Genomic DNA, 56,140 nt, shown 5'->3' with positions numbered 1-56,140 from the left:
CACGCCGGCGACGAAGGCATGGTCGCACTGCTCGGGGGGCAGGAGTTCGTCGGCGAGCAGCTCCATCAGCCGCCCGCGCACGACGGCGGTCTGGCCGATGGCGGGCGCGGCGCCGGCGTGGGCGCCGGCCACCAGCAGGCAGGCCCAGCGAAGCAGGCGGTCCATGCCCAGGATCATCACCGCGTGGGCGAAGGAGGTGATCTCGCAGGACAGGCCGAAGCCCGAGCTGTTGATGAAGCGAAGCAGGTTGAACGACAGCGCCGGGTCGCGCTTGAGGAGTGCCTCGATGTGGGGGACCTCGGCGCCGCGCTGGATCAGGCCGATCATCTCCAGGATCATGGCCTGGCTCGGCCGCATCACCTGGCTGCGCACCCAGACGGGCTCGGTGAACCAGCGGCCCTGGAACCAGTCCAGGCCCAGGGCGGCGGCCTCGGCCTGCTGCTCGGGGCGGGTGATACCGCCGGCGATCAGCTGCAGCTGCGGCCGGGTGCGGGCCACCTTCACCAGCGCCGGCAGCGCCGCGGGCGGCAGCCGCGCGACGTCGATCTTCAGGTAGCTGGCATGGGCCAGCCAGTCCTTCCAGTGCGAGGCCAGCGCCTCGTGCGGGAAGGCGAAGCGCAGGCCCAGCGCGCGCAGCACGGCCAGGTTGCGGGCGACCTCGTCGACCAGGCCGGGTTCCGGCTGGGGCGGCAGGGCCACCTCGATCACCGCCTGCTGCGGGTCCATCGCTTCCAGGTGGCCGCCGGCCACGGTGCGGGCGTCGCAGCGCACGAACAGCAGGCGGCGCCGCTCGCCGCTGCCCAGGGCGCCCTGCTCCTGCAGGGCCAGGGCCTGCAGCAGCAGGTCGGCGTCGCGCGCGGGCCCTTCGGCGCCGCCGCCGTTGTCCACCAGCTCCCAGCCGACGATGGCGCGTTTGCCGTCGAGGATCGGCAGGCGGGCGAAGGCGGTGGCGGCGATGGCGGTGTCGTGGGCGGGCGGGGTCATGGGGGGCGATTCGTTCGCTGGCGGACCATTGTGGTCACCCCCCGGCCCCGGGCAGGCGCGGAACACGCTCCCTACAATGCCTCTTTTCGACGCAAGAACATCCCCATGGCCATTTACGAACTCGACGGAAAGACCCCCACGCTCGGCGCAGGCGCCTGGGTGGCGGACAGCGCCCAGGTGATCGGCGCGGTGGAACTGGGCGAGAACGCCAGCGTCTGGTTCGGCGCGGTGGTCCGCGGCGACAACGACCCGATCCGCATCGGCCGCAACTCCAACGTGCAGGACGGCTCGGTGCTGCACACCGACCACGGCAAGCCCCTCACCATCGGCGAGAACGTCACGGTGGGCCACCAGGTCATGCTGCATGGCTGCACCATCGGCGACGGCAGCCTGATCGGCATCCAGACGGTGATCCTCAACGGCGCGAAGATCGGCCGCAACAGCATCGTCGGCGCCGGCAGCGTGGTCACCGAGGGCAAGGAATTCCCCGACAACTCCCTGATCCTGGGCAGCCCCGCCAAGGTGGTGCGCACCCTCGACGACGAGGCCGCCCGCAAGCTGGCGGCCAGCGCCGAGGGCTATGTGGCGAACGCCCGGCGCTTCGCCCAGGGCCTCAAGAAGATCGCGTGAGGCCCGGCTTGAGCGAACTCCACAAGTTCCTGTTCGACGGCCTGCCGGTGCGCGGGATCATCGTGCGCCTGACCGACGCCTGGCAGGAGGTCCTGCAGCGGCGCGAGGCCAACACCGCCACCGGCCCCTGGCCGCGCGCCGTCGCCGAGATGATGGGGGAGATGGCCGCGGCCGGCGCCCTCATGCAGTCCAACATCAAGTTCAACGGCGCCCTGGTGCTGCAGGTCTTCGGCGACGGCCCGGTCAAGCTGGCCGTGGTCGAGGTCCAGCCCGACCTGTCGCTGCGCGCCACCGCCAAGGTGGTGGGCGAGGTGCCGATGGACGCGCGCCTGTCCGACCTGGTCAACGTGCGCAACCAGGGCCGCTGCGCGATCACCCTGGACCCCAAGGACAAGTTCCCCGGCCAGCAGCCGTACCAGGGCGTGGTGCCGCTGCATGGCGACCGGCGCGAGAAGATCGAGCGCCTGTCCGAGGTGCTGGAGCACTACATGCTGCAGTCCGAGCAGCTGGACACCCGCCTGATCCTGGCGGCCGACGAGAAGGTGGCGGCGGGCCTGTTGATCCAGCGCCTGCCGATCGAGGGCGAGGGCAACCTGGCCGGCTCGATGGTCTCCCGCGCCAACGAGGACGCCATCGGCCAGCACGAGGACTTCAACCGCATCGCCACGCTGGCCGCCAGCCTGACCCGCCAGGAGCTGCTGGAGCTGGACGTGGACACCATCCTGCGCCGCCTGTTCTGGGAGGAGAGCCTGCTGCGCTTCCCGGCGCAGCGGCCGCAGTTCGCCTGCACCTGCAGCCGCGAGCGCGTGGCCGGCATGATCCGCGGCCTGGGCCGCGAGGAGGCCGAGTCCATCCTCGCCGAGCGCGGCGAGATCGAGGTCGGGTGCGACTTCTGCGGAAGCCAGTACCGCTTCGACCCGGTCGACGCGGCCAGGCTGTTCACCTCGCCCGGCGACCAGCCGCCGGTGACTACGTCCGTCCAGTGAGGCCGGTGAAGAGGCGGTGCTCGCAGCTGGCGTCACCGCATTTCTCGCAGGTGGCCCGCAGGCGTGACCAGCGCTCGATGTCCGCCGGGTCCGCCTCGGCCTGCCAGGCCCAGGGCGCGACCTCGGCCAGCGCCTGCAGCGCGTTGAGCGTGCGCTGCTCGCCGGCGCCGTAGACCACCCGCCAGTCCACCTGCGCCAGCGCAAGGGCCTCGCGCAGCAGGGCGTCCATGGGCTCGCGCGAGTGCGGGCCGTCCCGCTGCAGGCCGTCGGCCACCCAGGGCAGGTCCAGGCCGGTGAGCAGGGTGAGGTGGAAGGTACGCTGGCGCTCCAGGGCGTAGGGGTAGATCCCCCGGTCCCTGAACAGCATGCCGCTGTAGATCGCCACCACCAGCGCGGTGGTGTCGGCGATGACGATGTCGGCGCCCGCGCAGGCCGCCTCGACGCGGCGCTCCTGCTCCTGCGCGATCGGCATCTGCTCCTCGGGCCGCGGCGTGCGGCCCTCGCGGGCGCACCATTCGCGCAGCACCTCGTCGACCACGGCGACGCGGTGGCCCCGCTCTTCGAGGCGGCCGGCCATGGCCCGCGCCAGCGTGCTCTTGCCGGTGCTCTCGGCGCCGAGCAGGGCGATGCGCAGGGGCGTCGCGCGGGAGGCGGGGGCGGCCGCGGTCACGGCAGCTGCCGGCGCCAGGCGCGCCAGCCGGCGACGCTCAGGACGATGAAGACGGTGTAGAGGGCCACGGTGAGCCACAGCCCCTTGTGCAGGAACAGGGCGACGCTGGCCAGGTTGACCACGGCCCAGCCGGTCCAGTTCTCCAGGATCTTGCGGCCCAGGAGGTACTGGGCGACCAGGCTGAGGGCGGTCGGGAAGGCATCCCACCAGGGCACGTCGCTGTCGGTCAGGCGGTCGAGGAAGAGGGCGGTGAGCGGCCACAGCGCGGCGCAGGCCGCCAGGGCCAGCGCCCGGCCCCGCGGGGACAGGCGCGTCACGTGCAGCTCGCCGGCGCCGCCGCGCAGCCACTGCCGCCAGCCCCAGGCCGCGACGACGATGAAGACCACCTGCAGCCCGGCCTCGCCATAGAGCAGGCTGCGCCAGAAGATCGCGAAGTACAGGCCCGAGGCCACCATGGCCAGCGGCCAGCCCCAGTGGATCTCGCGGATGTTGCACCACACCATGAGCAGCGAGATCGCGACGGCGGCGATCTCGAGCCAGGTGGTGGGGGAGCCGCCGAGGACGAAGGCCTCGGCGAACAGGAACTCGGGCATCGCCGGCGGCTACTTGCCCGCCGGGGCCGGCCGGGCCGCGGAGGCCGCGGACGTGACCTGCACGAAGACCTCGTTGGGCTTGACCATGCCGAGCTCCAGGCGGGCCTTTTCCTCGACCATCTCCAGGCCCTCCTTGAGGTCACGCACCTCGGAGGCCATGCGCTCGTTGGCCTGCTGTGCCGCCACGTTGGCGGCCTTCTGGGCATCGAGCTTGCGCTGCATGTCGCCGACGCTGGACACGCTGCCTCGGCCGAACCACAGCTGCGCGTGCAGCACGAGCAGCAGGGCGAGCAGCAGGCCGGTGACCACGCGGGGCGACATGGGCGCTCAGGGGCTTCAGCGCAGGTTGTAGAACGCGGCGCGGCCGGGGTAGCTGGCGACGTCGCCCAGGTCTTCCTCGATGCGAAGCAGCTGGTTGTACTTGGCCATGCGGTCCGAACGGGACAGGGAACCGGTCTTGATCTGGCCGGCGTTCAGGCCCACCGCGATGTCGGAGATGGTGCTGTCCTCGGTCTCGCCCGAGCGGTGCGAGATCACGGCGGTGTAGCCGGCGCGCTTGGCCATCTCGATGGCGGCGAAGGTCTCGGTCAGAGTGCCGATCTGGTTGATCTTGATCAGGATCGAGTTGCCGATGCCCTTCTCGATGCCTTCCTTCAGGATCTTGGTGTTGGTGACGAACAGGTCGTCGCCCACCAGCTGCACGTTCTTGCCCAGGCGCTCGGTCAGGTGCTTCCAGCCGTCCCAGTCGCCTTCGGCCATGCCGTCCTCGATGGAGATGATGGGGTACTTGTCGCACCAGGTGGCCAGCATGTCGGTCCACTGCTCGGCGCTCAGCGAGATGCCGCCTTCGCCTTCCAGCACGTACTTGCCGTCCTTGTAGAACTCGCTGGCGGCGCAGTCCAGGGCCAGGGCGATCTGCTCGCCGGCGGTGTAGCCGGCCTTGTCGATGGCTTCCAGGATCAGCTTGATCGCGGCCTCGTGGTTCTCGACGCTGGGGGCGAAGCCGCCCTCGTCGCCCACGGCGGTGCTGATGCCCTTGTCATGCAGGATCTTCTTGAGGGCGTGGAACACCTCGGCGCCCCAGCGCAGGGCCTCGCGGAACGACGGCGCGCCCACGGGGATGATCATGAGTTCCTGCAGGTCCAGGGAGTTGTTGGCGTGCGCGCCGCCGTTGATGATGTTCATCATCGGCACCGGCAGCTGGTTGGCGCCCATGCCGCCGAAGTAGCGGTACAGGGGCAGGCCGGATTCCTCGGCGGCGGCGCGGGCCACGGCCATGGAGACGGCCAGCATGGCGTTGGCGCCCAGGCGGCTCTTGTTCTCGGTGCCGTCCAGGTCGATCAGGGTCTTGTCCAGGAAGGCCTGCTCGGAGGCGTCCAGGCCCAGCACGGCTTCGGAGATCTCGGTGTTGATATGTTCGACGGCCTTCAGCACGCCCTTGCCCAGGTAGCGGGACTTGTCGCCGTCACGCAGCTCGATGGCCTCGCGCGAGCCGGTCGAGGCGCCCGAGGGGACCGCGGCGCGGCCCATGGTGCCGGACTCCAGCAGCACGTCGCATTCGACGGTGGGGTTGCCGCGCGAGTCGAGGATTTCACGGCCGACGATATCAACGATTGCACTCACAGGAAGATCTCCGAAAAGTTGGAAAGGGGGCTGGCGTCCGGGTTCAGGCGTTGAACTGCGCCTCGAGGAAGCCGTTCTTCTTGGTCACCGTATCCAGGGCGACCAGGGTCTCGAGCAGGGCCTTCATGTGCTTCAGGGGCACGGCGTTCGGGCCGTCCGACAGGGCGTTGGACGGGTCGGGGTGGGTCTCCATGAACAGGCCGGCCACGCCCACGGCCACCGCCGCGCGCGAGAGCACCGGCACCATCTCGCGCTGGCCGCCGGAGCTGGTGCCCTGGCCGCCGGGCAGCTGCACCGAGTGGGTGGCGTCGAACACCACCGGGGCGCCGGTCTCGCGCATGATGGCCAGGGAGCGCATGTCCGAGACCAGGTTGTTGTAGCCGAAGCTGGCGCCGCGTTCGCAGGCCATGAAGCTGTCCTCGGGCAGGCCGGCCTCGCGGGCTGCGGCGCGTGCCTTGTCGATCACGTTCTTCATGTCGTGCGGGGCGAGGAACTGGCCCTTCTTGATGTTCACCGGCTTGCCCGACTGCGCCACGGCGCGGATGAAGTCGGTCTGGCGGCACAGGAAGGCGGGGGTCTGCAGCACGTCGACCACCTTCGCCACCTCGGGGATCTCGGCCTCGGTGTGGACGTCGGTGATGATGGGAACGTCGAGCTCCTTCTTCACCTTGGCCAGGATCTCCAGGCCGCGCGACATGCCCGGGCCGCGGAAGCTCGTGCCCGAAGAGCGGTTGGCCTTGTCGTAGCTGCTCTTGAAGATGAAGGGGATGCCCAGCGCGGAGGTGATCTCCTTGAGCTGGCCGGCCACATCCATCTGGAGCTGTTCGCTCTCGACCACGCAGGGGCCGGCGATCAGGAAGAAGGGCTTGTCCAGCCCGATGTCGAAGCCGCAGAGTTTCATGGTTTAAGCCACTGCCTTCAATTTGCCGGTCTTCTGGTGATCCACCGCCGCCTTGATGTAGGCGTTGAACAGCGGGTGGCCGTCCCAGGGGGTGGACTTGAACTCGGGGTGGAACTGCACGCCCATGTACCAGGGGTGCACGTCCTGCGGCAGCTCGACGATCTCGGTGAGCTGCTCGCGCTGGGTCAGCGCGGAGATCACCAGGCCGGCCTTGCGCAGCTGGTCCAGGTAGGCCACGTTGGCCTCGTAGCGGTGGCGATGGCGCTCGGTGACCACGTCGCCGTAGATCTTGTGCGCCAGCGTGCCCTTGGCCACGTCGGAGCTCTGCGCGCCCAGGCGCATGGTGCCGCCGAGGTCGGAGTTCTCGCTGCGGGTCTTGATGCTGCCGTCGGCGTCCTTCCACTCGGTGATCAGGGCGATCACGGGGTGCGGGCACTGCGGCTCGAACTCGGTGGAGTTGGCGTCCTTCAGGCCGGCCACGTGGCGGGCGTACTCGATGGTGGCGACCTGCATGCCCAGGCAGATGCCCAGGTAGGGGACCTTGTTCTCGCGGGCGAAGCGGGCGGCGTTGATCTTGCCTTCCGTGCCGCGCTTGCCGAAGCCGCCGGGCACCAGCACGGCGTCGTACTTGGCCAGCTGCGAGGCGGTCTCGGAGGTGATGGTCTCGGAGTCGACGTAGTCGATCTTCACCCGCACATGGTTCTTCATGCCGGCGTGGCGCAGGGCCTCGTTCAGCGACTTGTAGCTGTCCGACAGGTCCACGTACTTGCCGACCATGGCGATGTGCACCTCGCCCTGCGGGTGCTCGGTCTCATACACCAGGTCGTCCCAGCGCTTGAGGCTGGCGGGCGGCGTGTTCAGGCGCAGCTTGTCGCAGATCAGGCCGTCCAGGCCCTGCTCGTGCAGCATGCGCGGCACCTTGTAGATCGTGTTCACGTCCCACATGGAGATCACGCCCCATTCGGCGACGTTGGTGAACAGCGAGATCTTGGCGCGCTCGTCATCGGGGATGGCGCGGTCGGCGCGGCACAGGAGGGCGTCGGCCTGGATGCCGATCTCGCGCAGCTTCTGCACCGTGTGCTGGGTGGGCTTGGTCTTGAGCTCGCCAGCAGCGGCGATCCAGGGCACGTAGGTCAGGTGCACGAAGGCCGTGTTGTTCGGGCCCATGCGCAGGGACATCTGGCGCACCGCCTCCAGGAAGGGGAGGGACTCGATGTCACCCACCGTGCCGCCGATTTCCACGATGGCGACATCGGCCGCCTCGGGCGTGTCCATGCGGGCGCCGCGCTTGATGAATTCCTGGATCTCGTTGGTCACGTGCGGGATCACCTGCACGGTCTTGCCCAGGTAGTCGCCGCGGCGCTCCTTCTCCAGCACGCTCTGGTAGATGCGGCCGGTGGTGAAGTTGTTCACCTTGCCCATGCGGGTGGTGACGAAGCGCTCGTAGTGGCCCAGGTCCAGGTCGGTCTCGGCGCCGTCGTCGGTGACGAACACTTCGCCGTGCTGGAAGGGGGACATGGTGCCCGGATCCACGTTGATGTAGGGATCCAGCTTGATGAGAGTAACCTTGAGGCCGCGCGACTCCAGGATCGCGGCGAGGGAGGCTGAGGCGATTCCCTTGCCCAGGGAAGACACCACACCGCCGGTGACGAAGACAAATTTGGTCATGTCGGTCGGAAGGCCGTGCTTCCGGGGAGGTGGTAAAGCGAGATTATAGGCAGCCGCCGAGCCGGCCCGGCCCGGCGGCTACACTTGCCCGCCATGAACGACCTGGCCGGCAAACACTTCGTCCTGGGCCTCACCGGGGGCATCGCCTGCTACAAGGCCGCCGAGCTGTGCCGGGCCCTGATCAAGGAAGGCGCCACCGTGCAGGTGGTGATGACCGAGGCCGCCGGCCAGTTCATCACCCCGGTGACGATGCAGGCCCTGTCCAACCGCCCGGTCTACGACTCGCAGTGGGACGCGCGCGAGGCCAACAACATGGCCCACATCAACCTCTCGCGCGAGGCCGACGCCATCCTCATCGCCCCCGCCAGCGCCGATTTCATCGCCAAGCTGCTGCATGGCCGGGCCGACGACCTGCTCTCGCTGATGTGCCTGGCCCGCCCGATCGAGACCGTGCCGCTGCTGGTGGCCCCGGCCATGAACCGCGAGATGTGGGCCCACCCCGCGACCCAGCGCAACCTCGCCCAGCTCGTCGCCGACGGCGCACACGTGCTCGGCGTGGGCACCGGCTTCCAGGCCTGCGGCGAGACCGGTGACGGCCGCATGCTCGAGCCGGCCGAACTGCTCGAGGACGTCATCGCCTTCTTCCAGCCCAAGCTGCTTTCGGGCAAGCGCGTGCTGGTCACCGCCGGCCCCACCTTCGAGGCGCTGGACCCGGTGCGCGGCATCACCAACCGCAGCTCGGGCAAGATGGGGTTCGCCATCGCCCGCGCCGCCCGCGAGGCCGGCGCCGAGGTCACCCTGGTGGCCGGCCCGGTGAGCCTGGCCACGCCGCGCGGCGTGGCCCGCGTCGACGTGCAGTCGGCGCTGGAGATGCAGGCCGCCTGCCAGGCGCCCGCGCAGTCGGCCGACCTCTTCGTGGCCACCGCCGCGGTGGCCGACTGGCGCCCCGCCGCCGCCAGCGAGCGCAAGATCAAGAAGGACGGCTCCGGCCTGCCGCCGCCGCTGGAGTTCATCGAGAACCCCGACATCCTCGCCGGCATCGCCCAGGGCGAGCGGGCCCGCAGCGGCGCGCTGTTCTGCGTCGGCTTCGCCGCGGAGAGCCACGACCTGGTGGCCAACGCCCAGGCCAAGCGCGCCCGCAAGGGCGTGCCGCTGCTGGTGGGCAACATCGGCCCCGCCACCTTCGGCCGCGACGACAACCAGCTGCTGCTGGTCGACGCCGCCGGCACCCACGAACTCCCGCCCGCGGACAAGCTCACCCTGGCGCGCCAGCTGGTGGCCGAGATCGCCCGGCGGATGGCGGCCTGACCCCGCCCCGTTTCCCTGCGGCGCTCCCGCCTCGGCGTACGCGCCATGCCCCGCCCCCTGAACGCCTGAACCCATGCAAGTCGACGTCAAGATCCTGGATCCCCGCCTGGTGGACCAGATGCCCACCTACGCCACGCCCGGCAGCGCCGGCCTGGACCTGCGCGCCTGCATCGACGCGCCGCTGACCCTGGCGCCCAACGCCTGGCAGCTGGTGCCCACCGGCCTGGCCATGTGGCTCAAGGACCCGGGCTACGCCGCGATGATCCTCCCGCGCTCGGGCCTGGGCCACAAGCACGGCATCGTGCTGGGCAACCTGGTCGGCCTGATCGACAGCGACTACCAGGGCCAGCTAATGGTCAGCTGCTGGAACCGCAGCCCGGTCGAATTCACGCTCCAGCCCCTGGAGCGCCTGGCGCAGCTGGTCATCGTGCCGGTGGTGCAGGCGCAGTTCAACGTGGTCACCGAGTTCCCCGCCACCGAGCGCGGGGAGGGCGGCTACGGCTCGACGGGCAAGGCCTGAGAACCCGTCACGGCCTCTGACGGCCGCCGTCGCGGGTCTCCTACGCGCCCCGGCGCATGCCGGCGATGCAATCGCCGGCGTCCGCTCCCCGGACGCTCCCAGGAGACTGCCATGCGACCCATCCTCCGCATCCTCGCCGCCGCCGGCCTGGCCTTGCTGGCGGCCTGCGCCCAGTACCCCACCACGGGCACGGCGCAGACGGCCGCCTACCCGCAGGCCGGCACCGCGCCCGCCTCGCTGGAGTGGGGGCGGGTCACGAGCATCGAGTACCTCCCCCCGGGCACGCCCGCCGCGGCGCGCGGCCCCAACGTGGTCGGCGCGGTGGTCGGCGGCGTTGCCGGCGCCGTCCTGGGCCACCAGATCGGCGGCGGCTCGGGCCGTGATGCCGCGACCGTCCTGGGCGGGGTGGCGGGAGCGGCGGCGGGCAGCCAGGTCGGCCGCGGCGCCCCGGCGGGCGCGGCCACCAGCGGGCCGGCCTACCGCATCACGGTGCAGACCGACCAGGGCGTCTCCCGCGTCTACGAGGTTCAGGCCACCGGCGACCTGCGCGTGGGCGACCGGGTGCGCATCGAGAACAACGTGATCTACCGGTCCTGATCTGCTGGCCCTGACCGGGCGGCCGGCCGGGAGGCAGAGGCTGCGGGCCGCGGCCCGGGCCTCAGTGGATGCTGTCGCTGCCCGGCGCCTGGGGCTGCACGCGGAAGAAGCCGGTGCCCGCGCTGCCGCGGCCCACCTCCTCCTCGGTCGCCTCGCGCACGCCCTCGACCTTGAGGGACAGCCGCAGGGCGATGCCGGCCAGGGGGTGGTTGGCGTCCAGCACCACGTGCTCCGGGTAGATCTCGGTGACGGTGTACAGCGCGCTGGCCGGGCCCTGCGACGTGGCGCCCGTGGGCAGCTCCTCGAAGGTCATGCCCTCCTCGAGCTGCTCGGGGAAGAGGGCTCGCGCCTCGAGGAACACCAGGTTCTCGTCGTAGTCGCCGAAGGCCTCCTCGGGCTCGAGGTGCAGGTCGAGCCGGTCGCCCACCTCATGGCCCTGCAGGGCCTCCTCGATCTTGGCGAGCAGGTCGTCGCCGCCCACCAGGAACTCCACCGGGGCCTCGAGCGTGTCGAGCGTGTCGCCCAGCGTGTCCTTGAGGGTCCACGTGAGGGCGACGACGCATTGGTTCGAAATTTCCATAGGAGAATTGTCGCAGTTCGCACCCCTCGCGCCTCGCTCGCGCCCACCTCCCGCATGCAGATCGACCAGCCCCTCGCCCTCCTGGGCGGCCTCACGCCCTCGCAGTTCATGAAGCGCCACTGGCAGAAGAAGCCCCTGCTGGTGCGCGGCGCCATCCCCGGCTTCCAGGCGCTGGTGCCGCGCGAGCGCCTGTTCGAGCTGGCCGGGCAGGAGGAGGTGGAGTCGCGCCTCGTGGAGCAGCTCGGCGGCGGGCGCTGGCGCATGCGGCGCGGCCCGTTCGAGGGGCGCGGCATCCCGCCGCGCAAGCGTCCCGGCTGGACCCTGCTGGTGCAGGGCATGGACCTGCATGATGCCGGCGTGCATGCGCTGATGCAGCAGTTCCGCTTCGTGCCGGAGGCGCGGCTGGACGACCTCATGATCAGCCACGCCACCGATGGCGGCGGCGTCGGCCCCCACTTCGACAGCTACGACGTGTTCCTGCTGCAGGCCCACGGCCGCCGCCGCTGGCGCATCGGCCGCCAGGAGGACTTCACCCTGCAGGAGGGCGTGCCGCTGAAGATCCTCGCCAACTTCGAGCCCGAGGCCGAATACGTGCTGGAGCCGGGCGACATGCTGTACCTGCCTCCGCGCTACGCGCACGACGGCATCGCCGAGGGCGAGTGCCAGACCTACTCCATCGGCTTTCGCTCGCCGGCGCGCGGCGAGCTGGCGCGCGAACTGCTGCAACGCATCGCCGAGGAGGCCGCCGAGGAGGTGGGCGAGGCGATCTACCGCGACCCGCGCCAGGCCGCCACGGCGAGCCCCGGTGCCATGCCCGACGGGCTCGTCGACTTCGCGCGCGACGCGCTGGCCCGCGCGCTGCGCACGCCCGACGCTCTCGAGCGCGCCCTGGGCGAGTACCTCACCGAGCCCAAGGCGAACGTCTGGTTCGAGTCGCAGCGCGCGCCGCGCCGCCTGCGGGCAGTGCGCCTGGACGCGCGATCGCGCATGGTCTATGACGCGCGCCACATCTACCTGAATGGCGAGAGCTGGCGCGCCGGCGGGCGCGACGCCACCCTGATGCGCCGCCTGGCCGACCGCCGCGCCCTCGATGCGCGCGACCTGGCGGGCGCCAGCGAGGCGGCCATCGACCTGCTCCTGGCCTGGTGCGAAGCCGGCTGGCTGCACGAAGATGCTCGGTCGTCCGGATTGACGGCGACCAAGTAATTAAGTCTCGGGTTCGATGTGCCTATAATGTTGGGTTGAGCAGGAAGAGCTCGAGTCCTTCTTGTTCTTCAGTCCGTGGAGCGGCTGCTTCACGGGCAGTTTTCCGGAAAATTGTCCACCCCCATAAAAGGAACCTGAAATGAAGAAATCGCTCGTCCTGGCCTCCGTGATCGCCGCCTTCGCCCTGGCCGCCTGCGGCAAGAAGGAAGAGGCTCCGGCCCCGGCTCCCGCTCCCGCCGCCGCCCCGGCCGCCCCCGCTGCCGACGCCGCTGCTGGCGCCGCTTCCGCCGCCGCCGCTGCTGCCGCTTCCGCTGCTGCCCCGGCCGCCAGCGCCGCTTCCAAGTAATCGGTTCTCCGGTTCTTGAAAGAACGAAAGCCGCCCTTCGGGGCGGCTTTTTTATTGGGCGCTCAGGCCCGCAGCCACGCGCAGCCCGCGGAGGCTGTCGCCACGTGGATGTCCTGCGGCGCAGCCCCCAGGGCCTCCGCCAGCGCGGTGCGGGCGAGGTCGGGGGTGTTGTTCTTCTCGCTCAGGTGCGCTGCCACGACCTGGCGCAGGCCCCGCGCCTGCAGCGTGCGGGCCGCCTCGGCCGCCGCCGCGTTCGCCAGGTGGCCCCAGTCCCCGCCCACCCGGCGCTTGAGGAACCAGGGGTAGGGGCCGCTGGCCAGCATCTGCGCGTCATGATTGCACTCGAGCAGCAGCGAGCCGCAGCCTGCGAGGTGGGCCAGTACATGCGCGGTCACATGGCCCAGGTCGGTCAGTATGCCCAGGCGCGCGTCGCCATCGGTGCAATGCAGCTGCAGCGGCTCGCGCGCGTCGTGCGGCACGTCGAAGGGCATGACCCGCAGCGCCCCGAGGTCGATGGCCTGGCCGTCGGCGGCCACCCGCAGCAGGCCGTCGAAGTCGCGTTCGCGCAAGCCGGCATGGGTGCCGGCGCTCATGTGGACTGGCAGCCGCTCGCGCAGGGCCAGCGCCCGGGCGCAGCCGATGTGGTCGGAATGCTCGTGGGTGACGAAGATCGCGTCGAGGTCGGCGGCCGCGAGGCCGGCCTCCGCCAGGGCCCGGTCCAGCCGGCGGATGCCCAGGCCGCAGTCGACGAGCAGCCGGGTGGTGACGTTGCCACTGGTGGCCTCGACCACCGTGGCGTTGCCCGAGCTGCCGCTGCCCAGGCTCTTGAATCGAAGCACGGCGGGAGGGGGCGGCGGCCTTACTTCAGGTCGTCGGCCAGCACCTGGACGATGCGCTGGGCCGCGGGGGTGGTGACCGGCGCCCCATTGGCGTCCAGCACCGACACGGTGGTGGCCTCGCCTTGGCTGCGCACCGCGATGCGGTAGCGGGCCGGCGCGGCGGGCTTCTCCGAGCCGCTGAAGAGGCGGCTGAAGAAGCCGCGTTCCTGCTGGCGGTCGGGGTTGGGCTCGACATAGCGCACGAAGTAGGTGCCCTCGGCGCGGTTGCGGTCTTCCACGGTGAAGCCGGTGCGGTCCAGCGACAGGCCGACGCGGCGCCAGGCGCGGTCGAAGGCGTCGTCTATCTGCAGCACGGGCTGGTTGTTCACAGTGGCCACGCGGGCGGTGGCGCGCGCGGGCGCGGCCGGCGCGGTGGCCTGGGCCTGCTGCTGCGGCACGCCCAGCTTGACCATCAGGCGGCGCAGGAACTCGGTCTCCAGCTCCGGGTCGGCCGGACGGGGCTGCCACAGCGTGCCGGTGGTGTTCTGGGGGTGCGTGCCCTGGGTGACTTCCTGCAGGCCGCGGTGCGTCACGTAGACCTCGGTGCTGCCGTCGGCGGCCCGCTCGATGCGGGTGCGGAAGCGGTCACGCTCGGCGGTGGAGTACAGCGAGTCCAGCACCTTGCCGATGGTGGCGCGGATGAAGTCCTGCGGGATCTTGGCGCGGTTCTCGGCCCAGTCCGTTTCCATGATGCCCAGCTCGGGCTGGTCCTGGGTGAGGAGGAAGCCGCCCTCCTGCCAGAACTCGCGCACCAGGGGGTAGATCTGCTCGGCGGGGCGCTTGACCACGAGCCAGCGCTGGTTGCCGCTGCGCTCGATGCGCACGTCGGCGACGCTGGACACGGCAGTGGGCACGCCCAGCGGGCGGGCGGCCTGCTGCGCGGTGGCGGTGACGGCGCCGCCGGCCACCGAGTAACGGGTGTCGCGGGCGAGTTGCGTGAGGTCGGGCGGGACCTGCAGCGAGGGCGCGGTGGTCGCGCTCTTGTAGTCGATCTTGTCGCTCTGGAGGCTGGAGCAGGCGGCCAGCTGGGCGCACAGCGCCAGCAGCGCCAGACGTGCGGGGTGCTTCATGCAGCGGTTTCCTCGGGGAAAGGGCGTATTCAACCGAGCAGGCCGCTGGCGCGCAGCGCGCCCTCGACCACGGGGTGGTTGGCCGGGGTCAGCGGCGTGAGGGGCAGGCGCAAGGCGCCGCCGCACAGGCCCATGCGGGCCATGGCCCACTTCACGGGGATGGGGTTGGCCTCGCAGAACAGGTGCTTGTGCACCGGCATCAGCTGGCGCTGGATCTCCATGGCGCGGTTGCGGTCGCCGGCGATGGCGGCCACGCACAGCTCGTGCATCAGGCGAGGGGCGACGTTGGCGGTGACGCTCACGTTGCCCTGGCCGCCGCACAGCATGAGGGCGACGGCGGTGGGGTCGTCACCGGAGTAGACGGCGAAGCCCTGGGGCACATCGCGGATCAGCCACTGGGCGCGCTCGATGTTGCCGGTGGCCTCCTTGATGCCGACGATGCCGGGCACTTCGGCCAGGCGCAGCACGGTGTCGTGGGCCATGTCGGCCACGGTGCGGCCGGGGACGTTGTACAGCACGATCGGCAGGTCGCCGGTGGCTTCGGCGATGGCCTTGAAGTGCAGGTACTGGCCCTCTTGCGTGGGCTTGTTGTAGTAGGGGACGACCTGCAGCTGGCAGTCGGCGCCGACCTCGCGGGCGTACTTGGCCAGCTCGATGGCCTCGGCCGTGGAATTGGCGCCGCAGCCGGCCATGATCGGCACGCGCCTGGCGGCATGCTCGACGGAGACGCGGATGATCTCGCGGTGCTCCTCGACGCTGACCGTGGGCGACTCGCCGGTGGTGCCGACGACGCCGATGCAGTCGGTGCCTTCGGCGATGTGCCAGTCGATCAGTTTTCGCAGGCTCGCATAGTCCACGCTGCCGTCGTCGTGCATGGGGGTGGCCAGGGCCACGATGCTGCCTGTGATCTGGGTCATTTGGGGGCTCGTCTGAGGGGCTCGTGAAAGGGAACAGCGCATTCTAGCGAGGGCGGGGGGGCCGGCCGTCGCCGCGGGGAGATGACGCGTTCAGCCGGCGAGCCGCAACGGCCGGCCCAGGTCGCCAGGGCGGGGGCGCACCGCCGCCACCCGCTGCACATACCGCTCGGGCCCGGTGAGGAAACCGTCCTCGTAGCCCACCACCCGCAAGCCCTCGCAGGCCCGCAGCAGCTCCCCCGGCTGCAGCAGGAAATCCGGCCGCGAGGGCTTGCCCACCGTCTCGTTGCCGGCGGCGAAGGTCTCGTAGACCAGCACGCCGCCCTCGGCCACGCTGTGCACGATCGCGGGCAGCAGCGATCGCCACAGGTAGTTCGTCACCACCACGCCCGCGAAGCGCCGGCCCGCGAAGGGCCAGGGGCCGTTCTCGATGTCGGCCTGCAGCAGCTCGCCAGCCACCTGGGCCGCGGCCAGGGCCGCCGGGTCGCGGTCCACGCCTGTGACGGGGTGGCCCCGCCCCGCGAACCAGCGCAGGTGGCGGCCGGCGCCGCAGGCGACGTCGAGCACCGCGCCGCCCGCGGGCACGAGGTGGCTCCAGCGCTGCACCCACTCGCTGGGGGCTTCGGTTCCGTGCATGGGAGGGGAGGGGGAATCAGTTGAAACAGGCCCAGAGCTGGTCGGCCAGGGTGACCAGCAGCGCGGGCCGGGTGTAGAGCGCGAACACCGCCCCCAGCGCCGCCAGGGCGGCGGCGTAGGCCAGCAGGGTGCGCGCGCGAGGCTTCATGGTCAGGCGGCCTGGGCCTGCGTCTCTTGCCGGGGCTGGCGCGCGATGGGCGCCTCGCGCACCGGCAGGTTCACCAGCGCGGCGAAGACGCCCAGGGCGATGGCGATGTACCAGACGATGTCGTAGCTGCCGGTGCGGTCGTACAGCAGGCCGCCGAGCCACACGCCCATGAACGAGCCGAACTGGTGGCTGAGGAACACGAAGCCCCCCAGCATCGACAGGTGGGCCACGCCGAAGATCTGGGCCACGGTGGCATTGGTGGGCGGCACGGTGGACAGCCACAGCAGGCCCATCACCGCCGAGAAGATGTAGACCGACATCGGCGTCAGCGGCGCCCACAGGAACAGGGCGATGGCCACCGCGCGGCCGAAGTAGATGGTCGCCAGGATCTTGCGCTTGGCGAGCCGCTGGCCCAGCGAGCCGGCGATGTAGGTGCCGAACACGTTGAACAGGCCGATCAGCGCCAGCGCGTAGCTGGCCACCTGCGGCGTGAGGCCTTGGTCCTTCAGGTAGCTGGGCATGTGCACGCCGATGAATACCACCTGGAAGCCGCAGACGAAGTAGCCCGCGGTGAGCAGCTGGAAGCTGGGGTACTTGAAGGCCTCGCGCAGGGCCTGGCCCACGCTCTGGTCGCGCCGGGGCGCCGCGCCGCCGCGAAAGCCCGGCTCGCGCAGGCCGAAGGCCAGGGGCACCGCCAGCACCACGGCCGCGGCCAGCAGCATCAGGGCCTGTTGCCAGCCGAAGCTGGCGATCAGCAGGCCCTCGGTCGGCACCATGAGGAACTGGCCGAAGGAGCCGGCGGCGGCCGCCACGCCCATGGCCCAGGAGCGCCGGGCCGGGTCGACCTGGCGGCCGATCACGCCATAGATCACCGCGTAGGTGGTGCCCGCCTGGGCCGCGCCGATCAGGAGGCCGGTGGTGAGCGTGAAGCCCAGGACGCTGGTGCTCAGGGCCATGCCCAGGAGGCCGGCGGCGTACAGGAGGGCGCCGCCGGTGATGACGCGGAAGGCGCCGAAGCGGTCGGCCAGCATGCCCGCGAAGACGCCGAAGACGCCCCAGGCCAGGTTCTGCACCGCGAGGGCGAAGGCGAAGGTCTCGCGCGTCCAGCCCTGGGCCTGCGTGATCGGCTGCAGCCACAGGCCGAAGCCGTGGCGCACGCCCATGGACAGGGTGACGATGGCGGCGCCGCAGGCGAGCACCTGCACCATGGAAAGCTTGGGGGGGGAGGACGTCATGACCGGGCGACTGTACCCAATCGCCTCCTTCCCCGCTGTCGTGAGGGCGCCAGGTGCGTCGGGTAGACTGTGGTTCCATACAGCCCCGAGGCTGGCCCGCAACTACAATCGCCGCTCCCATGGCAAGCAGCAAACCCTCCACCGAGTATTCCGAAGGTTCGATCCGCGTGCTCAAGGGCCTGGAGCCCGTCAAGCAGCGTCCCGGCATGTACACGCGGACCGACAACCCCCTGCACATCATCCAGGAGGTGTTGGACAACGCCGCCGACGAGGCCCTGGCCGGTTACGGCAAGCGCATCAAGGTCACCCTCCATGCCGACGGCTCCGTCAGCGTGGAAGATGACGGCCGCGGCATCCCGTTCGGCCTGCACCCCGAGGAAGGGGCGCCGGTGATCGAGCTGGTGTTCACCCGCCTGCATGCCGGCGGCAAGTTCGACAAGGGCAAGGGCGGGGCCTACAGCTTCTCCGGCGGTCTGCACGGCGTCGGCGTGTCCGTGACCAACGCCCTGGCCAAGCGGCTCGAGGCGGTCTCGCACCGCGAGGGCCAGGTGGCCCGCCTGGTGTTCGAGGGCGGCGACGTCACCGAGGACCTGCAGGTGCGCAAGGCCCAGGAGGGCGACCGCCGCCAGGGCACCAGCGTGCGCGTCTGGCCCGACGCCAAGTACTTCGAGTCCTCCCAGCTGCCCCTGAACGAGCTGGCCCACCTGCTGCGAAGCAAGGCGGTGCTGATGCCGGGCGTGGCCGTCTACCTCGTGAACGATAAGACCAAGGAGACGCAAAGCTGGCAGTACAAGGGCGGCCTGCGCGACTACCTGATGCAGACCCTGCCCACCGACCCGGTGATCCCGCTGTTCGATGGCGAGGGCTATGCCGAGGACAGCGAGACCTTCGCCGAGGGCGAGGGCGCGCAGTGGTGCGTGGCCTTCACCGAGGACGGCGCGCCGGTGCGCGAGAGCTACGTCAACCTGATCCCCACGTCCGCCGGCGGCACGCATGACAGCGGCCTGCGCGACGGCCTGTTCAACGCGGTCAAGAGCTTCATCGAGCTGCACTCGCTGCTGCCCAAGGGCGTGAAGCTGATGCCCGAGGACGTCTTCGCCCGCGCCAGCTACGTGCTCTCGGCCAAGGTGCTGGACCCGCAGTTCCAGGGCCAGATCAAGGAGCGCCTGAACTCGCGCGACGCCGTGCGCCTGGTCTCCAGCTTCGTTCGCCCGGCGCTGGAGCTGTGGCTGAACCAGCACGTGGACTATGGCCGCAAGCTCGCCGAGCTCGCCATCAAGGCGGCCCAGACCCGCCAGCGCGCCGGCCAGAAGGTGGAAAAGCGCAAGGGCTCCGGGGTCGCCGTGCTCCCGGGCAAGCTGACCGACTGCGAGAGCCGCGACATCGCCCACAACGAGGTCTTCCTGGTCGAGGGAGACTCTGCCGGCGGCAGCGCCAAGATGGGCCGCGACAAGGAATGCCAGGCGGTCCTGCCCCTGCGCGGCAAGGTGCTCAATACCTGGGAGGTGGAGCGTGACCGCCTCTTCGCCAACACCGAGATCCACGACATCGCGGTGGCCATCGGCGTCGACCCGCACGGGCCGAACGACACGCCGGACCTCTCCGGCCTTCGCTACGGCAAGATCTGCATCCTGTCCGACGCGGATGTCGACGGCTCCCACATCCAGGTGCTGCTGCTCACGCTGTTCTTCCGCCACTTCCCCAAGCTGATCGAGGCCGGCCATGTCTACGTGGCCCGCCCGCCGCTGTTCCGGGTGGATGCGCCGGCGCGCGGCAAGAAGCCCGCCTCCAAGAGCTACGCGCTGGATGAGGGCGAGCTCACCGCCATCCTCGACAAGCTGCGCAAGGAAGGCGTGCGCGAAGGCGCCTGGAGCATCAGCCGCTTCAAGGGCCTGGGCGAGATGAGCGCCGAGCAGCTGTGGGAGACCACGCTCAACCCCGACACCCGCCGCCTGCTGCCGGTGGCCCTGGGCCGCTTCGACTTCGCCGGCACCGAGACCCTCATCACCAAGCTCATGGGCAAGGGCGAGGCCGCGGCCCGCCGCGAGCTGATGGAGCTGCATGGCGACGAGGTGGAGGTCGACATCTGATGCGGCCCGCCCGCGCGTGGCTCCTGGCGCTGTTGCTGGCAGCGTCGGCGGGCGCGCGCGCGGACGTCTGGGGCTTCGTCGACGCGCGCGGCGTGGCCTTCTTCGCCGGCGAGAAGCTGGACGAGCGCTACGAGCTGTTCTCGCGCGGTGACGGGCCCCTCGCGCCCGCGCCCCTGGCCTCGGCGGCCGAAGGCGCAGCGCCGGCCGCTCCCCGGCCCGCCGACGACGGCGTCGCCTCGCCGAAGCTGCTCGCCTGGCTGGCCGCCGCCCCCGGCGTGCGCCAGGCCCAGCCCCTGCTGCACGAGGCGGCCCGCGCACACAACCTCGACGTCGAGCTGCTTCAGGCCCTGGTCGCCACCGAGTCCGGCTTCGATGCGCAGGCAGTCTCGCCCAAGGGCGCCATCGGCCTGATGCAGGTGATCCCCGCCACCGCCGAGCGCTTCGGCGTGGCCGGCTCGCCGCGCCACCCGGTCGCGCGCCAGTTGCTGGACCCGCGCACCAATGTGCGGGCCGGCGCGCGCTACCTGCGCCACCTGGTGAACCTCTTTCCCGGCCGGCTCGAGCTCGCGCTGGCCGCCTACAACGCGGGCGAAGGCGCGGTGCTGCGCGCCGGCAACCGCATCCCCGACATCCGCGAGACGCGCCACTACGTGCGCACCGTGATGCAGCTGTACGCCGCGCTGAAGCCGGCGCCCGAGGCCCAGGCGTCTGCTGCGTCCACGGCGTCCACGGCGACCGCGATCACCGCCGGCACCGGCGCGCACCGCGTGCGCATGGAGCTGCCGGCCCCGGTGCCGGGCCGAGCCCGCATGCCGCCCTCGCTCGGCGCGCCGCTGGCCGCCGTGCCGTCCCTCGTGCGAACCCACATCGACTGACACTGACCTTCCCCCATGGAGCAGGACCTCATCACCCTCGCCGCCGACGGCGGCGACGACGACTCGCAACTGGACCTGGCGACCTACGCCCAGCGCGCCTACCTCGAGTACGCCCTCAGCGTGGTCAAGGGCCGCGCGCTGCCCGACGTGGCCGACGGCCAGAAGCCGGTGCAGCGGCGCATCCTCTACTCGATGGCCCGGATGGGCCTGGGCTTCTCCGGCACCGCCGGCGCCAAGCCGGTCAAGAGCGCCCGCGTGGTGGGCGACGTGCTGGGCCGCTTCCACCCGCACGGCGACCAGGCCGCCTACGACGCCCTGGTGCGCATGGCGCAGGACTTCTCCCAGCGCTACCCCCTGATCGACGGCCAGGGCAACTTCGGCTCGCGTGACGGCGACGGCGCCGCGGCCATGCGCTACACCGAGGCCCGCCTGGCCAAGATCACCAACCTGCTGCTCGACGAGATCGACGAGGGCACGGTCGATTTCAGCCCCAACTACGACGGCAGCACCCAGGAGCCGGTGCAGCTGCCCGCGCGCCTGCCGTTCACGCTGCTCAATGGCGCCAGCGGCATCGCCGTGGGCCTGGCCACCGAGATCCCCTCGCACAACCTGCGCGAGGTGGCCGACGCCTGCGTGGCCCTGATCAAGAACCCGAAGCTGTCCGACGAGGAGCTGTTCGCCGTCATCCCGGGCCCCGACTTCCCGGGCGGCGGCCAGGTCATCTCCAGCGCCTCCGACATCGCCGACGCCTACCGCAGCGGCCGCGGCTCGCTGAAGGTGCGCGCGCGCTGGAAGATCGAGGACCTCGCCCGCGGCCAGTGGCAGCTGGTGGTCAACGAGCTGCCCCCGGGCGTGAGCTCGCAGCGCGTGCTGGAGGAGATCGAGGAGATCACCAACCCCAAGGTCAAGGCCGGCAAGAAGGCGCTGACGCAGGACCAGCTGCAGCTGAAGCAGTCCATGCTCGCCGTGCTCGACGCGGTGCGCGACGAGTCCAGCAAGGACGCGCCGGTGCGCCTGGTGTTCGAGCCCAAGACCAGCCGCATCGAGCAGTCGGAATTGATCCAGGCCCTGCTGGCTCACACCAGCCTGGAGACCTCGGCCCCGGTCAACATGACCATGATCGGGCTCGACGGCAAGCCGGTGCAGAAGCCGCTGCGCCAGATCCTGGTGGAGTGGATCGAATTCCGCCAGCGCACGGTGGAGCGCCGCTCGCGGCACCGCCTGGACAAGGTGCTGGACCGCATCCACATCCTGGAGGGCCGCCAGACCGTCCTGCTCAATATCGACGAAGTCATCGCGATCATCCGCGGCGCCGACGAGCCCAAGGCCGCCCTGATCGCGCGCTTCAACCTCAGCGACCGCCAGGCCGAGGACATCCTCGAGATCCGGCTGCGCCAGCTGGCGCGCCTGGAGGCGATCAAGATCGAGCAGGAGCTCAAGGAGCTGCGCGAGGAGCAGGGCAGGCTGGAGGAGATCCTCGGCAGCCCCGCCGCGCTGCGCCGGCTGATGGTCAAGGAGATCGAGGCCGACGCCAAGACCTTCGCCGACGCCCGCCGCACCCTGATCCAGGCCGAGAAGAAGGCCGTGGCCGAAGTGAAGATCATCGACGAGCCGGTCACCGTGGTCGTCTCGCAGAAGGGGTGGGTGCGCGCGCGCCAGGGCCATGGCCATGACGCCGCGAGCTTCGCCTTCAAGGCCGGCGACGGCCTCTACGGCACCTTCGAATGCCGCACGGTCGACACGCTCCTCGTCTTCGGCAGCAACGGCCGCATCTACTCGGTGCCAGTGGCCACGCTGCCCGGCGCGCGCGGCGACGGCCAGCCGATCACCACCTTCATCGAGCTGGAGGCGGGCACGCAGGTCGTGCACTACTTCGCCGGCGCCGCCGGCGCCAGCCTGCTGCTGTCCAACAGCGCGGGCTACGGCTTCCTGGCGACGGTGGAGAACATGACCTCGCGCCAGCGCGGGGGCAAGTCCTTCATCTCCTGCGGCGAGGGCGAGTCCGTGTGCCGGCCTTCCCCGGCGCAGGTGGCGCCGGTCGCGGCCGCCACGCACGTGGCCTGCGCCTCCACCGGCGGGCGCATCCTCACCTTCGAGATCGGCGAGCTCAAGGCCCAGGCCAACGGCGGCCGCGGCCTGATGCTGATCGACCTCGAGGCCAAGGACACCCTGGCCGGCGCGGCGGCCTACACCCGCAGCGTGAAGATCTCGGGCGTGGGCCGCGGCGGCAAGGACCGCGAGGAGACGCTGGAGATCCGCTCGCTCAATAACGCCCGCGCCGGCCGCGGCCGCAAGGGCAAGGCGGCCGACCTGGGCTTCAAGCCCACGGCCATCGTGCGGGTGGAGTGAGGGCCTGGGGTCGCGGGTAACCCGCGGCCTTCGCAGCACGGCCGCGCGATGTAGGCCGCGCCGCACGGCCAGGCGCGGCCGATTCCCCGGCGGCGGCGGGCCGTTGCCGCCGAGACTGCGGGCCCCGTCTCCCGGAGTCCGCCATGAAGAAGACCCCGATCGCCGCCAGCCTGCTGGCTGGCGTCTGCCTCGTTCACGCGCAGGCGGTCCCCGCGCCCGCGCCGGCCGACGCCGCCCTGGTCGACAGCGCCTTGCAGGCCGCGCCGCCCAAGGTGGCCGCCGGCGCCACCATCGTGGCCGTGGAGAAGGACGGCCGCCTGCGCACCCTGCGCGAGGGTCGCAACGGCTTCACCTGCATGCCGGACAACCCGGCCACGCCCGGCCCGGACCCGATGTGCATGGACAGGGCGGCGATGGAGTGGGTCCAGGCCTGGATGGCCCGCAAGCCGCCGCCGGCCGGGAAGATCGGCTTCATGTACATGCTCAAGGGCGGCACCGACGCGAGCAACACCGACCCCTTCGCGCAGCAGCCCACGGCGAGCAACCACTGGGTCAGCACCGGGCCGCACGTGATGGTCGTGGGCGCAGACGCGGCGTTCTACGACCAGTACCCGAAGTCGGCGACGCCGGACACGGGCGTGCCCTACATCATGTGGCCGGGGACGCCCTGGCAGCACCTGATGATTCCGGTGCGCTGAGGCAACGCGCCACGAGGCGCGCCGGGCGCGCCAGGAGCGCGAGTGGTCAGGCCACCTCGGCGATCAGCTCGATCTCGACGCAGGCGCCCATCGGGATCTGGGCCACGCCGAAGGCGCTGCGGGCGTGGGCGCCCTTGTCGCCGAACACCTGGGCGAACAGCTCGCTGGCGCCGTTGGTGACCAGGTGCTGCTCGGTGAAGGTGGAGGTCGAATTGACCAGGCTCATCACCTTGACGATGCGGACCACCTTCTCCAGGTCGCCCACGGCGGCCTGCAGCGTGCCGAGCAGGTCGATGGCGATGGCGCGGGCGGCTTCCTTGCCCTGCTCGGTGTTCATGTCCTTGCCCAGCTGGCCGACCCAGGGCTTGCCGTCCTTCTTGGCGATGTGGCCGGAGAGGAAGACGAGGTTGCCGGTGCGCACGAAGGGCACATAGGCCGCGGCGGGCACGGCCACCGGGGGCAGGGTGATGTTCAGTTCCTGGAGCTTGGCGGCGATGGTCATGGGAATCTCTTGGAGGTCTGGAGTCGGGGGAGGGCGCGATTGTAGGAGCCGCCGGCGTCGCATCGCCGCGATCAGCCCACCGCGGCCAGGCCTTCGAGGTGGCGGGCATTGGCCTCGCAGACGCGGCGGAAGCCGCCGCTGATGCGGCGGTCGCCGGCGGCCTCGGCCCAGAACGCGCGGGCCGCCGGCAACGCCGCGGCCCAGGCCTCGCGCTCGGCCGGCAGGGGCAGCGGCGGGGCGAAGGGCGGCGTCACGACCTCGGCGGCGCGCGGCGGGGCGTAGCGCATCGGCAGCATGTCGTAGACCGGCGCCAGCCGCAGGCCGGGGAGGAAGGCGAGGTTGCCGTCATGCATGTCGCTGTTGGCGATCAGCTGGCCGAACTGCCAGGCGTGCTCGATCGCCTCGCGCGTGCCGGCATCGATCCAGCCCCGCGCCTGCAGGGCCCGCGCGCCCGTCACCCAGGCCGGCGCGGGCAGCCCGAGCAGGCCGGCATTGAGCGCGGACCAGGCGCACTGCGGCGAGCCAGCCGCGCAAGGCCGGCTCGCCCAGCACGTAGCAGCCGGGCGCGTCGCCGCCGACCAGGCTCAGGGCGTGCAGGGTGTCGTCCTCGGACCACTGCGCGGGGTCCGCCGGCAACTGCAGCAGGGGCGCATGCTGGCGCGCGAAGTGGCGGCCCAGGAAGCCTTGCGGGCGCAGGTCGTCCAGCAGGTACGGCAGGCCGTCGAACCAGCCGTCCGCCATGTCGGCGTCGAGCGGCCAGGGGCAGGGCTCGCGCCAGTCCACCGCGCAGCCCCCAGGATGCAGGGGCGACAGCGTCGCGGCTTCGTGCGCCTGGCCGGACTCGTCGATGCGGTAGACCGGCAGCGAGGCCCAGTCTCCCCGCAGCGCGCGGCGGGCCGCGTAGGCGCTGCGGCGGGCGCGGCCCAGGGCGACCACCTGCGGGCCCAGGGCCCGCACGGCCCGCATCAGCGTGGGGCGGCTGACCCCCAGGCGCGAGACCAGTTCACCCGCGGGCTGGCGGCCCCAGGTGCGCAGGATGTGGAGCAGCTGGTCGTGCGTGGGCATGAAACGACTCGCGCTGCCTCAGGCCGGCGCCACCGTCACCGCCACCTTCAGCTGGTGGTTCGCGCCGCCGTGGATGACCCCGCGCACGGGCGAGACGTCGGCATAGTCGCGGCCGATGGCGAGGACGACATAGTCCTCGCCCGGGGCGCGGTCGTTCGTGGGGTCGAGGTCGGCCCAGGTGCCGGGCTCGCCGCCCTCGCCGGGCAGCCAGACCGAGGCCCAGGCGTGCGAGGCGTCGGCGCCCACCAGCCGGGGCTGGCCCGGCGGCGGCTCGGTGAGCAGGTAGCCGCTGACGTAGCGCGCCGGCAGGCCCAGGCTGCGCAGGCAGCCGATCATCACGTGCGCGAAGTCCTGGCACACGCCCTGGCGCAGGGCCAGGGACTGCAGCGCCGGTGTGCTGGCGTCGGTGGCCTGCGAGTGGTACTCGAACTCCCGGTGGATGCGCGCCATCAGCTCGCGCGCCGCCGCCAGCAGCGGGCGGCCGGGCGTGAAGCTGGGCTGCGCATAGGCCATGAAGTCCTCGTGCCGCGGCACGTAGGGCGAGGCGAAGGCGAACTCGCTGGCGGGGTCGAACCGCGCGTCCCGGTGGTAGCGCATGCGCTCGCGCGCGTCCTCCCAGGGGATGGTGCTGGCCGGCTCGGGCGGCGGCGCGGTGTCGACCAGGCTGTCGGCCACCACCCGCAGCCGCTCATGGCTGGACGCCAGGCTGAAGAAGGTGCGGGTGTTGCCCCAGGCGTCGGGCACCTCGCGCAGCTGCGCGGGCTGCGGCGTGACGGACAGGCGATGGCGCAGCACCTTCTGGTGCGGCGTCTGCCGCGGCTTGAGGTGGGCCAGGTGCTGCGCGGTCTTCACCGCGGGCGCGTAGTCGTAGGTGGTTTCGTGGACGACCTGCAGCAGCATCGGGATGTCGGTGCGAAGTGGCTCAGGCGCCCACCGTCTGGCGGGCGTCCTCGGAGTGGGCGAAGTAGCGGGCGGTGAGGTCGTCGCTCAGGCGCAGCGCACCGTCCACGCACTGCTGCAGGAGCGCCAGCAGGCGCGCCGGGCGGCCGTCGGCGTCACGCTCGCACAGGGCCTGCAGCGTCCACGACTGCGGGTCGGGCAGCACCTCGGCCAGGCCGGCCGCACCCTCGTCGATGCGGGCGAGGCGGCCACGCAGGGTCTGCGTGACCCAGCCCAGCGAGCGCGGGTTGTCGCGGTCCAGGACCAGCAGGTCCAGCAGCGCCGGGATGTCGTGCCGCTTCTGGTACAGGGCCTGGAAGGTGATGGTGCTGTCGAACAGCGCCAGCAGCGCCTCGAAGCCGGCCTCGTCGGTCACCGCGCCGGTCTCGAAGCCCTCGGACAGGGCCGAGGCCAGGAAGGCCAGGCGCTCCAGGTGGCGGCCGGTGGACAGCAGGCGCCAGCCGTTGTCGCGGGTCATGCGGTCGGTCTGCGCGCCGGTCATGGCGGCCATGTGGCCGGACAGCTGCTCCAGCACCCGCACCGCCTCGACCGGCGCGTACTCGCCATGCCGGGTGCACTGCCCGCACCCGCGCAGGAACTCCTGCTCGGCGCGCACGATGAGGTTCCACTGCTCCAGCGAGAGGCGCTCGCGCACCGCCGAGGCGGCCGAGCGGATGCCGCCCAGGTTGAAGCCCACGCTGGTGGCCTTGCGGGTGTCGGCCAGCGCCGCGATCAGCGAGCGCTCGAACACCCGGCGCGACTGCGTGGCCGGCGGCACGCCGGGCAGGAGCAGGGCGTTGCCGGCGGCCATCGCGCTGACCCAGGCGAGCAGGGGCTGCGAGTCCTGGTCCTCGCCGCCGAGGGCGTCCAGCGCGAGGCGGGCCAGGCGCGCGGTGTTCTCGGTGCGCTCGGTGTAGCGCCCCAGCCAGAAGAGGTTCTCGGCGGCGCGACTGGTGACCACGCGGCTGCGGTGGGCCACGGCGGCGGCCGCGTCGGTGCTGGCCTGCGGCAGCAGGGTGGTGCGGTCCACCTCGCCGTCGGTCATGACCCAGGTGTCGGCGCTGCTGCCGCCGCGTTGCATGGAGGCGGTCTCCTGCGTGGCGCCGGCCAGGCGGGTCAGGCCGCCGGGCAGCACCCGCCAGCCGCCCGCGCCGTCGGGCACGGCGAAGACCCGCAGCAGCAGCGAGCGCGGCGCCAGCCGCTCGCCGTCCCAGGTGGGCATCTGCGACAGCGGCAGGTAGGCCTGCACGGTGTGGTCGTCCGGGTTGCGCAGGATGCGGCCGGCCCATTCGTCGAGCGCGCGCCGCGGCAGCGTGTGCCCCAGCACCGCGCCCGCGCCCGGCGCGGTGTAGGTGGGCTTGATGACGCTCTTGCCCAGTTGCGGCAGCACCGCCTCCATCGCCGCGCGCTCGCCGCACCACCAGGTGTGCAGCGAGGGCAGCTGCAGCTCCTCGCCGAGCAGGTGCTTCGACAGCGCGGGCAGGAAGCCGAGCAGGGCGGTGGACTCGAGGAGGGCCGAGCCGGGCTGGTTGGCCACCAGCACGTTGCCCGCGCGGATCGCCTGCAGCAGGCCGGGCACGCCCAGGCGCGAGTCGGCGCGCAGTTCCAGCGGGTCGAGGAATTCGTCGTCCAGGCGCTTGAGGATGCCGTGCACCGGCTCCAGCCCGCCCAGGGTCTTGAGGTACAGGCGCTCGCCGCGCACGGTGAGGTCGCTGCCCTCCACCAGGGTCAGGCCCAGGTAGCGCGCCAGGAAGGCGTGCTCGAAGTAGGTCTCGTTCCAGGGGCCGGGCGTGAGCAGCACGATGCGCGGCTCCTCGCCGCCGGCGCGGTCGCAGGGGCTCAGGGTGCGCAGGCTGTCGGCCAGGGCGCCGTAGCTGGCGGCCAGGCGCTGCACGCGCAGGTCGGCGAAGGCCTCGGGAAACAGGCGCGAGATGACCAGCCGGTTCTCCAGCAGGTAGCCCAGGCCCGAGGGCGCCTGCGTGCTTTGCGAGACCACCCACCAGCGGCCCTCGGCGTCGCGCGCGAGGTCGAAGGCGGCGATGTGCAGGTGCCGCCCGCCGGCGGGCGTGGCGCCCTGCATCGGTCGCAGGTAGCCGGGGTGGCCGTGCACCAGGGCCGGGGGCAGCAGGTTGCCTGCCACCAGGCGCTGCGGGCCGTAGACGTCGGCCATCACCTGCTCGAGCAGGCGCATGCGTTGCAGCACGCCGGTCTCGATGCGGCGCCAGCTCTCGGGCGTGAGGATCAGGGGGAACAGGTCCAGCGACCAGGGACGCTGCGGGCCGTTGGCGTCGGCGTAGACGTTGTAGGTGACGCCGTTGTCCCGCACCTGGCGCGCCAGGTTGAGGGTGCGCCGGTCCAGGTCGGCGAAGCCCTCGGCGCCGAGGTGCTCGAAGAAGCGGCTCCAGGCGCGCGTGGGCAGGTCGGTGGCGGCCGGCGAACTGCGCCCGCGCAGTTCGTCGAAGCGGCCGGGGGCCGCGGGCTGCGCCAGGGTCGCCGCCAGGGCGGCCGGGGCCTCGTGCGCATCGCCGTCGAAAAGGGAGTCGTTGGTGCCTTCCACGTCGGTCGGGATTGTGACAGGCGCGGCGTCGTGTCAGTCGTAGCTGAGGGTGTAGACCAGGTCCACGCCCGCGCGGTCGCCGGCCTCGGCGCGCAGGGTGAGGTGGCGGGTCAGGTCGTAGAACACGTAGAGCGTGCCCAGGGCGCCGCCCAGGCTGCGCTCGTACGCCGCATAGAAGTTGCGGGCGAAGCGCTTGCCCAGGGTGATGGCCGCGCCGCTGCTGCCCTCGCGGCGCACCGAGAGCTCGTCCAGCCCCAGGCGGGTGGCGATGCCGCCGCCCGCGCCGGTGCGCTGCGCCAGCAGGCCCAGGGCGGCCTGCTGCACCAGCGCCGCCTCGGCCCCGCCGGCCGGCGCCGCCCGCCCCAGCACCAGCCAGGACAGCTTCTCGCCCTCGGGCAGGTCGGGCTCGGCATACAGGCGCACCGTGGGCGACTGCGCCCGGCCGGTGACCAGCACGCCCACCTTCTGCACCAGGTTGGGCCGCACCGCGAGCAGGTCCAGCGCCGGGTTGTCGGGGGCGCCGGTGAAGCGCAGCACGCCGCGCTCGATCGCCAGGGTCTGGCCGTAGGCCTGGTACTCGCCCTCGAGCACCTGCACCGTGCCCGCCAGGCGCGGCTGCGCCAGCGACTCGCCGCTGACGGTGACCTCGCCGCCCAGGCGCACCGCGGCGCCCAGGCCCTGGAGGCGGAAGTCGCCGCCCAGGTCGATGTCCACCCCCAGCCGCAGGGCCCGGGCCGGGGCCGCGGGCCGGGCCTGCGCGCCGAGCTGCACGCCGGCGGGCAGGTTGCGGACCACCACGTCGCTGCCCAGGGCCGGCGCGCCGCGATCGGGCAGGGTGATGCGGGCGCGGTCCACCCGCAGCCGGCCGGCGAGGGCGGCCTCGCGCCCGTCGAGCGAGCCGGTGAGGGTGCCGGAGACGGTGAGCTGGCGGTCGGTGCGCACGCTGGCGCGCAGCTGCTCGAGGCGGGCCTCCAGCCGCAGCGCCGGCGCGCCGGCCTGCCAGCGGCCCTCGCCGCTGGCGCGCAGGGTGCCGCCGCCGGCGGGGCCCTGGAGCAGGAGCTCGTCGACCACCAGCCGGGTGTCGTCCAGGCGCGCGCGCAGCCGGCCGCCCTCCAGCGCGACGCCGTCGACCACCGAGCGCAGGCCCAGGTCGTCGGCCGAGAGCGGGCCCTGCAGGCGCGGCTGCCCGCGCGTGCCGGAGAGGGCGAGGTCGGCGGCGAGGGAGCCGCGCAGGCGCCGGCCGGGCGGGGCCAGCACCGACCAGGCGCCCATGCGGGGCAGCCGGGCCTGCAGGCGGCCGGTGAGCGGCGCCTCCTGCGGCCAGGTCCAGCCGGCGGCGCCGCCAGGGGCCAGGCGGGTGGCCAGGTCGGCCTGCAGCGCGCCGGCGCGCTCGCTGTCCCAGCGCGCGGCCAGGCGCACGGCCTCGCCCTGGCTGTCCAGGGTCAGGCGGGCCTCGCGCACGCCGGCGGTCACGCGCGCGGGCGTGCCCTCGGCGGTCTCCGCCAGCAGGGTGACGTCGCCGCTGGCGCGGGCCAGCTCGGCGCGCAGGCGCAGGGCCTGCGCGAGGTGCAGGTCCCAGCGGCCGTCGAGCAGGAGGTCGCCGGCGGGCGGGGCCATGCCCGCCAGGGCGCTCCACGACAGCGGCAGGCCGGTGACGCGCCCGGCGGTGTGCAGCTCGCCGCCGCCCCAGCGCGCGGGCTCCCAGGCCACCAGCGCCTGCGTCGGGCCGGCGCCGCCCAGGGGCGGGGCGGTGAGCGTGGCCTGGCCGGCGCCGACGGCGAGGCGGCCGTCCGCGAACTGGAGGGTGACGGGCTGGCGGGCCTGCAGCTGCCACTCGCCCGCGGTGCGGGCGGGGTCGGCGGCGGCGAGGTGGAAGGTGTCGATGCGGCCTTGCCAGGCGCTGCCCGCGCGGGTGCCGGTGGCGGACAGGGCGAGGCGGGCGCGGCGCGGCCCCTGCGCCGCCCGGGCCTGCAGGCGTGCCTCCAGGGCGGGGGCGTTCCAGCCGCCGCGCCAGCCCAGGTCCAGGCTGGCGTCGCCGCTGGCCAGGGCCCAGCCCGGGACCGCCACGCCGGGCAGGCGGGCCAGCCAGGCCTGGGCCGCGGCAAGCTGGGGCACGCGCAGCGTGAGCTGGCCGGCGCCCCGGTCCGGCGCGAGGCGGCCCTCGGCCTGGGCGGACAGGCCCGGCGCCTCCAGCCGCAGGCGGCCTTCGCCGGCGCGCGCAGCGGGCTGCAGGTCCAGCGCGCCTTCGAGCACGGCGTCGGCGGCGCGAACGCGCAGGCGCGGCAGGGCCAGGCGCTGGCCATCCCAGCGGCCCTGGGCGTGGAGGGTTTCGAGCGACAGGGCGGCACTGGCAGCTGGCACCGGGGCAGGGACCGGGCCCGGGGCCGGGCGAGGCGCGGCAGCGGAGGCTGCGGATGCGGATGCGGATGCGGATGCGGATGCGGATGCGGATGCGGAGGCAGAGGCAGAGGCAGAGGCAGAGGCAGAGGTCCGGCGCGCGCCGCGCAGGTCGGCCTCGAAGTCGATCGCGCGGGCGTCCCCTTGCGCCGTCAGGCTGCCGGAGAGGGGGTGCGAGGCGAGCGCGCCGTGCAGGGCGGCCGGGTCCACGCCGGCGACCTCGGCCTGCGCGCGCCAGCGGCCGGGGCCGGTCCAGGCGCCCTCGCCGCGGGCGGTGCCGCCCCCCAGGTCGGCCTGCAGGCTGCGTACCAGCAAGGTGCCCGCCCGCCACTCGCCCCGGGCCTGCAGGCGCGAGACGGGCAGCGCCCTGCGGTCCCAGGGGCCCGGGCGGGCGTTGGCCAGCTCGGTGTCCAGGGCCCAGCCCGCGCCGGCCGGGGCGAGGTCGAGGCGGCCGCCCAGCGCAGTGCCCGGCGCCTGCGGCCACAGGGCCGCCAGGTCGATGTTGCGCAGCCGGGCGCGGGCCTGCGGCAGGGCGGGGGACTGCCACGGCGCCAGCGTCGCCTCCAGGTCGGCGGCGGGGGCGGCGTCGCCGGCCTCGCGCGCACGCAGGCGGGCCTGCAGCTCGAGCCGCGCGAGCGGGCCGCGGGCCTCGGCGTCCAGGGCCAGGGCCTGCGGCCGGCCCCCGGGCGGCGCGGCCTCGACCTGGCCCTCCAGGCGCAGCTGCAGCGGCAGCGGCGCGGTGTCGCCCAGCGTGGCCTCGCCGCTGTAGCGGCCCCGGGCGACGAGGACCTGGCGCAACTTGGCCAGGTGCCGCCCGCCGGCGTAGCGGTAGTGGCCGGCGAGGTCCCGCGTCTCGAAGGCGGGCGGGCCGTGCCAGCGCAGGCGGCCGAGGTGGATGTCGTCGATGGTGACGGCCAGGGGCAGCTTCAGGTCGGCCGGCGGCGCCGGGGCGGCGGCGGGACGCTCGTCGCGCACCTCCAGCAGCGCGACGCGCAGGCGGGCCAGGTGCAGCCGGCGCTCGCGCAGCAGGTCCAGCGGGGACCAGGCGAGGTCCACGCCCTCGGCCTGCACCTGCAGGCCGTCCTGCGACCACTGCAGCCGCCGCGCGCGCAGGCCCTCGCGCAGCGAGCCCTCGAGCCCCTCGGCCTGCAGCCCCAGGGGCTGGGCCCAGCGGGCCCAGGCCCAGGCCAGCGAGCCGGGCGTGCCGGACCACCACCACAGCGCCCCGGCGGCGATGGCGAGCAGGGCCGCCAGCGCCAGCAGGGCGTCGTGCAGCCGCCGCAGCCCGCGCAGCACGCTCAAAACACCACCCCCACGCTCAGGTGCAGGCGCGGGCGGCGGGTGCGCGAGGCCCAGGCGATGTCGGCGCGCAGCGGCCCCACCGGGCTGGCGTAGCGCACGCCGGTGCCCAGGCCGTAGGCCAGGTCGGCAAGCCGGCCGGCGCGGTCGCCCACCGAGCCGGCGTCCAGGAACAGGGTGTGCTCCCAGGGCGTCGCCTCGCCGTCCCTGCGCACCGGGCGCTGCCACTCGACGCTGCCGACCGCGAGGTAGCGGCCGGCGCTCACCGTGCCGCCGGCGCGCTCGACGCCGATGTCCCGGTAGCCGTAGCCGCGCACCGTGGTGTCGCCGCCGGTGCGGAACAACTGGGTCGAGGGCACGCGGGCGTCGCCGCGCGTGAGCACCGCGCCGCCCTCGGCGCGCAGCTGCAGCCGGCCCGTGGGCAGCGGCAGCAGCCACAGGCCGCGGGCCACCGTGCGCTGGAACGGGATGTTGCGTCCCGCCAGGGTGACGCCGCCGCCCAGCTCCAGGCCCACGCCGAAGCCGCGGGTGGGCTGCACGCGCTGGTCGAACCAGCGGCCGGTCCAGGCCAGGCCGGCGGTGAGGGCGGTGCCGTCGCCGGCTTCCTGGTCGACGATGCCCGCGATGTCGTGCACCGTGGCCCGGTCGAACTGGGCGAAGACATTACGCTCGATGCGGTCACCCGCCTCGCTGCGGCCCACGCGCAGGCGCTGCGCGAGGGTGACCTGGGTGTCGTCCTCCTGCCGCTCGGCCCGGGCCAGCACGCCCCAGCGCCAGCCGGCGGCGTCGGGGATGTCGGTCCACTCCGTCTCGGCGGACCGGGCGCGCCGTTCCAGCTGCACGCGGGTGGCGGCGCGCCAGCCGAGGCCGGGCACGCGGTTGTGCCGGTGCTCCAGCGACAGGCGCGGGCCGCGGTCGGTGGTCAGGCCCAGGCCCAGCACCACCCGCTGCATCGGCGCCTCGCGCAGCTGCACCTGCACCGGCGCGGCGCGCGGGTCGCTGTCCGGGTCCACGTAGAGGAAGGCCGAGTCGAAGTAGCCGCTGCCGGCCAGCCGCAGCTGGGCCTGCACGAGTTCGTCCTGGTCGTAGTCGGCGCCTTCCCTCAGGCGCGCCAGGCGGGGGACGATGCGCGGGTCGTAGCGCTCCAGGCCGGTGACCTGCAGCGGGCCGAGGGAAAAGCGCGGGCCGGAGTCCAGGCGCAGGCCGAGGCGGGCGCGCGAGGCGGCGGCGTCCACGTCGGCCTCGCCGTGGGCGATGCGCGCACGCAGGTAGCGGCGCGCGGTGAGGGCTCGGGTGGCCTGGGCCTTGGCCTCGTCCCAGGCCTCCTGCGTGAAGCGCTCGCCGGGGCGCAGGCGCCAGCCGGCGCGCAGGTCCTCGCGCTGGGCGACGGCGCCCGGCTCGATGGTGGCGGCGATGTCGCCCTCGAAGGCGATGGCCACCGCCTCGACCCGCGTGGCCTCGCCGGGCTCGACGCGGATCGTCACGCGCGGCGGGCGGGCGGCGGCGTCGGTGGCCAGCGAGAGCGAGGGCGCGAAGTAGCCCTGCGTCGCCAGGAGCTCGCGCGCCTCGCGCTCGGCCAGTACCAGCAGGCGGGCGAGTTCGGCCTCGTCCAGGTCGCTGACCTCGCGGTAGCGGCCCAGGGCCAGGTGCCGCGCGAGCAGCTCGCGCACCGGCGCGGGGGCGCTGATCTCCAGCGTGAACGCGGGGACGGGCGCCGGCGCCCCGGCCTGCGCCCGGGCCTCGCCGGCCGCCAGGGCGGCGGCGAGCACCAGGCCTGAGAGGCCTGACAGGCCTGCGCGGCCCGCGAAGCCCGCGAGGCGGGCGAGGCGGGCGAGGCGGGCGAGGCAGTGGAAGCGGTGGCGGACGGGTCGGGGCATCAGGTCAGCATCGCAGGGCCGGCCGCGGTCCTGCGTAGGAATGGCCTGATTGTCCCCGCACTGCGGCCCGGCCCCGGCAGGCCGGGCTCAGCCGGCCGGCGGCGTGCGCAGGTCCAGCGTGAAGGGGAACTCCCGGCTGCCCGGCACGCCGATGGTGGCCGGCGCCACGGCCAGCCGGCCCGGGGTGTGGCCCATGCGGAAGAAGCGCGCGAGGCGGCGGCTCTCGGCCTCGTAGGCGTTGACCGGAAAGGTCACGTAGTTGCGGCCGCCCGGGTGGGCCACGTGGTACTGGCAGCCGCCCAGGGAGCGGCCCATCCAGGTGTCGACGATGTCGAAGACCAGGGGCGCGTGCACGCCGATGGTGGGGTGCAGCGCCGAGGGCGGGTTCCAGGCGCGGTAACGCACACCCGCCACGAACTCGCCGGCCACGCCGGTGGGCTGCAGGGGCAGGGCGTGGCCGTTGACGGTGATGGCGTGGCGGCTGTCGTTCAGGCCGGTGACCCGCACCTCGATGCGCTCCAGCGAGGAGTCGACGAAGCGCACCGTGCCGCCGATCGCGCCTTCCTCGCCCATCACGTGCCAGGGTTCCAGCGCGGTGCGCAAGGTCAGCTCGATGCCGCGCGAGGCGACCTCGCCCACCAGCGGGAAGCGGAACTCGAAGTGCGGCGCGAACCAGGCCGCGTCGAAGGCGAAGCCGGCCTCGCGCATCTCGGCCAGCACGTCGTGCAGGTCCATCTGCACGAAGGCGGGCAGCATCCAGCGGTCATGCAGCTGCGTGCCCCAGCGCGTGAGCGGGGCCCGGTACGGCGTCTTCCAGAAGCGGGCGACCAGGGCGCGGATCAGGAGCTGCTGGACGATGCTCATTCGCGCGTGTGGCGGCATCTCGAAGGCGCGCAGCTCCAGCAGGCCCAGGCGGCCGGTGGCGGAGTCGGGCGAGTACAGCTTGTCGATGCAGAACTCGCTGCGGTGGGTGTTGCCGGTCACGTCGACCAGGATGTTGCGCAGCGTGCGGTCCACCAGCCAGGGCGGCATGTGCTGGGCATGCACGAGGCGGTTCCGCTCGATCTCCTTCATCGCGATCTCCAGCTCGTACAGCTGGTCGTTGCGCGCCTCGTCGACCCGCGGGGCCTGGCTGGTGGGGCCGATGAACAGGCCCGAGAACAGGTAGGACAGCGAGGGGTGGTTGTGCCAGTAGGCGACCAGGCTGGCGAGCAGGTCGGGCCGGCGCAGGAAGGGCGAGTCGGCCGGCGTGGCGCCGCCCAGGACGAAGTGGTTGCCGCCCCCGGTGCCGGTGTGGCGGCCGTCGGTCATGAACTTCTCGGCGGTGAGGCGCGTCTCGAAGGCCGCCTCGTAGAGGAACTCGGTGTGGTCCACCAGCTCGCGCCAGTTGCGCGCCGGGTGGATGTTGACCTCGATCACGCCCGGGTCGGGCGTGACCTGCAGCAGCTTCAGGCGCGCGTCGCGCGGCGGCGGGTAGCCCTCCAGCACGATCTTCACGCCGAGCTCCGCGGCGCTGGCCTCGACCGCGGCCAGCAGGTGCAGGTAGTCCTCCAGGCGCGCCAGCGGCGGCATGAAGACGTACATCACGCCGCTCTTGCCGCCGTGGTCCTTCTCGGCCTTCGGGCCGTTGGCGCGCTGCGGGTCGCGCACCTCCACGCACAGCGCGGTGCGGGTGATCCAGTGGGCGGATTCGAAGCGCGCCGGCTGGCGGGCGAAATCCGCGGGCTCGGGCTGGCGCGGGGCGGAGCCGGAGCCGGAGCCGGAGCCGGCCGCCGGCGCGCCGCCCTGCATCGCCACCGTGCCGCCCTCGGCGAAGCCGCCGCCGGCCGCTTGCGGCGTGTACTGCGCGCGGATTCGGGCCGGGTGGGGCAGTTCGTCCCGCGCGGCGTAGTGGTCCTGTTCGACCAGGTACGGATAGTCGGCCTGGCTGACCCAGGGCAGCGAGTCCAGCGGCAGGCGGTAGCCAATGGGCGAGTCGCCCGGCACCAGGTACATGCGCTCGTCGCGGAAGAACCAGGGGCCGGTGGACCAGGCCGGGCCGCCCCGCGCCGGGTGGACGCCCTCGGCCTGCAGCGGCAGCACGTAGCCCACTACCGTGTCCAGCCCCTGGCTGAAGACGCGGCGCAGCCGCTGGCGCTCGAGCTCGTCGTCGAGCCGGGAGTCGAACGGGTCCACGTTCACCGGCAGGCGGCGCTCGCGCCACAGGTAGTACCAGGCGTCCTCGTGGCCGGGGGTGACGAATTCGTCGGTGAGCCCGAGGTTGCGGGCCAGGGTGCGGATGAAGCGCCCGGCGTCCTGCGTCGTGTAGCGGTGCGTCTCGCGCTCGTCGGCGAACAGCGCCGGGTCGTGCCAGCAAGGCAGGCCGTCGGCGCGCCAGAAGATGGACAGCGCCCACCGGGGCAGCTGCTCGCCCGGGTACCACTTGCCCTGGCCGAAGTGCAGGAAGCCGCCATGGCCGTAGGCCTTGCGCAGCTTGTCCACCAGGGCGGTGGCGTAGCCGCGCTTGGTCGGGCCCAGGGCGTCGGTGTTCCACTCGGGCGCGTCGCGGTCCGCGGTGGCGACGAAGGTGGGTTCGCCGCCCATGGTCAGGCGCACGTCGCCCTCCTCCAGGGCGCGGTCCACCGCCTCGCCCAGGGCCAGCACGCCGGCCCACTGGTCCTCGGTGTAGGGCTTGGTCACGCGCGGCGATTCGTGGATGCGCGTGATCTGCATGGTGTGGCCGAACCGGACCTCGGCCTCGTCGACCAGGCCCTCGATGGGCGCGGCGCCCGAGGGCTGGGGCGTGCAGGCCAGGGGGATGTGGCCCTCGCCGGCGAGCAGGCCCGAGGTCGGGTCCAGGCCGATCCAGCCGGCGCCGGGCAGGAACACCTCGCACCAGGCGTGCAGGTCGGTGAAGTCGATGCTGGTGCCGCTGGGGCCGTCCAGCGATTTCACGTCGGGCGCGAGCTGGATCAGGTAGCCCGAGACGAAGCGCGCGGCCAGTCCCAGGTGCCGCAGCAGCTGCACCAGCAGCCAGCCCGAATCGCGGCAGGAGCCGCTGGCCTTGTCCAGCGTCTCCTCCGGCGACTGCACGCCGGGCTCCATGCGAATGAGGTAGCCGATGTCCTGCTGCACCCGCTGGTTCAGCGCGACGAGGAAGTCGATGGTGGGGCGCTCGCTGCGGTCGATGCGGTCCAGGTAGGCCTGCACCCGGGGGCCGGCCGGCTCGGCGGCGAGGTAGGGGGCCAGCTCCTGCGCCACGCCCGGCTCGTAGCGGAAGGGGAATGTCTCGGCGGCGGGCTCGAGGAAGAAGTCGAACGGGTTGTAGACCGCCATTTCGACCACGATGTCCACCGTGACCTTGAATTCGGTGGTCTTGTCCGGAAAGACGAGGCGGGCCTGGTAGTTGGAGAACGGGTCCTGCTGCCAGTTGATGAAGTGGCCGGCGGGCTCGACCTTCAGCGAATACGACACCACCTTGCTGCGGCAATGCGGGGCCGGGCGCAGGCGCACGACCTGCGGGCCGAGCTGCACCGGACGGTCGTACGTGTAGTGGGTGACGTGGTTCAGGGCGGCATGGATGGACATGCAAACCATGCTAGCAAGGGCCGGACCAAGCGCCTGGCCCGCGGCCGGCGGCGGGTGTCGTCAGGCGGCGCCTGCAGGCTGCCGGCGCCGGGCCAGCACCGACTCCAGCGCCGCGATGTCCACCGGCTTGGTCAGGTGGTGGTCGAAGCCGGCCTCGGCGGCGCGGCGCTGGTCGTCCTCGGCGCCCCAGCCGGTGACCGCGACCAGCAACGCTGCGGTGCCCAGCGGCCCGGCGCGCAGGCGCTGGGCCACCTCGTAGCCGGACAGCCCGGGCAGGCCGATGTCCAGCAGCACCACCTCGGGGCGCCAGCCCGGCGCCAGGGCCAGGGCCGCCGGGCCGTCGTGGCAGGTTCGCACCTCATGGCCGGACAGCGAGAGCATCATCGCCAGGCTTTCCGCGCCGTCGACGTTGTCGTCCACCACCAGGATGCGGCGGCCCGTGCCGGCGCCCGCGCCGGCGGCTCCGGTCGCCGGCGCAGGCGCGGCGGCTGCCGGCGGCGCGGCCAGCGGCAGGCGTACGGTGAAGCGGCTGCCCTGGCCCAGCCCGGCGCTTTCCGCGCCCACCTCGCCGCCGTGCAGTTCCACCAGCTGGCGCACCAGCGACAGGCCGATGCCCAGGCCGCCCTGGGCCTGGGCCAGGGTGCCGCCGGCCTGGGCGAACAGGTCGAACACCCGGGGCAGCATCTCGGCGCTGATGCCGGTGCCGTCGTCGGTGACGCGCACCGCGGCGTGGCCGCCCTCGTCACGCGCCGACAGGCCGATGTGGCCGCCCGCCGGCGTGTACTTGGCCGCGTTATTGAGCAGGTTGCTCACGACCTGGGCCAGGCGGGTGAGGTCGCCGTCGACCCACAGCGGCTCGGGCGGCACCTGCAGCGCCAGGTGGTGGCGGCTGTCCTCGAGCGCCGGCCGGCTGGCCTCCAGCGCGTTCTCCAGCACCGCCTGCAGGGTGATGCGCTCGATGCGCAGGTCGACCTTGCCTCGGCTGATGCGCGAGACGTCGAGCAGGTCGTCGACCAGGCGGACCATGTGGGCGAGCTGGCGCTCCATCATGTCCCGCGCCCGGGCCGCCGGGCCGGCGAGCTGGCCGCTGCGGCGCAGGACCTCGAGGCCGTTGCGGATCGGGGCCAGCGGGTTGCGCAGCTCGTGCGCCAGGGTGGCGAGGAATTCGTCCTTGCGGTGGTCGGCCTCGCGCAGCGAGGCGACCAGGCGGGCGTTGTCCAGGCAGGTGGAGGCGATGGCCGCCATCTGCACCAGCACCGCCTCGTCCGCCGGGCCGAAGGGGTCCCCGGGGCGGCCGGCCAGGCGCACCTGCCCCAGGGCCTGGCCGCCGGGGCCGGCCAGGGACGCGGCCAGGCGGGCGGCGTCGGGGCCGGGCGCCTCGTCGCCAGCCTGCGAGAGCGCCTCCACCGCCCGCGCGCCCGGCCCGGCCGGCGCCAGCGAGGTGGCGGCGTGCTGCGCGCCCAGGATCTCGCGGGCCTGCTGCGTGAGCACATGGGCGATCTCCTCGGCCGAGAGGCTGGCGTGCATCAGGCGCGCGGCCTCGGCCATGCGGGCCAGCAGGCGGGCGTGGCGGCGCTCCTCCTCGAGCAGGCCGGCCAGGCGCTTCTCGACCCGCTTCTGCTCGGTGACGTCGGTGGACACGCCGCACACCGCATAGGGCTGGCCCTCCTCGTTGACCAGCGGAAACTTGCTCGACAGGTAGGTCACCGGCCGCCCCCGCAGCCAGGTGGTCTCCTCGGCGACCATGAGCCGGCCCGAGGCCAGCACCTGCCGGTCGTTGCGGCGCAGGGCCTCGGCGGTCTGCGGGCCGAAGACGGCCTCGTCGGTGGCGCCATGGGCCTGCTGCTCGGTCAGCCCCATGCGCTCGCGCCAGGCGCGGTTGGTGAGGAAGTAGCGGCCCTCCAGGTCCTTGGCGAAGACCAGCGCGCCGGCGCCGTCGATGATGGTCTGGGTCAGGCGCTGGGCATGCCGCAGCTGCTCCTCGGCCTGCTTGCGCGCGCTGATGTCCACGTGGCTGAGGATCAGGCCGTGGCCGTGGAAGGGCCGGCGCGCATGCATCAGGAACCAGCGCGGCGGCTGGCCGGGGCAGGGGCGGGCGTGCTCCACCACGCACTCCTGGCCCTGGCCGGCGAGCAGGGCGCGCAGGGCCTGGAGGATCTCGCCGGCGCCGGCGTCGCCCGACGCGGCGGCGCGGTGGCAGGCCTCGAGGTAGTTGGCCCCGACCTGCGCCCCCGGCAGGCCGCCGCCGGGGCAGTCCCGGCTGAAGCGCTCCCAGGACTCGTTGGCCGCCCGCACCGCGCCCTCGTCGTCGAGGACCAGCACATGCTGGGGCAGGGAGTTGAGCACGCCCCGGGCGAAGGCCTCGCTGCGCTGCAGGGCGGCGTCGCGCTCGCGCAGCTCCTGCTCCATGGACCAGCGCACCAGGGCGTTGTCGACCGCGCGGGCCAGCACGTAGGGGCTGAGCCAGCCCTCGCCGATGTAGTCCTGCGCGCCGGCGCGCAGCAGGCGCGGGCCCAGCTCGCGGCCGGTGCCGGGCGTGATGACCACCACCGGGCACGCGGTGACCCCGCCGTCGCCGGCGAGGCGGGCGACCAGGTCCAGCGGGTCGGTGCCGGCCAGTGGCGCGGCCAGCAGCAGGTGGCCGGGCGGCGCCCCGCAGGGTTCGCTGCGCGCCAGGTGCAGCGCCTGCTCGCCGTCGGCGGCCGGGTGGATGGCGCAGGCGCGGGCGGCCCCGCTGCGCAGGAGCTCGCCGACCCATTCACGGTCCTGGGCATCGCTGCCCGCGAGGATGACCTTCAGCGGCTGGGCGCGGGGCGCGGCTGGCATGGGCGGTGGTCCGTCGGTTAGGAAAAAGGGATCTGTTTTCGCGCGGGGCCCGGTATTCTTCGGCCGCCCCGGGCCTGCCGGGACAGGGGAGGGCCATGCCATCGACGGGACGCGCGGGATGGGTGCTGGGCGGGTTGCTGCTGGGTCCTGCCCTGCAGCTGCGGCAGCCGCTGCTGTGGGAGGCCTGGGCCTACCTGCTGGCCGGGGCGGGCGGGCTGCTGCTGGCGGTCCTGGCGATCCGGGCGGCCCCGGCCGCGCGCTGGCCGGGGTGCGCAGGCGCCCTGTTGCTCGCCGGCTTCGCGGGCCTGGCCTTCGGTATCACCGGCCTGCGCGCCTGCGCCTTCGAGGCCCGGGCCCTGCCCGCGGACCTGCAGGGCCGCGACCTGCGGGTGGTGGGCGTGGTGGCGGCGATGCCCCAACCGGGGGAGCTGGGCCCGCGCTTCGTGTTCGCCCCCGAGGCGGCCTGGCGGGGCACCGAGGCGGTGCGCCTGCCGCCGCGCATGTTGCTGTCCTGGTATGAACGTTCGTATGCGGCGCGCACCACGGCGGTGCCTGGCCCGGCGGAATTGCCCGTAGCCGGGGACCGCTGGGAATTCACCGTACGGCTGAAGGCGCCGCATGGCGCGCGCAACCCCCATGGCGGCGACGCCGAGCTGTGGTTCTGGTCGCAGGGCCTGCAGGCCACCGGCTACGTGCGCGACGGCCCCGGCACGCCCGCGCGCCGGCTGGGCCGCACCCACCGCCACGACCTGGAGCGGGCGCGCCAGTCGGTGCGCGACGCGCTGCTGGCGCATGTGGCGGCGCCCGCCGAGGCCGGCGTGCTCGCCGCGCTGGCCGTGGGCGACCAGGCCGCCATCGACCGCGCCGGGTGGGACCTGTTCCGCGCCACCGGCGTGGCCCACCTCGTCAGCATCTCGGGCCTCCACGTGACGATGTTCGCCTGGGCCGCCGCGGCCGCCGTGGGCGCGCTGTGGCGGCGCAGCGGCCGGCTCTGCCTGGCCTGGCCCGCGCCCTCGGCGGCCCTGGCCGGCGGGGTGGCGCTGGCGGCGCTGTACGCCGCCTTCAGCGGCGGCGGCGTGCCGTCGCAGCGCACTGTCTGGATGCTGGCCACGGTGGCCGCGCTGCGGCTGGCCGGCCGGCGCTGGCCCTGGCCGCGCACCTGGGCGCTGGTCGCGGCGGTGGTGGTGACGGTCGACCCCTGGGCCCTGCTGCAGCCGGGCTTCTGGCTCAGCTTCGTCGCGGTGGGCGTGCTGTTCGCCACCGGGGACGGGGACGGAACCGCGCCGCCGGCCGCCTCCCTCCCGGGCCGGGCCCGCGCCCTGCTGCGCGAGCAGGCGGTGGTCACGGTGGCCCTGGCGCCGCTGGGCCTGCTGCTGTTCGGGCAGCTCTCGCTGGTGGGCCTGCTGGCCAACCTGGCGGCCATCCCCTGGGTGACCCTGGTGGTCACGCCGCTGGCCCTGGGCGGGGCGCTGTGGCCGGGGCTGTGGTCCGCCGGGGCCTGGGCGGTGCAGGCCCTGCTGGCCGTGCTGCAGGTGCTGGCCTCGGTGCCCCTGGCCGTGCTCTCGGTGGCCGCGCCGCCGCTGCCGCTGGCCGCGGCGGCCCTGCTGGGCGGGCTGCTGCTGGTGCTGCGGCTGCCCCTGTCGCTGCGGGCCCTGGGCTTGCCGCTGCTGCTGCCGGTGCTGCTGTGGCAGCCGGCCCGTCCGGCACCGGGCGAGGTGGAACTGCTCGCGGCGGACATCGGCCAGGGCAACGCGGTGCTGGTGCGCACCGCGCGCCATTCGCTGCTCTATGACACCGGCCCCCGCTACAGCGCCGAGGGCGATGCCGGCCACCGGGTGCTGGTGCCGCTGCTGCGGGCGCTGGGCGAGCGGCTGGACGTGGTGGTGGTGAGCCACCGTGACAGCGACCACAGCGGCGGCGCCCCCTCGGTGCTGGCGCAGCAGCCGCAGGCCCGGCTGCACAGCTCGGTCGAACCGGAGCACCCGCTGGCGCAGGCCCATGCGCCGGTGCGCTGCGAGGCCGGCCAGCGCTGGGCCTGGGACGGCGTCGTGTTCGAGTTCCTGCACCCGCGGGCCGCCGACTACGCGCACCCGGGCCAGCCGCCCAATGCCCTGAGCTGCGTGCTGCGGGTGCAGGGGGCGGGCGGGTCGGCCCTGCTGGCCGGCGACATCGAGGCGCCGCAGGAGCGCCGCCTGCTGGCCGACGGCGCCATCACCCCGGTGGACCTGCTGCTGGTGCCGCACCATGGCAGCAAGACATCGTCCACGCCCGGCTTCCTCGACGCGGCCCGGCCCAGGCTGGCGCTGGTGCAGGCGGGCTGGCGCAACCGCTTCGGCCACCCGGCACCTGCGGTGGTGGCGCGCTACGAGGCACGCGGCATCGAGGTGGTCGCCACCCCGGCCTGCGGCGCGGCGCGCTGGAGTTCGGCCCGGCCGGGGCAGGTGGGATGCGAGCGCAACCAGTCGCGACGATACTGGCAGCACCGGCCCTGAGAACCGCGGCGCGACGGGGCGGCATCCCCGGCGCGCGACCTGGATCAACCGGAGGCGGCCCGGATATTGCTAACCTGCTGCGAGGAGTTGTTAGCGCATGCAGAGATTTGACGAAATGCTCGCGCGCCTGCCCGGCACCGGCGCGGTCGCATTCAAGGACGGGTCCATCGACGCCGTCCGCCCGCACTACGAGGCCTATGCCCGCTGGCTCGCCCGCCAGCCGCAGGAGGTGATGCAGGCCCGGCGCGAGGAGGCGGAGATGATCTTCCGCCGCGTCGGCATCACCTTCGCGGTCTACGGCGCGAAGGACGAGGACGGCTCGGGCACCGAGCGCCTGATTCCCTTCGACCTGATCCCCCGCATCATCCCCGCCCACGAGTGGCGCTGCATGGAAAGGGGCCTGGTCCAGCGCGTCACCGCCCTGAACCGCTTCCTGCACGACGTCTACCACGACCAGGAGATCCTCAAGGCCGGCGTCATCCCCGCCGAGCAGGTGTTGAACAACGCCCAGTTCCGCAAGGAGATGATGGGTGTCTACACCCCGCACCGGGTCTACTCGCACATCGCCGGCGTGGACATCGTGCGTGCGCCCAATGCCCAGGGCGAGGGCGAGTACTACGTGCTCGAGGACAACCTGCGCGTGCCCTCCGGCGTGAGCTACATGCTGGAAGACCGCCGCATGATGATGCGGCTGTTCCCCGACCTGTTCAGCCAGCACCGCGTGGCCCCGGTCATGCACTACCCGGACCTGCTGCTGGAGACGCTGCGCGCCTCGGCCCAGCCCGGCGCCAACGACCCGACGGTGGTGGTGCTCACCCCCGGCATGTACAACAGCGCCTACTTCGAGCACGCCTTCCTGGCGCAGCAGATGGGGGTGGAGCTGGTCGAGGGCCAGGACCTGTTCGTCAAGGACCGCTACGTCTACATGCGTACCACCCGCGGCCCGCGCCGCGTGGACGTGATCTACCGCCGCGTGGACGACGACTTCCTCGACCCCGCCGTCTTCCGCCCCAACTCCACCCTCGGCTGCCACGGCCTGGTGGATGCCTACGCGGCGGGCAACGTGAGCATCTGCAACGCCATCGGCACCGGCGTGGCGGACGACAAGTCCATCTACCCCTACGTGCCGAAGATGATCGAGTTCTACCTGGGCGAGAAGCCGATCCTGAGCAACGTGCCCACCTTCATGGGCCGCAACCCCGAGGACCTGAAGTACATCCTGGCGAACCTCAAGGACCTGGTGGTCAAGGAGGTCCATGGCGCCGGCGGCTACGGCATGCTGGTCGGCCCGGCCTCGACGAAGCAGGAGATCGAGGACTTCCGCAAGGCGGTGGAGGCCAAGCCCGACGGCTACATCGCCCAGCCCACGCTGAGCCTGTCGTCCTGCCCCACCTTCGTGGACAGCGGCATCGCGCCGCGCCACATCGACCTGCGTCCCTTCGTGCTCTCGGGCCGGCAGGTGCAGATGGTGCCGGGCGGCCTCACCCGCGTGGCGCTCAAGGAAGGCTCCCTGGTGGTCAACTCGTCGCAGGGCGGCGGCACCAAGGACACCTGGATCCTGGAAGACTGAAGAACGACAAGGAGGCCCCCCATGCTGTCACGCACTGCCGACCACCTGTTCTGGATGTCGCGCTACACCGAGCGCGCCGAGAACACCGCCCGCATGCTGGACGTGAATTACCAGACCTCGCTGCTGCCGCAGTCGGCCGCCGTCGCCCAGCTCGGGTGGAAGGGCCTGCTGTCCATCAGCGAGCTGGTGCCGGCCTACCAGGCCAGGCACGGCGAGATCACGCCGCAGGCGGTGATGGAGTTCATGGTCAAGGACGAGGCCAACCCGTCGTCCATCATCTCCTGCCTGCGCGCCGCCCGGGAGAACGCCCGGGCCGTGCGCGGCTCGCTCACCACCGAGGTCTGGGAAACCCAGAACCAGACCTGGCTGGAGGTGAACCGCATGATCCGCGCCGGCGAGTTCGAGAAGGACCCGGGCCAGTTCTTCGAGTGGGTCAAGTTCCGCTCGCACCTCTCGCGCGGCGTGACGGTGGGCACCATGCTGATGGACGAGGCCCTGCACTTCATGCGCCTGGGCACCTTCCTCGAGCGCGCCGACAACACCGCGCGCCTGGTGGACGTGAAGTTCCACGCCGTGCACAGCGACTTCTTCGGCGCCGCCACGCAGCAGGACCAGGAGTACGACTTCTACCACTGGAGCGCGATCCTGCGCTCGGTCTCCGCCTTCGAGATCTACCGCAAGGTCTACCGCGACGTGATCACGCCCGAGCGCGTCGCCGAGCTCCTGATCCTGCGCCCGGACATGCCGCGCTCGCTGCACGCCAGCATGAACGAGGTGGTGGCCAACCTGGCCATGATCACCAACGACCAGTCCGCCGAGACCCAGCGCCGCGCCGGCCGCCTGCGCGCCGAGGTGCAGTACGGCAACATCGAGGAGATCCTGGCCACCGGCCTGCACGCCTTCCTCACGCAGTTCCTGGACCGCGTGAACGAGCTGGGCGTGCGCATCAGCCGCGATTTCCTCGTCCCGGCCCTCGCCTGAGCCACATCCGGCAACGCAAGTTGCCGCCGATGCGGGGACCCGCCGCCCGCTGACACTCCCGCGGCGGGGTTTGTGACTACGCTGGGAGCCTGAGCCCGCTGTGCGTCACGCTGGCGAGGCAGGCCATGTCCGACCCCGCTGCACCCCCACCCCCGCCGACCGGGCCGCTGCCCGAGGGCCACTACTGGCAGATCGTCGCCAGCGCGATCGACTACGCCATCGTCGCCCTGACGAAGGACGCCTGCGTGACCAGCTGGAACCTGGGCGCGCAGCGCATCACCGGCTGGAGCGAGGCGGAGATGCTCGGGCAGGGCGTGGAGCGGCTGTTCCTGCCCGAGGACCGGGAGGCCGGCGTGCCCGGGCGCGAGTGCGCGCTGGCCCTGAAGGACGGCCGCGCCATCAACGAGCGCTGGCACCTGCGCAAGGACGGCAGCCGCTTCTGGGCCTCCGGCGAAATGATGCGGCTGCTCGGCGATGACGGGCAGGTGCGCGGCTTCCTCAAGATCGTGCGGGACCGCACCGAGCAGCGCCAGCAGGCCCTGGACCTGCAGTTCCTGGCCCGCGCCAGCGAGGCCCTGGCCGAGATCACCGACGTGCCTTCCACGCTGGAGCGCATCGCCCACTTCTCCGTGCCGCATTTCGCCGACTATTGCTCGGTGGACGTGCTCGAGGCCGACGGCCAGCTGCGCCGGGTCGCCTTCGCGCACGGCGACCCGACCCGCCGGGCGCAGGTGGTGGCGCTGCATGAGCGCCTCCCGCCCGACCCGCAGACCCGGGGCGGGACCTGGCATGTGCTGCGGACCCGGCAGCCGGTGCTCGTGCCGCGGCTCACGCGCGAGGTGCTGGCGCAGGCCATGCCCTCGACCGAGCGGCGCGAGGCGGTGCTGGCGCTGGGCCTGCACTCGTACATCGCGGCGCCTCTGGTGGCGCATGGCCAGGCGCTGGGCGTCCTGAGCTTCGCCACCGCCGAATCGCAGCGCACCTACGGCGAGGCCGACCTGGCCCTGGCCGCCGACCTCGCGCGCCGCGCCGCCGTCGCCCTGCAGAACGCCCGCCTGCTGCGCGCCCTGCAGGAAGCCGACCGGGCCAAGGACGTGTTCCTGGCCACGCTCGCCCACGAGCTGCGCAACCCGCTCGCGCCGATCCGCAACGGGCTGTCCATCCTGCTGCGCGTGCCCGGCGACCGGGGCCGCGTGGAGCAGGTGGGCTCGATGATCGAGCGCCAGGTCGGCCAGCTCTCGCGGCTGGTCGACGACCTGCTCGATGTCTCGCGCATCGCCACCGGCAAGCTGGAGCTGAAGAAGGAGCCGACCAGCCTGCTCCCGGTGCTGGCCACGGCGTTGGAGATGAGCCGGCCCCACATCGAGGCGGCGCACCACCAGCTGGTGCTGTCCTTCACCAACGAGCCCACCGAGCTGCTGGCGGACCCGGCACGCCTGGCGCAGGTCTTCGCCAACCTCCTGAACAACGCGGCGCGGTACACGCGGCATGGCGGGCGCATCGAGGTGGCGGTGGAGGCGCAGGGCGAGCAGCTGGTGGTGCGCGTCCGCGACAACGGCGCCGGCATCGAGCCGGCGATGCTGCGGCGGGTGTTCGGGATGTTCACCCAGGTGCCGCAGCAGGACGAGCGCCGCCAGGGCGGCCTGGGCATCGGGCTGTCGCTGGTGGACGGCCTGGTGCGCCTGCACGGCGGGCGGGTCGAGGCGCGCAGCGAGGGGCCGGGCCGCGGCAGCGAGTTCGTCGTGTGGCTGCCGCGGCTGGCCCGCGGGCCGGCGCCGGCCCGGGAGGCCGACGCGCAAGCGCCGCCGGCCGCTGCCCCCGACGCGCCCGCGACGCCTGCCGCCCGGCGCGTGCTCGTCGTCGACGACAACATCGATGCCGCCAGCACCGTGGCGGACCTGCTGTCCATGTCCGGCTGCGAGGTCGACGTGGTGCATGACGGCGAGCAGGCCGTGGAGCACGCGCGCAGCTTCCGGCCCGACGTGGTGCTGCTGGACATCGGCCTGCCCGACATCAGCGGCTACGAGGCCGCGCGGCGCATCCGCCAGCTGGCGGGCGTGCGCCAGCCGCGGCTGATCGCGCTCACCGGCTGGGGCCAGGCGCAGGACAAGCGCCTGGCCGCCGAGGCCGGGTTCGACCAGCACTGGACCAAGCCCGTCGAGCCGCAGCGGCTGCTGGACCTGGCGGCGGCGGTCTGACTCCCACCGGCATTCCCGCCGACATTCCCGTCGGCATCCGCGTCGACATATCGCAAGGAGGTCGCCATGAAGGACAAGCCCGGCATCGAGCGCCAGCGCGAGCTGCAGCGCCAGCAGGACGAGAAGGACCAGGGCCGCGCGCAGGCGCGCCGGCAGGAGCAGGCAGGCGAGGGCCCGCGCGAGCCGCGGGCGGTGCAGGCCGGCCCGCAGCCGCAGCCCGAGCAGCTGCCCGCGCAGCACCTGCCGCGGCCGGCGCAGGAGGCGGACATGGAACTCAAGCCGCGCTTCCTCGCCCCCGACTACCGCGGCAGCGGCAAGCTCGAGGGCATGGCCGCCCTGGTCACCGGCGGCGACTCCGGCATCGGCCGTGCGGTGGCGGTGCTGTATGCGCGCGAGGGCTGCGACGTGGCCATCGTCTACCTCGCCTCGCACGACGACGCGCAGGAGACGAAGCGCTACGTCGAGGCCGAGGGCCGGCGCTGCGAGCTGATCCCGGGCGACGTGACCGACTCGGCCTTCTGCCGGGAGGCGGTGGCGCGCACCCTCGAGGCCTTCGGCCACCTGGACATCCTCGTGAACAACGCCGCCTTCCAGCTGCACGCGCATGCCATCGCCGACGTGAGCGACGAGCGCCTGGAGGAGACCCTGCGCACCAACGTCTGCGGCTACTTCTACATGGCCCGGGCGGCCGTGCCCCACCTGCAGCGCGGCGCCTCCATCATCAACACCGGTTCGGTGGTGGGCCTGCGCGGCAGCGGCGAGCTGCTGGATTACGCGGCGACCAAGGGCGCGATCCATGCCTTCACGCTGTCGCTGGCGCGCAGCCTGGTCGACCAGGGCGTGCGGGTCAACTGCGTGGCGCCGGGGCCGGTGTGGACGCCGCTGAACCCGGCGGACCGCGAGGCCGGGGCGGTCGCGAAGTTCGGCCAGTCCACCGACATGAAGCGGCCCGCCCAGCCCGAGGAACTCTCGCCGGCCTATGTCTTCCTGGCCGCGCCCTGCTGCGCCAGCTACATCACCGGGCTGGTGCTGCCGGTCACGGGCTCGGTGGGGGCGTCGTGATCGGGCCTACCATCGGCGCATGACCTCACGACTCAAGATCGATTTCGTCTCCGACGTGGTGTGCCCCTGGTGCGCCGTCGGCCTCGGTGGCCTGGAGCAGGCGCTGCAGCGACTGCAGGGGGAGGTGGAGGCGGAGCTGCACTTCCAGCCGTTCCAGCTCAATCCGCAGATGCCGCCCGAGGGCGAGGACATCGTGGAGCACCTGCAGCGCAAGTACGGCGCCACCCCCGAGCAGCAGGCGGCCAACTGGCAGGGGATCCGCGAGCGCGCCGCGGCGGCGAGCTTCGAGTTCCGCGCCGAGGGCCGGGGCCGCACCTGGAACACCTTCGACGCGCACCGCCTGCTGCACTGGGCGGGCGAGCAGGGCGGCGATGCGCAGCACCGCCTGAAGCGGGCGTTGCTGGAGGCCTACTTCGGCCGCGCGGAGAACCCCGCCGCGCCCGAGGTGCTGCTGGCCGCGGCCCGCGCCGCGGGCCTGGACGAGGCCGGCGCGCGCGCGGTGGTGGAGAGCGACGCGCATGCGGCCGACGTGCGCCGGCAGCAGCAGTTCTACGCCCAGGCCGGCATCACCGCCGTGCCCTCGGTGATCGTGAACGACCAGTACCTGATCCAGGGCGGGCAGCCGGCGCAGGCCTACGAGCAGGCGCTGCGGCAGATCGCGGGGCAGGCAGCGGCCGGCTGAGGCGGGCAGGGCGGTGGCCGGCTGAGGCGGGCAGGGCGGTGGCTGGCTGAGGCGGGCAGGGCGGTGGCTGGAACCCTGGCCCCTGAGCGGGTCAGGCCGCAGCCAGGTACTTGGCCCACAACCCCTTGAGCAGCGCGTGGAGCTGCTCATGGCGGCCCTCCCCGATGACCTGTGCCTCGTGCGCCTCGAAGCGCTCGAAGAGGCGGTCCATCGTGTCGGGGCCCAGCATCTCCTCGGCCATCGGGAACAGCTCCTCGTTCTCCTTGCGGATGTGCGCCTGCAGCAGCTCGCGGTAGCCGCGCGCCGCCTCGGCGAAGCGTGCCGGGTCCAGCGCGGGCGCCAGGCTGGCCGCCATCCGGGCGATCCAGTCGCGCCCCTGCGCGTGTTCGTCGAGCAGCGCGCCGACGGGCCCGCCCTGCGCGGGAAGGCCCGCCCCCACCAGGGCGGGAAACAGGATGCCTTCCTCCTTGCCGTGGTGGCACTTGTCGGCGAACTCCTGCAGGAAGCCCAGGAAGGAGGCCAGGTCGGCGGTGTCGAGCGGCTGGCCGGCGGCGGCACGCTGTTCGAAGCGCTCCAGGATTCGCAGGGCGGCCAGGATGGCCTCGTGTTCATGGCGCAGGTCGTCGATGGCGCGGCTCATGGGACGCCTCCTTCTCGGGGGTTGATGGGGGTCTGCGATCCCTGCGGGCGGCGGGTCGTGGATCCACGGCCGCTCGCCCTGCCAGGGGGAAGTCGACGGGTGCAGGGCGGGACGGATGGAGCCATTCAACCCACCTGGAGATGGCGCAGCCTCAAGGCATTGGCGATGACGCTGACCGACGACAGCGCCATCGCCGCCGCCGCCACCACCGGCGACAGCAGCAGCCCGAAGGAGGGGTACAGCAGCCCTGCGGCCAGCGGAATGCCGGCCACGTTGTAGGCGAAGGACAGGAACAGGTTCTGCCGGATGTTGCGCATCGTGGCCCGTGAAAGGCGGCGCGCGCGCACGATCCCCAGCAGGTCGCCATGGAGCAGGGTCACCCCCGCGCTCTCCATCGCGACGTCGGTGCCCGTGCCCATGGCGATGCCGACCTCGGCGGCGGCCAGCGCCGGCGCGTCGTTGACGCCGTCGCCGGCCATGGCCACCACGCGGCCCTCGCCGCGCAGGCGCTGCACGATGCGGGCCTTGTCCTCGGGGAAGACCTCCGCCACCACCTCGTCGATGCCCAGCTCGCGGCCCACCGCCTCGGCCGTGGTCCTGCCGTCGCCGGTGAGCATGACGATGCGCACCCCGGCGTCGCGCAGGCCCTGCAGGGCCGCCGGGGTGGTGGCCTTGACCGGGTCGGCAATGGCGACGAAGCCGGCGAGCCGGCCGTCCAGGGCCACGAAGACCACGGTGGCGGCCCGGGCGCGCTGCGCCTCCGCGGCCGGCTGCAGCGGCGCGGCGTCCACCCCGCGCTCGGCGAGGAACCGGGCGCCGCCGCACAGGACGGCCACGCCTTCCACCGTGCCGAGCACGCCCTTGCCCAAGGGGGAGTCGAAGGCCTGCGCGTCCGGGAGCGCCAGCCGGCGCGCCTGCGCCTCCTGGACCACGGCCAGGGCCAGCGGGTGCTCGCTGGCGCGCTCGACGCTGGCCAGCTTGCGAAGCAGGTCCTCGGCGGCGAAGCCGGCCGCCGCCTCGATGTGGACGACCCTGGGCCGCCCCTCGGTGAGGGTGCCGGTCTTGTCCACCACCAGCGTGTCCACCTTCTCCAGGCGCTCCAGGGCCTCGGCGTCGCGAACCAGCACGCCGTGCTGCGCGCCCCGGCCCACGCCGACCATGATGGACATGGGCGTGGCCAGCCCCAGCGCGCAGGGGCAGGCGATGATCAGCACCGCCACCGACGTGACGAGGGCATGCGACAGCGCGGGCGCCGGCCCCGCCACCAGCCAGGCCGCGAAGGTCACGAGGGCCACCCCGATCACCGCGGGCACGAACCAGGCCGAGACCTGGTCGGCCATGCGCTGGATCGGCGCCCGGCTTCGCTGCGCCGCCGCCACCATGTGCACGATCTGCGAGAGCAGGGTGTCCGCGCCGACCTTCTCGGCGCGCATGACGAAGCCCCCGGTCTGGTTCATCGTTCCGGCGGTGACCTTGGCGCCTGGCGCCTTGGCCACCGGCATCGGCTCGCCGGTCACCATGGACTCGTCCACCGTGCCCCTGCCCTCGGTGACTTCGCCGTCCACCGGCACCTTCTCGCCCGGGCGCACGCGCAGCAGGTCGCCCACCTGCAGCGTCTCGATGGCCACGGTCTGGTCCGGGCCGCCGGACGCCACGCGCACCGCCGTCCGGGGCGCCAGGGCCAGCAGCGCCTGGATGGCGCCCGAGGTCTTCTCGCGCGCCCGCAGCTCCAGCACCTGCCCCAGCAGCACCAGCACCGTGATGACGGCGGCCGCCTCGAAGTACACGGCCACCGCGCCCCCGGGCCCGCGCAGCGGCGGGGGAAACAGGCCGGGGGCGAGGGTGCCGGCCATGCTGTAGGCCCAGGCGGCGCCGCTGCCCAGGGCGATCAGCGTGAACATGTTCAGGCTGCGGTGGACCAGCGAGGCCCGGGCGCGCTCGAAGAAGGGCCAGCCGGCCCAGAGGACGACGGGTGTTGCCAGGAGCATCTGGACCCAGCTGGCGGCCTGCGCCGGCACCCGGTGGCCGATGTCGAACAGGTGGCCTCCCATCTCCAGGGCGAACACCGGCAGCGTGAGCGTCAGGCCGATCCGCAAACGCCGCGTCATGTCCCGCAGCTCGGCGCTCTCGCCGGCCCCGCCCGTGGCGATCACAGGCTCCAGGGCCATCCCGCAGATCGGGCAGGACCCCGGCTCCGCCTGGCGCACCTGCGGATGCATCGGGCAGGTGAACACGCCTGGCCTCCCGCCCGGCCTACCTGCGCGGCATGGCGGCCTCGCGGTCGACCATCATCTGCATCATCTGCTCCATCATGGCCATGCGTCGCTCCATCTGCTGGTGCATCGCAATCATCCCGGACATGCCGGGCATTCCAGGGGCGCCGGGACCGGCGCCGGACGCCGGCGGCTGGGGCCGCATCATCCCCATGCCGCCCTGGCCGGCCGTGGTGCCGGGGCCGCCCATGCCGCGCATCTGGCCCATCATGGCCATGCCTGACTGCATCAGCTTCATGTGCTCGTCCATCAAGGCCGCGCGCTCGGCCGGGGTCCTGGCCGACTGCATGCGCTGGCGCATGTCCTGCATGGCCTTCATCTGCTGGTCGAAGGCGTCCGGCGTGGCCGGGGCCCGCGCCGTCGGCGCGGCGGCCGCCGGGGCGCTGCCGGGCGGATGGTGGGCCGAGTGATCTTCCTCGGCCTTGGGCGCCTGGGCGACGGCGCAGCCGGCGACCGCGAGGGTGGCCAGGGTGGAAGCAACGATCCGCAGGCGCATGGTGCTCTCCTTGTGAAGGCTCCCTCGCAGCATCCGACGGTTGGGGCCGGTGCATCTTGACCTGCATCAACGGCGGTCGCGGGCCGCTGCTTGCAGGTCCGACCCTGGATTTGCAAACGATTACCCGGCCGCATCGGCCGCATCGGCCGCATCAGCCGCATCAGCCGCATCAGCCGCATCAGCCGCATCAGCCGCATCAGCCGCATCGGCCGCCGGCCCCTGCCGCCAGGCGGCCCGCAGCTTCCAGGGCGCGCGGCGGCACGCGGCCGAACCCGCTTGATCCGGATCAATCCGGTGCGTGTTTCGCCCGCGGATGTCGCCATGCGGCCGCCAGCCCGCACTACGCTGCGCGGTGCGATCCGCCCGCGGCTGTCGGCCCGGCGCCCGTTCAATCCCACCAGGAGCCCCCATGGCAGGCATGATGAAAGCAGCCGTCTTCGTCGAGAAAGGCCGCATCGAAATCGTCGACAAGCGCATCCCCGACGTAGGCCCGAACGACGCGCTCGTGCGCATCACCACGACCACCATCTGCGGCACCGACGTCCACATCCTCAAGGGCGAGTACCCGGTGGCCAAGGGCCTGACCGTCGGCCACGAGCCGGTGGGCGTGATCGAGAAACTCGGCAGCGCCGTGCAGGGCTACACCGAGGGCCAGCGCGTGATCGCCGGGGCCATCTGCCCCAACTTCAACTCCTACGCCGCGCAGGACGGCGCGCCCTCGCAGGACGGCAGCTACCTGGTGCCCCAGGGCCTGTGCGGCTGCCACGGCTTCAAGGCCACGGCGGGCTGGCGCTTCGGCAACCTGATCGACGGCACGCAGGCCGAGTACGTGCTGGTGCCCGACGCGCAGGCCAACCTCGCACCGATCCCCGACGGGCTGACCGACGAACAGGTGCTGATGTGCCCGGACATCATGTCCACCGGCTTCAAGGGCGCAGAGAACGCCGGTATCCGCATCGGCGACACGGTGGTGGTGTTCGCGCAGGGCCCCATCGGCCTGTGCGCCACCGCCGGCGCCCGCCTGCTGGGCGCCTCCACCATCATCGCGGTGGACGGCAACGACCACCGGCTGGACATCGCGAAGCGGCTCGGCGCCGACCTGACGCTCAACTTCCGCCACTGCGACGTGGTCGACGAGGTCATGAAGGCCACCGGCGGGCGCGGCGCCGACGCCTCGATCGAGGCGCTGGGCCTGCAGTCCACCTTCGAGTCGGCGCTGCGCGTGCTCAAGCCGGGCGGCACGCTGTCCAGCCTGGGCGTGTACGCCAGCGACCTGACGATCCCGCTGTCGGCCTTCGCCGCCGGCCTGGGCGACCACCGCATCGTCACCGCCCTGTGCCCCGGCGGGAAGGAGCGCATGCGCCGCCTGATGAACGTGCTGGCCTCGGGCCGCGTGGACCTGGGCCTGATGGTGACCCACCACTACGAGCTCCAGGACATCGTGGCCGCCTACGACCTGTTCGCCAACCAGCGCGATGGCGTGCTCAAGGTGGCCATCAAGCCCTGACTCAGAGCCCGAACCTGGCCCCCGCGCCCAGCAGGGTGGCCACGCCCAGGGCGGCGAAGACCGCCGCCGCGATCGAGTGCACCAGCTTCATCGGGATCCGGTTGGCCAGCTTGTCGCCGACGAACACCGCGGGCACATCGGCGATCAGCATGCCCAGCGTGGTCCCGATGACCACCATCAGCGGCGCCGCGTAATGGGCGGCCATGGCCACGGTGGCGATCTGGGTCTTGTCGCCCATCTCGGCCAGGAAGAAGGTGATCAGGGTGGCGCCGAAGACGCCGAAGCGCTGGGCGACCCGGGTCTCGTCCTCCTCGATCTCGTCCGGGATCATCGTCCAGACCGCCATGCCGATGAAGGAGGCGCCCAGCACCCAGCGAAGCACTTCCGGGCTGATCGCCGAGGTGATCCAGGCCCCGAGCGCGCCGGCCAGGCCGTGGTTGACGACGGTGGCCGCGAGGATGCCGAGGATGATGGGCAGGGGCTTCTTGAAGCGGGCGGCCAGGATGAAGGCCAGCAGCTGCGTCTTGTCGCCGATTTCCGCGAGGGCGACGACGCCGGTCGAGACCAGGAGGGATTCCATGATGAATGCAAGGCCGGTTCAAGGACGATTGACCACGACGCATCCCCGGCCAGAAAACGGAGGCATCGTGGTCAAAGGTCTTGCCAGGCACGGGAACCGCTTGCGCCATGTCCTGCGGGACAAGTGTGTTGACGCAAGCCTCTTTCGCGGGGAAAGAGCGGCTACTCCCCAATGACGGGCGGATTCTAGCAGCCGCGTCTCACTCGTACGCCGACATCGGCACGCAGCTGCAGAACAGGTTGCGGTCGCCGTAGACGTTGTCCACCCGGCCCACCGGCGGCCAGTACTTGGCGTGGCGGCGGTCGCCCAGGATGGCGGCGCCGGCCTCGCGCGGGTAGGCATGCCGCCACTCGCCCTGGAGGAGGGCGGCGGCCGTGTGCGGGGCGTGCTTGAGCGGGTTGTCGTCCTGCGGCCACTCGCCGCGCTCGACGCGGCGGATCTCCTCGCGGATCGCGATCATCGCGTCGATGAAGCGGTCGATCTCCTCGAGCGTCTCGCTCTCGGTGGGCTCCACCATCAGCGTGCCGGCCACCGGGAAGCTCAGGGTGGGCGCGTGGAAGCCGTAGTCGATCAGGCGCTTGGCGACGTCCTCGGCGGTTACGCCGGAGGTCTCCTTCAGCGGGCGCAGGTCCAGGATGCACTCGTGCGCCACATGGCCGTTCTCGCTGGCGTACAGGGTGGGGTAGTGGTCCGCCAGCCGCTGGCTGATGTAGTTGGCCGAGAGGATGGCCGCCTCGGTCGCCTGGCGCAGGCCCTCGGCGCCCATCATGCGCACGTACATCCACGAGATCGGCAGCACCGCCGCATTGCCCAGGGGGGCGGCCGAGACCGCGCCCACCGGCCGCTCGCCCAGGCCGCCGGCGGCATGCCCCGGCAGGAAGGGGACCAGGTCCTCCACCACGCACACCGGGCCGACGCCCGGGCCGCCGCCGCCGTGCGGGATGCAGAAGGTCTTGTGCAGGTTCAGGTGGCTCACGTCGCCGCCGAACTCGCCGGGCGCGGCCACGCCCACCAGGGCGTTCATGTTGGCGCCGTCCACGTAGACGCGGCCGCCGTGGCGGTGCACCAGGGCGCACAGCTCCTTGACCTGGGTCTCGAACACGCCGTGCGTGCTGGGGTAGGTGA

The 56,140-nt window shown here is 72.9% G+C and carries 46 protein-coding genes and 1 riboswitch (2 of these 47 only partly in view); of the genes, 18 read left to right on the top strand and 28 right to left on the bottom strand.

Annotation, left to right across the window (positions count from 1 at the left end; genetic code table 11):
- Positions 1–984: the 5' portion of an EAL and HDOD domain-containing protein gene (locus tag ACFQZY_RS01910; RefSeq protein WP_377411903.1), read on the bottom strand. 258 nt of this gene lie to the left of the window's left edge; the window shows 984 of its 1,242 coding nt (coding positions 1–984); its start codon is at positions 982–984; its stop codon lies off the left edge, out of view.
- A gap of 105 nt (positions 985–1,089) precedes the next feature.
- On the opposite strand from ACFQZY_RS01910, the gene ACFQZY_RS01905 reads away from it, so the two are divergent.
- Together ACFQZY_RS01905 and ACFQZY_RS01900 are read left to right on the top strand one after the other, a co-directional pair.
- Entirely contained in the window at positions 1,090–1,614 is a 525-nt protein-coding gene (locus ACFQZY_RS01905) for a gamma carbonic anhydrase family protein (RefSeq protein WP_377411901.1), read from the top strand.
- Positions 1,615–1,622: 8 nt separating this feature from the next.
- Positions 1,623–2,600, top strand: coding sequence for an Hsp33 family molecular chaperone HslO (locus tag ACFQZY_RS01900; protein ID WP_377411899.1), 978 nt, complete (start codon positions 1,623–1,625; stop codon positions 2,598–2,600).
- Here ACFQZY_RS01900 and ACFQZY_RS01895 read toward each other — a convergent pair.
- From ACFQZY_RS01895 to ACFQZY_RS01870, 6 genes are read right to left on the bottom strand one after another with little or no spacing between them, the layout of a single operon-like run.
- A complete protein-coding gene (locus tag ACFQZY_RS01895; protein ID WP_377411897.1) occupies positions 2,584–3,270 on the bottom strand; it encodes an AAA family ATPase in 687 nt (228 codons plus the stop codon). The genes ACFQZY_RS01900 and ACFQZY_RS01895 overlap by 17 nt on opposite strands.
- Positions 3,267–3,863, bottom strand: a complete 597-nt coding sequence (gene pnuC / locus ACFQZY_RS01890) for a nicotinamide riboside transporter PnuC (protein WP_377411895.1) — start codon at positions 3,861–3,863, stop codon at positions 3,267–3,269. Before pnuC ends, ACFQZY_RS01895 begins: the two co-directional genes overlap by 4 nt.
- Before the next feature lie 9 nt (positions 3,864–3,872).
- Positions 3,873–4,184, bottom strand: coding sequence for a septum formation initiator family protein (locus tag ACFQZY_RS01885; protein WP_377411893.1), 312 nt, complete (start codon positions 4,182–4,184; stop codon positions 3,873–3,875).
- A 15-nt stretch (positions 4,185–4,199) separates the two neighbouring features.
- Entirely contained in the window at positions 4,200–5,486 is a 1,287-nt protein-coding gene (gene eno / locus ACFQZY_RS01880; protein ID WP_377411891.1) for a phosphopyruvate hydratase, read from the bottom strand.
- A 43-nt stretch (positions 5,487–5,529) separates the two neighbouring features.
- A complete protein-coding gene (gene kdsA / locus ACFQZY_RS01875; protein WP_377411888.1) occupies positions 5,530–6,387 on the bottom strand; it encodes a 3-deoxy-8-phosphooctulonate synthase in 858 nt (285 codons plus the stop codon).
- A 3-nt stretch (positions 6,388–6,390) separates the two neighbouring features.
- Positions 6,391–8,055: a CTP synthase gene (locus ACFQZY_RS01870; protein ID WP_377411885.1), complete on the bottom strand. Its 1,665-nt coding sequence runs from the start codon at positions 8,053–8,055 to the stop codon at positions 6,391–6,393.
- Between the two features lie 93 nt (positions 8,056–8,148).
- On the opposite strand from ACFQZY_RS01870, the gene coaBC reads away from it, so the two are divergent.
- The 3 genes from coaBC (at position 8,149) to ACFQZY_RS01855 (ending at position 10,480) form a co-directional block, all read left to right on the top strand.
- Positions 8,149–9,363, top strand: coding sequence for a bifunctional phosphopantothenoylcysteine decarboxylase/phosphopantothenate--cysteine ligase CoaBC (gene coaBC, locus ACFQZY_RS01865; RefSeq protein ID WP_377411882.1), 1,215 nt, complete (start codon positions 8,149–8,151; stop codon positions 9,361–9,363).
- A 73-nt stretch (positions 9,364–9,436) separates the two neighbouring features.
- Positions 9,437–9,883 carry a dUTP diphosphatase gene (dut, locus tag ACFQZY_RS01860; protein WP_377411879.1) on the top strand — a complete coding sequence of 149 codons (447 nt, stop codon included), beginning with the start codon at positions 9,437–9,439 and terminating at the stop codon, positions 9,881–9,883.
- Between the two features lie 111 nt (positions 9,884–9,994).
- Positions 9,995–10,480: a glycine zipper 2TM domain-containing protein gene (locus ACFQZY_RS01855; protein ID WP_377411876.1), complete on the top strand. Its 486-nt coding sequence runs from the start codon at positions 9,995–9,997 to the stop codon at positions 10,478–10,480.
- Positions 10,481–10,541: 61 nt separating this feature from the next.
- Here ACFQZY_RS01855 and ACFQZY_RS01850 read toward each other — a convergent pair whose 3' ends face one another.
- Positions 10,542–11,060 carry a peptidylprolyl isomerase gene (locus ACFQZY_RS01850; protein ID WP_377411874.1) on the bottom strand — a complete coding sequence of 173 codons (519 nt, stop codon included), beginning with the start codon at positions 11,058–11,060 and terminating at the stop codon, positions 10,542–10,544.
- Between the two features lie 54 nt (positions 11,061–11,114).
- On the opposite strand from ACFQZY_RS01850, the gene ACFQZY_RS01845 reads away from it, so the two are divergent.
- Both ACFQZY_RS01845 and ACFQZY_RS01840 read left to right on the top strand, forming a co-directional pair.
- Positions 11,115–12,266 carry a JmjC domain-containing protein gene (locus tag ACFQZY_RS01845; protein ID WP_377411871.1) on the top strand — a complete coding sequence of 384 codons (1,152 nt, stop codon included), beginning with the start codon at positions 11,115–11,117 and terminating at the stop codon, positions 12,264–12,266.
- A 139-nt stretch (positions 12,267–12,405) separates the two neighbouring features.
- On the top strand, positions 12,406–12,612 hold the full coding sequence (locus ACFQZY_RS01840; RefSeq protein ID WP_377411868.1) for a hypothetical protein: 207 nt from the start codon (positions 12,406–12,408) through the stop codon (positions 12,610–12,612).
- Between the two features lie 62 nt (positions 12,613–12,674).
- Here ACFQZY_RS01840 and ACFQZY_RS01835 read toward each other — a convergent pair whose 3' ends face one another.
- From ACFQZY_RS01835 to ACFQZY_RS01810, 6 genes are all read right to left on the bottom strand, one after another.
- Positions 12,675–13,451, bottom strand: coding sequence for an MBL fold metallo-hydrolase (locus ACFQZY_RS01835; protein ID WP_377411866.1), 777 nt, complete (start codon positions 13,449–13,451; stop codon positions 12,675–12,677).
- A 20-nt stretch (positions 13,452–13,471) separates the two neighbouring features.
- The gene (bamC, locus tag ACFQZY_RS01830) at positions 13,472–14,560 is read right to left on the bottom strand and encodes an outer membrane protein assembly factor BamC (RefSeq protein ID WP_377411863.1); all 1,089 of its coding nucleotides are present in this window, start codon (positions 14,558–14,560) and stop codon (positions 13,472–13,474) included.
- A 29-nt stretch (positions 14,561–14,589) separates the two neighbouring features.
- Complete coding sequence (gene dapA, locus ACFQZY_RS01825; RefSeq protein WP_377411861.1) at positions 14,590–15,477, bottom strand: 4-hydroxy-tetrahydrodipicolinate synthase; 888 nt, start codon at positions 15,475–15,477, stop codon at positions 14,590–14,592.
- A gap of 90 nt (positions 15,478–15,567) precedes the next feature.
- A complete protein-coding gene (locus tag ACFQZY_RS01820; RefSeq protein WP_377411858.1) occupies positions 15,568–16,110 on the bottom strand; it encodes a class I SAM-dependent methyltransferase in 543 nt (180 codons plus the stop codon).
- Positions 16,111–16,126: 16 nt separating this feature from the next.
- Positions 16,127–16,258, bottom strand: a complete 132-nt coding sequence (locus ACFQZY_RS01815) for a hypothetical protein (protein ID WP_377411856.1) — start codon at positions 16,256–16,258, stop codon at positions 16,127–16,129.
- Positions 16,259–16,260: 2 nt separating this feature from the next.
- Entirely contained in the window at positions 16,261–17,493 is a 1,233-nt protein-coding gene (locus tag ACFQZY_RS01810; protein WP_377411853.1) for an MFS transporter, read from the bottom strand.
- Positions 17,494–17,612: 119 nt separating this feature from the next.
- Here ACFQZY_RS01810 and ACFQZY_RS01805 point away from each other — a divergent pair, with 119 nt between their 5' ends.
- From ACFQZY_RS01805 to ACFQZY_RS01790, 4 genes are all read left to right on the top strand, one after another.
- Positions 17,613–19,583, top strand: coding sequence for a DNA topoisomerase IV subunit B (locus ACFQZY_RS01805; RefSeq protein ID WP_377411851.1), 1,971 nt, complete (start codon positions 17,613–17,615; stop codon positions 19,581–19,583).
- On the top strand, positions 19,583–20,458 hold the full coding sequence (locus ACFQZY_RS01800) for a lytic transglycosylase domain-containing protein (RefSeq protein WP_377411849.1): 876 nt from the start codon (positions 19,583–19,585) through the stop codon (positions 20,456–20,458). Before ACFQZY_RS01805 ends, ACFQZY_RS01800 begins: the two co-directional genes overlap by 1 nt.
- A gap of 15 nt (positions 20,459–20,473) precedes the next feature.
- On the top strand, positions 20,474–22,807 hold the full coding sequence (parC, locus tag ACFQZY_RS01795) for a DNA topoisomerase IV subunit A (protein ID WP_377411847.1): 2,334 nt from the start codon (positions 20,474–20,476) through the stop codon (positions 22,805–22,807).
- 143 nt (positions 22,808–22,950) lie between these two features.
- A complete protein-coding gene (locus ACFQZY_RS01790) occupies positions 22,951–23,505 on the top strand; it encodes a hypothetical protein (RefSeq protein WP_377411845.1) in 555 nt (184 codons plus the stop codon).
- Positions 23,506–23,551: 46 nt separating this feature from the next.
- Here ACFQZY_RS01790 and ACFQZY_RS01785 read toward each other — a convergent pair whose 3' ends face one another.
- The 9 genes from ACFQZY_RS01785 to ACFQZY_RS01745 form a co-directional block, all read right to left on the bottom strand.
- Positions 23,552–24,007: a RidA family protein gene (locus ACFQZY_RS01785; RefSeq protein WP_377411843.1), complete on the bottom strand. Its 456-nt coding sequence runs from the start codon at positions 24,005–24,007 to the stop codon at positions 23,552–23,554.
- 71 nt (positions 24,008–24,078) lie between these two features.
- On the bottom strand, positions 24,079–24,360 hold the full coding sequence (locus tag ACFQZY_RS01780; RefSeq protein ID WP_377411841.1) for a hypothetical protein: 282 nt from the start codon (positions 24,358–24,360) through the stop codon (positions 24,079–24,081).
- Positions 24,353–25,072, bottom strand: a complete 720-nt coding sequence (locus ACFQZY_RS01775) for a hypothetical protein (RefSeq protein WP_377411839.1) — start codon at positions 25,070–25,072, stop codon at positions 24,353–24,355. Before ACFQZY_RS01775 ends, ACFQZY_RS01780 begins: the two co-directional genes overlap by 8 nt.
- A gap of 18 nt (positions 25,073–25,090) precedes the next feature.
- A complete protein-coding gene (locus ACFQZY_RS01770; protein WP_377411837.1) occupies positions 25,091–25,972 on the bottom strand; it encodes a transglutaminase N-terminal domain-containing protein in 882 nt (293 codons plus the stop codon).
- A gap of 22 nt (positions 25,973–25,994) precedes the next feature.
- Positions 25,995–28,568, bottom strand: coding sequence for a circularly permuted type 2 ATP-grasp protein (locus tag ACFQZY_RS01765; protein WP_377411835.1), 2,574 nt, complete (start codon positions 28,566–28,568; stop codon positions 25,995–25,997).
- Positions 28,569–28,601: 33 nt separating this feature from the next.
- The gene (locus tag ACFQZY_RS01760; protein ID WP_377412616.1) at positions 28,602–32,261 is read right to left on the bottom strand and encodes a translocation/assembly module TamB domain-containing protein; all 3,660 of its coding nucleotides are present in this window, start codon (positions 32,259–32,261) and stop codon (positions 28,602–28,604) included.
- 2 nt (positions 32,262–32,263) lie between these two features.
- Positions 32,264–34,141: an autotransporter assembly complex family protein gene (locus tag ACFQZY_RS01755; protein WP_377411833.1), complete on the bottom strand. Its 1,878-nt coding sequence runs from the start codon at positions 34,139–34,141 to the stop codon at positions 32,264–32,266.
- A gap of 87 nt (positions 34,142–34,228) precedes the next feature.
- Positions 34,229–37,708: a DUF2126 domain-containing protein gene (locus tag ACFQZY_RS01750; protein WP_377411831.1), complete on the bottom strand. Its 3,480-nt coding sequence runs from the start codon at positions 37,706–37,708 to the stop codon at positions 34,229–34,231.
- Between the two features lie 60 nt (positions 37,709–37,768).
- Positions 37,769–40,534, bottom strand: a complete 2,766-nt coding sequence (locus tag ACFQZY_RS01745) for an ATP-binding protein (RefSeq protein WP_377411828.1) — start codon at positions 40,532–40,534, stop codon at positions 37,769–37,771.
- Between the two features lie 95 nt (positions 40,535–40,629).
- On the opposite strand from ACFQZY_RS01745, the gene ACFQZY_RS01740 reads away from it, so the two are divergent.
- From ACFQZY_RS01740 to ACFQZY_RS01715, 6 genes are all read left to right on the top strand, one after another.
- On the top strand, positions 40,630–43,026 hold the full coding sequence (locus ACFQZY_RS01740; RefSeq protein WP_377411826.1) for a DNA internalization-related competence protein ComEC/Rec2: 2,397 nt from the start codon (positions 40,630–40,632) through the stop codon (positions 43,024–43,026).
- 97 nt (positions 43,027–43,123) lie between these two features.
- A complete protein-coding gene (locus tag ACFQZY_RS01735; protein ID WP_377411824.1) occupies positions 43,124–44,596 on the top strand; it encodes a circularly permuted type 2 ATP-grasp protein in 1,473 nt (490 codons plus the stop codon).
- A 21-nt stretch (positions 44,597–44,617) separates the two neighbouring features.
- Complete coding sequence (locus ACFQZY_RS01730; protein WP_377411821.1) at positions 44,618–45,577, top strand: alpha-E domain-containing protein; 960 nt, start codon at positions 44,618–44,620, stop codon at positions 45,575–45,577.
- A 125-nt stretch (positions 45,578–45,702) separates the two neighbouring features.
- Positions 45,703–47,775: an ATP-binding protein gene (locus ACFQZY_RS01725; protein WP_377411819.1), complete on the top strand. Its 2,073-nt coding sequence runs from the start codon at positions 45,703–45,705 to the stop codon at positions 47,773–47,775.
- Positions 47,776–47,841: 66 nt separating this feature from the next.
- Positions 47,842–48,837 (top strand): SDR family oxidoreductase, encoded by a 996-nt coding sequence (locus ACFQZY_RS01720; RefSeq protein ID WP_377411817.1) that lies wholly within the window; start codon positions 47,842–47,844, stop codon positions 48,835–48,837.
- Between the two features lie 19 nt (positions 48,838–48,856).
- The gene (locus ACFQZY_RS01715; protein ID WP_377411815.1) at positions 48,857–49,519 is read left to right on the top strand and encodes a DsbA family oxidoreductase; all 663 of its coding nucleotides are present in this window, start codon (positions 48,857–48,859) and stop codon (positions 49,517–49,519) included.
- Between the two features lie 91 nt (positions 49,520–49,610).
- Here ACFQZY_RS01715 and ACFQZY_RS01710 read toward each other — a convergent pair whose 3' ends face one another.
- From ACFQZY_RS01710 to ACFQZY_RS01700, 3 genes are all read right to left on the bottom strand, one after another.
- Complete coding sequence (locus tag ACFQZY_RS01710; RefSeq protein ID WP_377411813.1) at positions 49,611–50,159, bottom strand: hemerythrin domain-containing protein; 549 nt, start codon at positions 50,157–50,159, stop codon at positions 49,611–49,613.
- 125 nt (positions 50,160–50,284) lie between these two features.
- Positions 50,285–52,378, bottom strand: coding sequence for a copper-transporting P-type ATPase (locus ACFQZY_RS01705; RefSeq protein WP_377412614.1), 2,094 nt, complete (start codon positions 52,376–52,378; stop codon positions 50,285–50,287).
- 34 nt (positions 52,379–52,412) lie between these two features.
- Positions 52,413–52,928: a hypothetical protein gene (locus ACFQZY_RS01700; protein ID WP_377411811.1), complete on the bottom strand. Its 516-nt coding sequence runs from the start codon at positions 52,926–52,928 to the stop codon at positions 52,413–52,415.
- 409 nt (positions 52,929–53,337) lie between these two features.
- On the opposite strand from ACFQZY_RS01700, the gene ACFQZY_RS01695 reads away from it, so the two are divergent.
- Positions 53,338–54,435 (top strand): NAD(P)-dependent alcohol dehydrogenase, encoded by a 1,098-nt coding sequence (locus ACFQZY_RS01695; RefSeq protein WP_377411809.1) that lies wholly within the window; start codon positions 53,338–53,340, stop codon positions 54,433–54,435.
- Position 54,436: 1 nt separating this feature from the next.
- Here ACFQZY_RS01695 and ACFQZY_RS01690 read toward each other — a convergent pair whose 3' ends face one another.
- On the bottom strand, positions 54,437–55,015 hold the full coding sequence (locus ACFQZY_RS01690) for a TMEM165/GDT1 family protein (protein WP_377411807.1): 579 nt from the start codon (positions 55,013–55,015) through the stop codon (positions 54,437–54,439).
- A gap of 8 nt (positions 55,016–55,023) precedes the next feature.
- Positions 55,024–55,197: riboswitch (yybP-ykoY riboswitch) on the bottom strand.
- Positions 55,198–55,214: 17 nt separating this feature from the next.
- A protein-coding gene (gcvP, locus tag ACFQZY_RS01685; RefSeq protein ID WP_377411805.1) for an aminomethyl-transferring glycine dehydrogenase crosses the window boundary here: on the bottom strand, positions 55,215–56,140 show its final stretch. It continues 1,969 nt past the right edge of the window; the window shows 926 of its 2,895 coding nt (coding positions 1,970–2,895); its start codon lies beyond the right edge, outside the window; it ends in the stop codon at positions 55,215–55,217.

Source organism: Ramlibacter sp. GCM10027632 (genome assembly GCF_042675325.1).
Taxonomy (GTDB): domain Bacteria; phylum Pseudomonadota; class Gammaproteobacteria; order Burkholderiales; family Burkholderiaceae_C; genus Ramlibacter.
Note: the sequence above shows the minus strand (reverse complement) of the source record. Positions and strands in the feature narration are given on the sequence as shown.

Excerpts from the sequence above, each read along its gene's own strand:
- ACFQZY_RS01905 (WP_377411901.1), top strand. The coding sequence starts at position 1,090 with ATGGCCATTTACGAACTCGACGGAAAGACCCCCACGCTCGGCGCAGGC.
- pnuC (WP_377411895.1), bottom strand. The coding sequence starts at position 3,863 with ATGCCCGAGTTCCTGTTCGCCGAGGCCTTCGTCCTCGGCGGCTCCCCC.
- ACFQZY_RS01885 (WP_377411893.1), bottom strand. The coding sequence starts at position 4,184 with ATGTCGCCCCGCGTGGTCACCGGCCTGCTGCTCGCCCTGCTGCTCGTG.
- kdsA (WP_377411888.1), bottom strand. The coding sequence starts at position 6,387 with ATGAAACTCTGCGGCTTCGACATCGGGCTGGACAAGCCCTTCTTCCTG.
- ACFQZY_RS01870 (WP_377411885.1), bottom strand. The coding sequence starts at position 8,055 with ATGACCAAATTTGTCTTCGTCACCGGCGGTGTGGTGTCTTCCCTGGGC.
- coaBC (WP_377411882.1), top strand. The coding sequence starts at position 8,149 with ATGAACGACCTGGCCGGCAAACACTTCGTCCTGGGCCTCACCGGGGGC.
- dut (WP_377411879.1), top strand. The coding sequence starts at position 9,437 with ATGCAAGTCGACGTCAAGATCCTGGATCCCCGCCTGGTGGACCAGATG.
- ACFQZY_RS01855 (WP_377411876.1), top strand. The coding sequence starts at position 9,995 with ATGCGACCCATCCTCCGCATCCTCGCCGCCGCCGGCCTGGCCTTGCTG.
- ACFQZY_RS01850 (WP_377411874.1), bottom strand. The coding sequence starts at position 11,060 with ATGGAAATTTCGAACCAATGCGTCGTCGCCCTCACGTGGACCCTCAAG.
- ACFQZY_RS01845 (WP_377411871.1), top strand. The coding sequence starts at position 11,115 with ATGCAGATCGACCAGCCCCTCGCCCTCCTGGGCGGCCTCACGCCCTCG.
- ACFQZY_RS01840 (WP_377411868.1), top strand. The coding sequence starts at position 12,406 with ATGAAGAAATCGCTCGTCCTGGCCTCCGTGATCGCCGCCTTCGCCCTG.
- bamC (WP_377411863.1), bottom strand. The coding sequence starts at position 14,560 with ATGAAGCACCCCGCACGTCTGGCGCTGCTGGCGCTGTGCGCCCAGCTG.
- dapA (WP_377411861.1), bottom strand. The coding sequence starts at position 15,477 with ATGACCCAGATCACAGGCAGCATCGTGGCCCTGGCCACCCCCATGCAC.
- ACFQZY_RS01820 (WP_377411858.1), bottom strand. The coding sequence starts at position 16,110 with ATGCACGGAACCGAAGCCCCCAGCGAGTGGGTGCAGCGCTGGAGCCAC.
- ACFQZY_RS01815 (WP_377411856.1), bottom strand. The coding sequence starts at position 16,258 with ATGAAGCCTCGCGCGCGCACCCTGCTGGCCTACGCCGCCGCCCTGGCG.
- ACFQZY_RS01810 (WP_377411853.1), bottom strand. The coding sequence starts at position 17,493 with ATGACGTCCTCCCCCCCCAAGCTTTCCATGGTGCAGGTGCTCGCCTGC.
- ACFQZY_RS01805 (WP_377411851.1), top strand. The coding sequence starts at position 17,613 with ATGGCAAGCAGCAAACCCTCCACCGAGTATTCCGAAGGTTCGATCCGC.
- ACFQZY_RS01800 (WP_377411849.1), top strand. The coding sequence starts at position 19,583 with ATGCGGCCCGCCCGCGCGTGGCTCCTGGCGCTGTTGCTGGCAGCGTCG.
- parC (WP_377411847.1), top strand. The coding sequence starts at position 20,474 with ATGGAGCAGGACCTCATCACCCTCGCCGCCGACGGCGGCGACGACGAC.
- ACFQZY_RS01790 (WP_377411845.1), top strand. The coding sequence starts at position 22,951 with ATGAAGAAGACCCCGATCGCCGCCAGCCTGCTGGCTGGCGTCTGCCTC.
- ACFQZY_RS01785 (WP_377411843.1), bottom strand. The coding sequence starts at position 24,007 with ATGACCATCGCCGCCAAGCTCCAGGAACTGAACATCACCCTGCCCCCG.
- ACFQZY_RS01780 (WP_377411841.1), bottom strand. The coding sequence starts at position 24,360 with ATGCATGACGGCAACCTCGCCTTCCTCCCCGGCCTGCGGCTGGCGCCG.
- ACFQZY_RS01775 (WP_377411839.1), bottom strand. The coding sequence starts at position 25,072 with ATGCCCACGCACGACCAGCTGCTCCACATCCTGCGCACCTGGGGCCGC.
- ACFQZY_RS01770 (WP_377411837.1), bottom strand. The coding sequence starts at position 25,972 with ATGCTGCTGCAGGTCGTCCACGAAACCACCTACGACTACGCGCCCGCG.
- ACFQZY_RS01755 (WP_377411833.1), bottom strand. The coding sequence starts at position 34,141 with ATGCCCCGACCCGTCCGCCACCGCTTCCACTGCCTCGCCCGCCTCGCC.
- ACFQZY_RS01750 (WP_377411831.1), bottom strand. The coding sequence starts at position 37,708 with ATGTCCATCCATGCCGCCCTGAACCACGTCACCCACTACACGTACGAC.
- ACFQZY_RS01745 (WP_377411828.1), bottom strand. The coding sequence starts at position 40,534 with ATGCCAGCCGCGCCCCGCGCCCAGCCGCTGAAGGTCATCCTCGCGGGC.
- ACFQZY_RS01740 (WP_377411826.1), top strand. The coding sequence starts at position 40,630 with ATGCCATCGACGGGACGCGCGGGATGGGTGCTGGGCGGGTTGCTGCTG.
- ACFQZY_RS01735 (WP_377411824.1), top strand. The coding sequence starts at position 43,124 with ATGCAGAGATTTGACGAAATGCTCGCGCGCCTGCCCGGCACCGGCGCG.
- ACFQZY_RS01730 (WP_377411821.1), top strand. The coding sequence starts at position 44,618 with ATGCTGTCACGCACTGCCGACCACCTGTTCTGGATGTCGCGCTACACC.
- ACFQZY_RS01725 (WP_377411819.1), top strand. The coding sequence starts at position 45,703 with ATGTCCGACCCCGCTGCACCCCCACCCCCGCCGACCGGGCCGCTGCCC.
- ACFQZY_RS01720 (WP_377411817.1), top strand. The coding sequence starts at position 47,842 with ATGAAGGACAAGCCCGGCATCGAGCGCCAGCGCGAGCTGCAGCGCCAG.
- ACFQZY_RS01715 (WP_377411815.1), top strand. The coding sequence starts at position 48,857 with ATGACCTCACGACTCAAGATCGATTTCGTCTCCGACGTGGTGTGCCCC.
- ACFQZY_RS01710 (WP_377411813.1), bottom strand. The coding sequence starts at position 50,159 with ATGAGCCGCGCCATCGACGACCTGCGCCATGAACACGAGGCCATCCTG.
- ACFQZY_RS01705 (WP_377412614.1), bottom strand. The coding sequence starts at position 52,378 with ATGCATCCGCAGGTGCGCCAGGCGGAGCCGGGGTCCTGCCCGATCTGC.
- ACFQZY_RS01700 (WP_377411811.1), bottom strand. The coding sequence starts at position 52,928 with ATGCGCCTGCGGATCGTTGCTTCCACCCTGGCCACCCTCGCGGTCGCC.
- ACFQZY_RS01695 (WP_377411809.1), top strand. The coding sequence starts at position 53,338 with ATGGCAGGCATGATGAAAGCAGCCGTCTTCGTCGAGAAAGGCCGCATC.
- ACFQZY_RS01690 (WP_377411807.1), bottom strand. The coding sequence starts at position 55,015 with ATGGAATCCCTCCTGGTCTCGACCGGCGTCGTCGCCCTCGCGGAAATC.